This window comes from Bacteroides sp. D2 (assembly GCF_025147085.1).
Classification (GTDB): domain Bacteria; phylum Bacteroidota; class Bacteroidia; order Bacteroidales; family Bacteroidaceae; genus Bacteroides.
Genome location: NZ_CP102261.1, coordinates 6,170,582 through 6,228,252 on the forward strand (window position 1 = coordinate 6,170,582; position 57,671 = coordinate 6,228,252).

Consider the following 57,671-nt stretch of genomic DNA (forward strand, 5'->3'; position numbering starts at 1 on the left):
CGGGACGGAAATTGTAGCTCATTGTTAATGAACTCCATTGCAGGGTATTGTTTTTCTGTACAAAACGCGAAGATGCGCCGGTGGTGACATTACGGTCACGAATATCTTTCATGGTGGTTATGTCTCCCGGTTTCTGCCAACGGTCGAGCAATACCCGCTTATCTACATTGTCATTTTTAATGTCGGCATTCTCTACATAGGAGACGAGGGTATTGTTGTAAGCATCTCCACCAAAAGTATAGAGGAAAGAAGCAAACATGGATAACTGTTTATAGGACAGGGTATAACCGAATGAGCCTTGTCCCTTGGGAGCTGTATCGCCAATGATGGTCCATTCGTCGGCAGACCATACATCGGTAACGTCACCATTCCGGCGAAGGTAGATTTCTTTGCCGTTTGTGGGGCTGATTCCCAATGACTTCATCCCGTAGATAGAGGTCAGAGAGGCTCCTTCGTAATATTTCAGGTATGTTTTAGCATATTTTGAATCGGAGCTGCTTTCGGGGTTATATCCGCTGAACAGTTCTTCCACTCTTTTATTATAGTCGCGCATTGCCTGGGAGATTTCAACAATCGTGTTTTTGTTTCTTGCAAAGCTGCCGTAGAGCTGGAAGAGCCAGTTTCTGTCACTGTAAAGTCGTGCCCGCAGTTCCAGTTCGACGCCGGTGTTTTTCACCTTTCCCATGTTTTCTTTGTAGGAAGTGAATCCGGTAGAGGAAGGGATGGTATAATCGGTTATCAGGTCGATGGTACGCTCGTCGTAGGCAGAGGCTTTCAGATAGATTTTATCGTGCCACAGTCCGATTTCAACTCCATAGTCGAGGGTGTATTTACGTTCCCATTTCAGGTTCGGATTTCCCATCTGATAGAGGAATACACCGTAGCCTGTGGGATACCAGCTGTCTGTTTGCAGCTGATACATATCTTTGGCCGAATAGAGGGAGAAGTTGGTCTTTCCGGTCAGTCCGTAGGAGGCACGGAACTTCAACATGGAAAAGAGTTCATTCGACTTCATAAAATCATAATTATGAATGTTGATTCCTGCTCCTGTTGACCAGAACATGGACCATCTTTTATCGGAACCAAATTCGGAAGAACCGTCGATACGTCCTGTAAGGTCGGCGAGATAGATATTGTTATAGGTGTAGTTGGAAGTAAGCAAGGCTCCTACCAAGCGGGTGGTATTGTCGGAGCTGCTGGGCTTTCCGTATACTTCTGCCGCATAGTTTGAAGAGACAAGGTCGCCACCAGGGAATCCCCGGTAACGTGTTTCGGAAGCAGTGCTCTGCGTTTGTCTCATGTTGGAGGACAAGCAGATATTGAGATTGTGTCCCTTGAAGGTATTGTTGTACATGAGTGACAGGCTTCCGTCTATCACTGTTCTCTTTTGTGTGGATTCTGTTTTTTCACCATTGATGTTGCCTGTACTGGCTGAATAACTGGCCGATGCGGGATCTTTGTACAGATCACCGGTAGAATTTCTCATCAGGACGGAAAACTGACCGCGCAGACGCAGACCGTCGGTGATACGCCAATTCAGACTAAGATCATCGGTTACTTCATCATAACCGGAATGGTCGAAGCTGTTGTAGAAGTTGATTTCGTACAGTGGATTTACTTGTGTGCCGCTAGCCCCGTCGAACTTTTCGAGACGGCGCACATAATCGCCATTTTCATCATACAGACGCATATAAGGAAGTAAATGGGAGTAATCGCTGAATGAATTGAAGGGGACATCTGTACTTTTGTTATAAGTGTAGGTCACTTTGTTCTTTATTTGTAGTCCGCCAATGCGGTAGTCTACATAAAAAGCGGCATTGGCATTCTTACGGGAAGAGTGTTTCATCACTCCTTCCGTTCCTCTGAATCCCAGTTCCACTCCCCAGCGCACGTCGTTTTCTCCACCGTCTATGAAAACGGAGTGCTTATGGTTCAGAGCCGTGCGTAGTCCTTGAGAAAGCCAATAGGTATCGACACCTGTCAGTACATTATTGAGTCGTTGGTAGTAACCGTTGGTATAGGGGTCTATTTCCGGGGTGTTGCTGTCATATAGTCCTGCCAGGCGTTCGGTTTCCAGCTTCTCACGAGCGTTCATCAGATTGTAGGAGGATAAATCCGGCAGTTCGGCAGAAAGTACTCCGGAATACTGTACACGGAACTTTCCGGCTTCAGGCGCACGCCGTTCAATGACAATTACTCCGTTGGCCGCACGTGAACCGTACATGGCAGTGGCGGCAGCATCTTTCAGGATATTGATGCTGTGGATGCTATTCATATCGAGGTCGTATATCTTTTCTACATCGACTTCAAAGCCGTCCAGTATGAAGATAGGCAGGTTGGAATTACCGCTTAGCACTTCCCGCGAAATGGAGGAGGTGGAGGTCTGCCCAAGTGTCGTTTCTCCGATACCGGTCTGACCACGCAAGACGAATTGAGGCAGGCTGTTGGGATCGGAACCAGCAGCCAGATTCTCCTGTATTCTGAAAGAGGGATCGAAAGTCTGAATGGCCGAAATCAGGTTGTTCGGGTTGACTTTTAACAGGTCTTCTTTCTCTATCTTTGTGGTATTTCCTGTGAAACTTTCTTTCTGTATGGAGTTATAGCCGGTTACAATCACTTCCTGAATACTTTCGGTAGCTTCTACCATCTGCACATCGACTTTCTGCCGGGAAGTGACTTTGATTTTACGGGTTTCAAAACCGATGTAGGAATAGATAACCAGACCGCCTTTTTCGGGCAGGGTCAATACATAGCAACCGTTTATATCGGTAATTACACCAGTAGAATGACCATCCAAACGAATCGTCACTCCTACCATCGGTTCTTTAGAGAGTTTCTCAATCACCCGGCCATAAACATAATTTCCGTGTGGAGGAAGAAGATATGTCTCTTTTGAATTATTTTTGTTTTGGGCTATTGCATTAGTAGATAGTGATAAAATGTATACAAACAGTAAGATTCTATTCAAAGCCCCGGAATTTAGCTTTTGCATAACGGATATATATAGTTATTACGTCTGCAAAATTATCTTTATGGAATAGATTGGACAATCACGAAATTTAGGTATTTTATACAACTATTATACCAACACATGATTAAAATGGTAAAAATTTGCTTCCGTTTAGGTATTAATTAGAAGCAAAACAAACAACTGCATCATTTATCCTCTATCAGAAGACAAATGATGCAGTTGTCGGTTATATCTGTTTTTCTTATAATGCCAGACGGTAAATCTCTTTGCTGTCCTGTTTCGTTAATTTGACATAGTTGCCTACCAATTCGCCTTTATTCCGGTGCAGACTATCTGCAAGACGGTCGATGTCGGGATTCTCAATGCCAAGTTCTTTGAAAGTCACAGGCAGGCCGATGGAGGTAAAGAAGGATTTCAGGCGCGAGATTCCCTCAAGGGCTACTGCCTTTTTATCATCTGATTCTGCCACTCCCCACACTCGGATGGCGTATTGGGCTATCTTATCCACATTGTGTTCTGTCATCCATGTCATCCAGGCAGGGAAGATTACGGAGAGTCCGGCGCCATGAGTCACGTTATAGATGGCGCTGATTTCATGTTCGAGGAAGTGGGAAGCCCAGTCCTCTTCACAACCTACACCACAGGTTCCGTTATGGGCAATGGTTCCACTCCACATCAGATTAGCACGGGCTCCGTAGTTTTCAGGTTCTTTCATGACGGTGGTTGCTTCTTTGATGATGGCAAGTAGTGTGCCTTCGCACAGGCGGTCGCCTATCTCTACGTCTTTCGTGTTGGTGAAATAGCGTTCCATGATGTGTGCCATCATATCGGCAATGCCGCAGCCGGTTTGGAAAGGAGGAAGTGTGTAGGTCAGTTCGGGGTTCATTACGGCAAAAACAGGACGCAGTACACCGGGAGCACGGAGGCTTAATTTCTGTAAGCCATCGACTTTCGTAATGACGGTGTTACCGGAACCTTCGCTTCCGGCAGCAGGAATCGTTAACACAACGGCTACTTTCAATGCTTTCGTCACAATGGCTTTTCCGATGTAGAAATCCCAGAAATCTCCGTTGTAAGGAACTCCGGCTGCAATGGCTTTCGCCGTATCAATCACGGAACCGCCACCAACGGCGAGCATCATGTCTACGTTCTCTTTCCGGCAGAGGTCGATTCCTTCATATACTTTCGTGTCTATCGGGTTAGGCTGTACACCGCCCAGCATGCAATAGGGAATACCTGCTTCCTGCAATGAGTTCTCAACACGAGCCAATAATCCGCTGCGTATCACAGAGCCACCGCCATAGACAATCATTACTTTGCGTGCGCCGTATTTCTGCACTAGTGCTCCGGTCTGCGCTTCCGTGTCCCGTCCGAATACAAATTCGGTAGGACTGTAAAAGATAAAATTATTCATTGTCGCTTTCTTTATAGGTCTTTTTATATAGATCCTTTTATAAGTCAGACAAAGTTATAAATTTAAGCAGAATATTTTTCTTTTGATTGTTTAAAGTTTCCTACTTTCATCAGTGCAAGTCCGATAACAATCCAGACCATTTCACGCACCCGGGTAATCAAAGCGGCATAGACACCGTAGGCTCCGGAAAGGGAAAGTCCACCTACGGCAAGGGCAAAGCCGCCTTCACGACCTCCCAGTTGCATGGGCAGGAAAAACAGCAGGTTGGCAAGAAGAGAAGAGAAAGCTGCAATCAGGCAGCAGTCGGCAAAGCTGACGTTAGTGGTCAGCACATTCAGTATCAGCCAGATTTCAAGACAACTGACTATGCGGGCGGTATATTCCAGTAAGAGGGCACTATAAAAGGTTTGTTTCTTTTGCTGATGGAGAAGTGCAATTTGTTTGTCTATATTCTCCAGTTTCTCTTTATGTGCACTTGCAAAATGAAGTACTTTCTTTTTCAGGAAAGGAATACGTCCACCCATACGGACAAAAGCCACTGCCATCCCATGCCGGTAGCCTTTGATGAAAAGAATAACGATCAGTAGACAAAAGAGGGTTATAGCTCCCAGGATTATTCCCATCGCCCACCCTACCGGGTACAGGCAGACATAAAGCAATACTGAACTCAACCAAAAGCAAAAGTGGGAAAAGATATGCATCATCACGTAAAGAATCACGGAAGAGGTGGCGCGTTCGATTCCTATATAGGGTTTCAGTTCCATGATGCGGTATGGCTCACCACCCATCAGTCCGACGGGAGTCACGTAATTGAGTGCAAATCCAGTCACGGTGAATTTGTAGAGCCGGGCAAATGAAAAGCCGGTTTTTCCGCTACTACGGATTATTATATACCACGAGACTGTATTAATCAGGTAGACGAACAGCCACAGCAACAAGACCAAAGGTAAATATATCCCTGCACGTTTCAGATTCATCCAAAGCTCCTGATAATCCATATCGAAAGTGAATATCATAATCAGGACGGCGATGATACCAAAGGCGAGGAATATATTACGATATTTGTTCTTCACTGTTTCTTGTATGACTTAGTACGATTTATTCCAGCACGGGGATAGATCTACTTTATATATGCATAATATCTTTCGAAGAATCTTTTGAATGCCGGGATTTTCATCAATACATATTCGAATACCAGCCAGCCGATCAATGCGCAAGAGATACCGAGTAATACATCAATGATATAATGATGGCATGAATAAATGGCTGTTCCCCAAATACCTACCATAATAATAGAGAAAAGGGTAATCACATACCATCTGCATTTACCAATAATGGCGTACACTAATGCAACTACCATATAGGCTGCGTGCAGTGAAGGTACTGCCGCAAAGACGTTTGCATTGCGTCCATAGATCGAATCGAAGATGGTCACTCCGAAGAAAGTATCAAAGCGTCCCAATCCTGCTACATTGCCGGATGTGTTCAGTATCGGTTCGAAACCGTAGTTGATAGCATACCAGGGTGGAGCTGCCGGATGGATATAATAACCGGCAAAGCCGATCAGGTTGACGAATAAAAATACCAGTGCAAAGCGAAGGTAGGTTTTTCTTTCCTTCTTGAAATACAGGCAAAGCCCGAACAGGATAGGAACAGGAACCCAGCAAAGGTAGAAGATTCCGGCAAAGACGTCTGCTATCGGCCAGTTGTGCGCTGCGAAGTATTCGCAAGGGGTAACCAGAAGGCCATTATCCATCACTCCGAAGAGGGACTTTTCGAGATTATACAGTCCGGCCACGTCAATCGGGTTCACTTCGTAGTTGGGGCAAATACGCATCCAGTCATACGAGATTCCAAAAATGGCGAAAGGCAACAGAGCTACTGCTAACTTACGAGTAGGCAGTCCGGCAAAAAATAAAACTAAATAGAGTACCGCCATTAACAGGTGCTCGGAACGAAGCCCGATGAAGATACCTGTCAGCAAAAGGAAAAGAGCCATAATGACTGTCACAGTCAGGGCTTCTCTCTTCGACGGCATTTGAATATTCTTTATCATATTAGTTGATAGGTGATAGTTGATAAATGATAGATTATTCTTTCATCGCTTTGTAGCAATGTCTCACACGTGCAAAAGCTGTGATATTGGCAAACACTGCAACAAAGGCAAGAGGAACAATCATAATCAGAATCGGTTCGAAAGCGGTGATATCTTTGAAAACGCCACAGAATAAAGCTCCGAGACTGGTCAGCACTACGCGCTCCGGACGTTGCATGAATCCCACTTTACATTCGATTCCCAGTCCTTCGGCACGGGCACGCACGTAGCTTACCATCAGTGAGCCGATTAGTGCTATGAAGGCAATAAGTGCATAAAAGAAATAGTCTTTCATTGACAAATAGTAACAGATACCGAAGAAGGTCATCAATTCACTATAACGGTCGAGTACTGAATCGTAAAGCGCACCGAACTTGGAACTCATGTTACCCAGGCGAGCTACACGTCCGTCCATCATATCAAACAATCCGGCAAACAAAATCACACCGCCTGCCCAGCCGATAATGGCCAGATCGTTTTGACCGCCATAAATGCCGGCATATACAAACATTCCTGCCGCTACTACATTCAGGATAAATCCGGTAGTGGTGATAAAGTTAGGAGTGATCCCTATTTTAATCATTCCGCGTATCAGGGGATTGATAATCTTATAAATCAACTGTTGTAAATAATCTCTGTAATTCATCTGTTTAAATCTGTTTATAGCTATTTTTATCTAAATCTTCTGTTTTCTCAATCAGTTCTTTCAATCGATTTTTTCAGTTTCTTTTTCCGAATAAACTTCTTATATCTATATTCCGGTAAACAAAGACACGCTGCATATTATAGTTCCAGAACAATGCCACGATGATTGCTACTACCACTTTAGGAATAATGAAGAAATCTCCGAAATACAGGCTAAGCGTATCACGTACCCAGGGAATCTTTGCTAATGATTCTGTCAGTGCATACGTGCCCCACGTGTTTAGCCAAACGCTACAAATCCATACAAGGATAAACTTTGCAGCGACATTCGTTTTCTTTCCTTTCGATTTAAAGGTCCATTTATAGTTGATAACACAATTGACGATTCCTCCATAGATAGCCCCCGCCAGGGTGGCATATACATAGTAGACTTCAAATAGCCTGACCAGAAGAATCGTAACGAGAAAGTCTGCAATAGTTGCCATTTGAGCAGAAAGCTGCGCCCTCAAGAACATGAAGATGCCACCTTTCTGGGAAATCATCCGTGCAACTCTTTTCAGCCAATCACCCATCTTGCTCCCACTAACAAAATAAAACTATACACTCCCGCCAAAACGTCGTCCATCATCACACCTACTCCACCTTTCAGGCTTTCCATACGGCGTATGCCCAACGGCTTGGCTATATCAAAGATACGGAACAGGGCAAAAGCTGCAATCACGTACCAGAACCAACGGTCGTCATTGGGAACGGCCAATAACGGTATCCATACTCCTACCATCTCGTCCACTACCACACGCGAAGGATCTTCCCCCCAATAAGTTTCCAGTTTATTGGCAGCCCAAATGCCGGCGAATGTAAATACAATCACCAAAGCGGCGGTCAGCCATAATACAACAGGGAAAGGAAGGAGGAAATAAAATGCAATCCAAATGATAGAAGCCAGTAACGCCCCAGCCGTGCCGGGAGCAAAAGGAGAAAAACCGGAGCCAAAGCCCGTGCCTATAAAAACAGGTAGAAAGGGAGGACGCTTCATTTATTACTAATTACTAATTACAAACTACGAGTCGGTTATGCCATGAGTTCCCGAATGTGATCGGGAATTTGTACAATAAAAAAGTAAAAGTTGAGGTTGAGCATCCACCAGTCTTTATAGGATGGTAAATCTCAATCTCAACTTATTATTTGGGGTTACTGATTAAGCTAAGTAATCAGGTTCTTTTTCACCAATCATGTTACGCAATGTCTGTTTTACCATTCTCCATTGTGTAAACAAGTCGTGTTCGGGCTGATGTTCGAAATCGTGCATCGGGCTCTTGCAGAAGAATGACAACCAAGTCTGGATGCCGCACATGCCTGCACGCATAGCCAAGTCACTGAACAGCACAAGGTCAAGAGCGATAGGAGCTGCAAGGATAGAGTCGCGGCAAAGGAAGTTCACCTTGATTTCCATCGGGTAGCCCATCCATCCGAAGATGTCGATGTTGTCCCATGCTTCTTTGTTGTCTTTGCGAGGAGGATAGTAGTTGATACGTACTTTATGATAAACGTCTCCATAGAGATCCGGATATTTTTCGGGTTCGAAGATAGTATCGATTACAGACAACTTGCTGACTTCTTTTGTCTTGAAGTTATCCGGATCATCGAGTACTTCACCGTCACGGTTACCGAGGATATTGGTAGAGAACCAACCGTTCACACCCAGCATACGGGTCTTGAACATCGGAGCCAATACGGTTTTCATCAGTGTCTGACCACTCTTGAAGTCTTTACCAGAGATAGGTACATTCTTTTGTTTAGAGAATTCCCACATAGCAGGAGTATCTACACACAAGTTAGGAGCACCCATTACGAACGGAGCGTCTTCTGCAATCGCAGCATACGCATAACACATACTCGGAGAAATCACTTCAGTGTTGTTTTCCTTCATTGCTTTCTCTAAAGCAGCGAGTGACATGTGTTCGTCAGACAACGGAATGTAAATTTCAGTACTTGCAGCCCAGAGTACAACTACACGTTCGCAGTTGTTAGCAGCTTTGAAGTCGCGGATATCCTGGCGAAGTTGTTCTACCATTTCCCAACGGGTAGCGGCCTTCTTAATGTGCGTACCATTCAGACGTTTTGCCCAGTTGTGATCGAAAGCAGCCGGCATCGGTTTGATAGCTTCCAATTCTTCTTTCACTCCGTTGAGGTCTTTTTCTTTCAAAACCTCGGCGTACATAGCAGCTTCGTATGCGTTGTCCGGGAAAATATCCCATCCTCCGAAAACAATGTCTTCCAAATTCGTCAAAGGCACAACGTCCTTGATGAGTTTTTCTTCGTTGTTCTCCATGCGCATTGTGGCTAACTGGGTAATAGATCCTATCGGTTTTGCCAGTCCCTTGCGAGAGGCTAGTGTACCTACAATCATCGTGGTAGCTACCGCACCACCCACTCCAACTACCAGTACGCCAAGACGCCCGGTAGCGGGTTTAATTTCTTGTTTCATTTCTATTCTATTAAAATTAAACTAAAATTGATGCAAAAATAAGATTAATTAATTACTAATACGGTCTTTATTTGTCATATAAACATTGCAATTAGCAGGATTTAACTTTTAAAAGGTCATGTGGAGACTTATTCTCAAGCCGGATTTGTCAATCCCGGGAGAATCACGATAAGTGAGCCTCCAGACATAGTCTAAACGTAACACCTTGAAAATGTTTTCGATACCGACACCCGCCTCCACGTAAGGTGTTTTTCCCATTGTTTGCGTGTTTTCTATCGGAAAAGCGAACAAACCGTCACTCAAAGCAGGGTTGTTTTTGTCGCTCAAATGTCCATATAGACCCCGACAGGAAACTATTTCCCTCCATTTGAGTTTTTTCAACAACGGAACGCGGTTGAACAGCCATCCGTTGAGGAAATACGTAACATCCCACGAGAAATATTCATCGTTCATGAACTCCATCGCATTCATCAACGAGTAGGATTCGGGTTGGATGGTATAAGAAAGGTTGGCATTAGGCATGATTAGCAACGGAAAAGGAACTTTGTCCCACACTTTTCCGGCTTTCAGGATAATATCCGTATAGCCGAATGCGGAAAACCAGAAGCGTTTCTGAATACCGGCCTCGGTATGATTGTAGGTGTAATCGCTACCCAACACGCCTTTTCCGGCAAGGGTATGAGACAGGGTAAACACCGGTGCATCCAATGACACAGGGAAACGGTTCCATTGGGTCTGGAAGAATTTCTCGTTCGGAGCATAACGCAGTTTTAACTCTGCCGCACTGATAGAGAAATCTTTGACCGGAGTGTATGCATCTCCTTCCTTTTTTAAGAAAGGGATCAGGTAGGAGGACTCATCTTTTCGTGTACGTGCCGTTAACTGGAAAGAAAAGCCGGAGTAGAATTCATTGATATAGGTCATCTCCGCTTGCCGGAAATAGCCGATACGGTCGTCTTTCTCACGTTTCAAGGCTAGGAACACGTTGTCTTTGCTTGTGTACAGGTAGTTTTGTCCGTACTGGTTCACATCTAATTCGTAACGCAATTTCAGAGAATGGATGGGAAATTCATTGGCGTATTCTTTTTTCTTCTTGAACGAATATTCCAGTTCCGCCAATCCTTTCACTCTTTCATCTTTAAAACCGTAAGCCACATATCCTTTGCCAAACAGGTGCGGATTGAGCCAGGCGGTTGTCATACCTCCGGCACGGATGCGGGGACCTTCCAATGTATTGCCGCTGATGGTTGCATTCATCGGGCCGATATAGAAAAGGGGGGCTTCTTTGGAGGTAGGGATATATCCCGTAAAGAGAATGGAAAGCACTTTTTCCGTCCAGTAATATACCGGATAGCTGCGTAATTGTGTCATCAGGCGGTCTACCGAGTTCTCCTGTTGGGAGATGGCGGCTTGCGGACGGTTCTCCGCCCAGAATGTTTCGGGGCGAGACAAGGCTTCGGTTTCTTCGATGATGCGTTCGGGCTTGGTGAAAGCTTTATCGGCTTCAGCAGTCGGGGTAAAGGTATAGTTGCTGTAATCTGCCACACGGCGGGCAAAAATACCATCCTGCCCTTCGGTCAGTTTAAACTCAACAGTGATGCTTTCGTGGTCGAGCAAGCGGGTACCGTCTTCGGCACGCTTGAATTCCTGCTCGAGCAACATATAATCCACAAAGTTCAGGTTTATCTTTTTGGGGAAGTTGAATACGGCACGTTTGACAAAATAAGTAGAGTCGAGCACCACATAGAGATGTCCGTTGAAACCGAAAGACTCGGAATTGAATGGTGTAAAAGCTAGGTCTACACAGGGTTCTCCGGCAATCTGTAAGGTATCCATCAGGTAATATTTATAGAAGCCTGTGCCGATACGGGACAATGGACTGACAAACTTATTCGTGAACAAGGAAATATTATTTTCGTAGATGTCCACGTCTTTAAAGACTTCATTGATGGCAGCCTGCATCCCCTGTTTGGAGAGAAATTCATCGACACCGGCCTGTTTACGCCCTTTCACCCATTGCTTCTCGGAACGGGGAGATTTCCTGTAATAGTCTGTGGCAAGCAGTTCGCGGGCTGATACTGTCAGAATCGGTTTACCGGTGACGGCAGAAGTGTCTACGTATTCGGTAAGGAAATCAAATTTGCGATATAGCCATTTCTTCTGTTTCTCTTCATCGAAATTGTTCAATGCGAAAGTGGTCTTTTCATAACGTTCGCGTTGCCAGAAGTCTTTTTCGTAGGGGGAATGGTTGTCACGGCTTTCAATCATGCGGCGCACAAACTCTACGGCCGGATTATCTTTCTTCCGGTAGTGCTCGCGCTTAGGTTTTACCACTACTTCGCCGAGGGCATATTCGGTAGGCGAAAGCGTCACTTTATACGATGCGTTACGGGCAGGACGGATGGAACGGATATAGTCATTATAACCGATTACAGAGATGACAAGCACTGCTTCGGAACGGTTGGTTTTGAAATAGAAACGTCCGTCGCTTCCGGTAGTAGTTCCTTCTGTCGTGTCTTTTAAGCGTACAGATGCATAAGGCAAAGGCTCTTTGGTCAGAGAATCAGTCACCACCCCTTGTACCACATACTGCGCACTTAGCGGAATACTGATAGCCAATAAAAGAAAGAGCGTCAATGTGCCTTTTTTCATTAATCTCATACCTTAAATCCTATTGAATTGAGCGGGGCAAAGGTATGAGTGATTTTAAGACAAAAAAAGGTCTATTTGATGGAAGAAATGTTCTTATTTGACACAATTAGGGGAAAATAATGCGGAATCGGGTCAGGCCGTCGGCATAGGTTCGCAAAGAGAATGTGCATCCATGGCGCATCAGGACTTCACGAATAAAGATAAGTCCGATTCCCTGGCCGTTCGGTTTGGTGGAGAAGAAAGGGCTGAACAGTTTAGCTTCTGTTTCCTTGCTGATTCCCTGGCCGTTATCTATCACTTCAACAGTGGCGGGAGAGATAGTACGGACTATTATTTCTCCATCGGCTTCAATGCTCTCCGCTGCATTTTTGATAATGTTTACGAGTACTTGTTCAAACAGAGCAGCATCCAGCATAACGTCTTTCAGGCTTTCATCTATTTCCATGCGAAGGGTGATATGACGGTCATTACACATTCCTTCCATAAAGCGTTTGCAGGTGAAAACCAAATCATTTAGATTGACAGAAGAAAGTGTCGGTTCGGGGATTTTCACAACGTCGGCAAAACGGGTGATGAAACGACTCATCGAGAAACAACGGTCGGTACACACACGCATCACGTCGCAAATGTCATCCATTCCTTCTTCGCTGGAAAGGGCTTGTTCTACCGTATCCAGTGTAGAAGTGATGCCGGCAGTCGTATTGTTCACTTCATGAGCAATCATGCGGATTACTTTCTCATAGGCTTTCTTTTCCGCTTTCATCACTTCGTCGGTAAGGGTTTCCACCAAATAGAAAGGGTGCTGGAATCCACGGTCGATGAAAGAGGAATGAGTGCACCGGTAGATATTCGAGTCGTTCAGACGGACGGTAACCGTCTCTCCTTTCGGAAGGCTGGACAGTTCCACCGCCAACGGAGAATCAATCTCTTTCATTTTCTTACCTTGTACATCTTCCAGACGAACGCCCAGCATCTTCAAAGCCATCGGGTTCAGTTCCGCAAGGTCTTCATCAAGGGAGGTGATGATAACTCCCATCGGAGAAGCCTTAATCAGCAGATCAAGAAAGTTATTCTGCTCACGCAAACGAAGACGTTCATTCTTGAGCTGTTCCATCATGCGGTTGAAGATATTCACCACACGATCGGCTTCATATTGTCCTACAGGACTAAGACGGCTACTGAAATCCTGCTCACGCAGCAGTTCCATACCGCTTCCGATAGTATTCAACGGTTTCACTATCTTACGATAGAAGAATGTCAGATAAAGCAGGATAAAAAGCACCAGCCCCTCTCCTATGTAGAAAAAGAGCGCGTTCATCTGACTGGAGAGATAGAGCAATATACTACCCAATGCCAACAACAGAATGACAAGTATGTAAAAAAGTCCTTTTATACGCACGTTTATCTGTAATTAACGGTTTGTTTTTATACTGTAATATTATATTTTTCGAGGCGTCGGTAAAGGGCGGCACGACTGATGCCTAATGCCGTAGCTACCTGGCTAAGGTTTCCTTTGCAGCGTTCCAAAGCCTGAAGAATGGTCTGACGTTCTATTTCGTCTAAAGTCATGCCTGCGAGTGCTGCACCTTCGGCTACTCTTGCATCATCGTGGCGGATGTACTGGGCGTCAAAATCGGAAGCATCGAGAAGCGGTTTACCACTTACCAAAATGGTGCGTTCCACCAGATTCTTCAATTCACGGATATTCCCCGGATAAGGTAAACGGCTCAAGAATTGCAGGGCATCGGCAGCAAACTCCGTACGGGGCAATCCATTGGTTACAGCCTGGCGGTCGGCAAAATGACGTGCCAGCAAAGGAATATCTTCACGACGTTCGCGCAAAGCCGGCAGTTTCACCGTTATCAGATTGATACGATAGAACAGGTCTTCACGGAAAGTACGTTCGCCCACCATCTTACGCAAATCGGCATTGGTGGCTGATACCACCCGGATATCTGTCTTGCGGGGACGGCTGTCACCGAGCACTTCAAATGTTTGATCCTGCAATACGCGTAATAACTTCACCTGACACGAAGGATCGAGATCACCGATCTCATCCAGAAAAATCGTTCCTTTGTTTGCCATCTCGAAACGTCCGATACGATCTGCGGAAGCATCGGTAAAAGCTCCTTTCTTATGCCCAAACATTTCACTTTCAAACAAGCTTTGGGAAATCCCTCCGAGGTTCACTTTCACAAAAGGATATTTGGCACGCTGACTGTTGATATGAATGGCTTCGGCTATCAGCTCCTTACCTGTTCCGCTTTCTCCTGTTATCAGTACAGAAGCATTGGTCTTTGCTATGCGGGCAATCGTGTTCAACACATCCATTAATCCCTGGCTACGCCCGATAATGTGGCTGCGGTCGAAAGACTCGCTCTGTTCCTGAGTTGTCTCCTGTGAGGTACCGGAAAGTTCGAGTGCTGTTTCGATGCGTTGCAACAAGGCGGCATTATTCCATGGCTTCGTAATGAAGTCAAAGGCTCCTGCCTGCATTCCTTGCACGGCAAGTTGGATACTTCCCCAAGCGGTCATTAAGATCACTGGCACTTCGGGACGGAATATTTTTACTTGTTTGAGCAGGGTTAAACCTTCCTCACCCGTTGTGGAAAGAGTGAAGTTCATATCCATCAAAATCAAATCCGGTGCTACGGAACGTACCACTTCCATTGCTTCCCGTGGACCGGGAACGGTCTGTGCTTCGTAGCCTGCCCGCTTCAACATGAAGCTAAGCGAAGAACGCACTGCGCTGTCGTCGTCAATTATCAGAATCATAGTTTATGTTTCTTTTTAATCAAAGGTATTGTTTTACTGCTATGACTGTACAAAGCTACAAAAAAATAGCAACCGACATCACTCTTCTCTTTTTTATTGCCGGATAATTTCATCAAAATCAGCTTCAAGTTCGGAGTTCGAACGAAAATCCCATAGCGTCAGACTGCGAATCTGATAATAGTAATACCAATAATAATAGAGTTCGGAAATATGTTTCTGTCTTGCCTCATCTTTAGAGTTCTGCGCATCATTCAGATCTAAGGTATTAATTTTGCCTATCAGGAAAGTTTCAATACTGGTCTTATAACGCTGCTGTGCAATTGCATCGGCTTCCTTCGCTATGTCCAACTGCTGCGCCTGATTATTGAAATGCTCCACCAACAAAAAGATATCCTGGTTGAAGTTGATCTGTTCCTGGCGGATCTTTGAAAGCACCACATCCCGGTTGCTCTTGGCTACCCGGACTTTTCCACGACGTTTTCCCCAATCGAGAATCGGAATCTTAACACCTACCTGAACAATCTGATTATCCTGCAAGTTACGGTAAACGGCAGGAAAGTTCCGGTTCTCGCCAGTATATCCGACGCTTGCAAACAAATCGACGCTACGCAGGTTTCCGCGGGCGGTGGCTACTTCATAATCGGCTTCCAACTGGCGACGACGGATATTCTGTGCAAACGAGTTACGTTCCAATGCTTTATTTAAAACCAGATTGTACTCCATCTTCGGACGATCCACCGCTTCGGGGAGAACAGGGCTTAAGATTTCATCCTCTCCCACTCCTAGAAAAGCACGAAGCTGGAACATCTTGGCATTGAGATCACTCTCCGCCTCCGTCAACGCTGCTTTCGCATTCAAGGCGGAAAGTTTGAGCTGTAAGAGTTCATTCTCGGAAATCTGTCCCATTTTACGTTTGGCAAGAGCCACTTCATAAAGGTGATCGGCATTTGTCAGGTTCTGCTTGGCTGTGCCGAGATTTTCTCTTGCCAGCAAGAGATTGAAGTAGTAAGTGATGGCACGCATTGTCACTTCTTCGGTAGCGGTGATAAAAGCTGCTTTTGCTTCGGCATAACGCACCGGTTCGATGCGCCTGTTCCATTTTATATTATTCACTCCAAAGATGGGTTGCGTGAGTTGCAAGGTGACAGGGACTGACATAAAGTGACGGTCACCTCCGGCTCCCAATTGTTTGATATAGTCGAGTGAAGAGGTCAACGAAAGTTTACCACCGGTGAGCCAGATATTCTGATCGATGGAAAGATCGCCTGTCAGTCCTAAGGTATTGTTACGGACGAAGCCGTAAGAGCCGTCCGAATTTTGATAAGAACTATATGATTTATTATAATTGGGCAGAGTTCCGGTCAGATTGACTTCCGGCAGCAGGTCGGCACGAAAAGTGCGATATTCCCAATAGGCCGTTTTCAACTCGTTTAAAGCAACGGCAGCATCCACAGATTGAGCACGCGCCATAGCAATAGCTTCATTCAAGGTTATTTCCCTTTCCTTCTGTGCCGACAATGCCAACGGCAGGCAAACGGCAGCAAGAGCAAACAATATACTTTTCTTTTTCATTATGCACAGTATTTTCCACTATGAGAGAATCAAACGATGTGCCAAAAAAGTAAAGTTTTTATTATCAACAGATTAGAAAATAAGAAAAGTGTCCATTTTCGGACACTATGCCCAAAAGTGAACGTTCGATTATTCGCAGTAGTTAGGAAGGCGCACAGTGAAACGAGTGCCTTTACCTACTTCGGAGGTGACGGAGATGGTACCATTCAGACGTTCGATGATGGTCTGACAAATACTTAATCCCAAACCTGCTCCTTGGGTGAAATTATCGACTTTATAGAATCGTTCGAATATATGACGGATACCTTCTTCAGAAATACCGACTCCGGTATCCTCCACAAAGATGCGGGTGTAGCCGGGAACCTCATCGTCTTCATAGCCGAAAGTAATGAAACCGCTACTCGTAAATTTAGCAGCGTTATTTATCAGATTATTCACGACTTGCTGCAAGCGTACATTATCTGTCGTAAGATATTTCTTATCACTTTCGGGCATACGCAACACCAGTTCTACTCCCGGTGGCATATTCAAGCGTTGAGAATCATGGACGGTCTTTAATAACAGCGGCAGGTTATGCTCGGCGAACATAAATTCCATGGTTCCCGATTCGATACGTGACAAATCAAGAATATCATTAATCAAAGCTAGCAACAGGCCGCAATTTTTATTAATGGTTCCGATAAACTGGGCAATCTCTTCGCTTGTAAAACCACTCGTATCGCTTAGCAAATCGGAGAAACCTACAATCGCATTCAACGGAGTCCGAATCTCGTGACTCATGTTGGCAAGGAACGCCGATTTCAGTTTGTCAGCCTGGAGGGCTTTATCACGAGCCTCTCTCATCTCCTGCTCGGCAGTCTTATATCGCTGGATACTCTGGCAAACACCTAATATATTGTACAATGAATCTTGTGTCAATCCCGTGATTACGGAAGAACGATATTCCCACCATTCATACTCTCCGTTGACATTCCGCTGACGGAAATTCAGACGGGTATTAGAATCTTCTCCTGTCAATGCTCTATTAAATAACGGACTTATTTCCTTCAAATCATCAGGATGGATAGTGCGATCCATTTCATCACGGGAGATGGTAGTAACCGATTCATCGTATCCAAGACGTTTCAAGAAACCTTGCGGGAAAATGAAACAGTTGGTTTCCATATCAAACTGCCACGGATAGATGGAGCTTTCGTCTACTGCCATATCAAAGAAACGCTTCTGCATTTCTTCATTCGAAATATTCCGTGCGGAAAGTGCCATACCGGTAATCGTATCCTTTGAACGGATCGGGACTATTTCCCCCGACACCGGGAAGTATTTATCACTATGCACTTCTTTCATGAAAGCTCCCTGGGGTATCTTCACACTTTCTCCTTTTGAAGCTACCTGCTTCAGCATAGAATGAAGAATATCCTGACCGTTATAATATATCTTGAAGATGCTGCCTGCCATCATTCCTTCATAAAAACGGCCCCCTGACTCATACGGCAAATGCAGCATTTGCAATAAGGAGCGGTTTGTGAAATGAATGTGCAAATCGGTATCATACGTTATCACACCATCACGGATGGAATGAAATACATTATCAAACTCATTACGCTGTTCCACAAGTTTATTCTGCACGAGCAGACGAGTCTGTGCCTGAATCCGTCGTTTGGACTCACGCCGGTTGGCACGCATCAACCACACGATAGAAGCTATCAGCAACGCCAGGATAGACGGATAGAGCAGTATAAAAAGATATTTATATTTTTCCCAATACGGTTCGTTGACGATGGTTCCGCTAGAGGATACTTTATCAGGGTCAATATGAAAATAATCCAACTGTTTATAGTCATAGATGAATCCCTGCGTGATTTCTGTCACTCCTATTTCTTGGGGAGATGTACCTTTTAAGACTAAAGCAGCCCTTTGAGCTGCCGATAATGCTGAAGCATAACTATCGGAATCGTATGCACAGAATACGCCATTAGTTAACCCCACATTCTGACTCGAAAATACGGGAGCTTTTGAGTTTTTGCCAACGAATGAAAGGAAAGGCGACCATTTAGGAGCAACCACCAGACGTTCGTAGCTGTTACGAGGGTAACAAATAGCAGCAATGATGTGACTCGTTGTATGATTTTGGGTATTATAGACTTTCATTCTATAATCCGGATTGTCTTTTTGAAAGATTTTCCACTCTTCTTCAAAATCTTCAAGGCCTTTGTTACTCAAAAAGCTGTTATCTATCACACATACCACTTCTTTCCGCTGGGGAAATATCTTTTGCGCCTGACGCAATATGACATCAAAATCCGGATTGGCAGTGAACCCGCAAACATTGGGATGAGTAGCAATCAGCTCCATATCAGGATACTTAATGCCGAAAAACACGACCGGTATCTGCAAAGGCAACGAATCTCCACAGGCAAAAAGAGTATAGAAAGCTTCATCACTTGCTGTTATAATCAAATCGGTCTGCCTGTCACGGGCACGCTGACAAAAACGACGCATAATTACTTTCTCGGAGTTGAATGCCCAAAAATCGGCATCAAGATACTCCGTTGTTATATTCACCTTCAGGCCACTTTCTTTAAATCCTTTGACCAACCCCTGATTAAGGTCGCTATGCCAAGGAGTCTGTGAGGTGTATGACTGTATAAACAGGATATTGTATGTACGTTCCGCTGCTGCCGCCTGAATAAGAACAGCAAAAAACAGAACGATAAGCAAACAATAGTAGCGTCGATTCATATAATTAAAGCCTGCGGTGTTTTCAATATTATGCCGACAAAGATACGTTAATTATATTGAAAACAAACAGATAGCCCAAGTTTTTTATTCTTCGCGCAACGCCTCGGCAGGGTGTATGCGAATTACCTGACGAGTAGGAAACCAAATGCCAACGAGAATCATTAAAGACATCAGGAAATAGGTTATGACAAATGTAATAAGAAAACGCACTACTCCCCACTCCATATACCCTTCAGTCAACTCCAGATGGCCGATATTATAACAGATGACGGCGGCAGGCAAAGCAGCCAGAGTCAATAATAGCAATCCTTCTTTATTTAAACGTTGCCAAAGCTGCATCCGGCTGGCCCCGACTGCTATACGAAGCGCAGACTCGGCACGACGGTGCTGCGTACGGAACCAGAAGGTGCCGACAATGCCCAACAGGATATTAAGCAATAAGAAGCCCATCATCCAGAAACGTACCTGTACCTGATTATAACTCCCTTGCTGGAAGTCATTCCGCAGATCTTCATAATCATGCACTTTCAGGATGAATAAGTTACCGACACTCAACTGGTTGGCGGACAATTTCATCAAATGTTCCGCAAAGTCTCTGGAAGTCCCCGGTTTCACCCGCAGACAAACTTCTACACTCGAAGGATAAAGTTCATCGTCAAGTTCGACCATTATCTTTTCAGGAAGTTCAATGGCTACATACCGATCACTGTAGTTAGGCCAAAAGTCATTGTAACGCACCTTCTTCGAAACTCCCCCTATCTTGTACACTTTCGTAGAATCATCCACATCGACCATTTCTTTACCCAACAGCGTACGATCGCCTTTATAATCTTTGGGCAAGAAATTTTCACCAACAACGACATTGCCATTCCTTAAAGCTTGCACCAACGGCTGATAACCACGCCCATCAGCACTTTGATAACGAAAGACCTGAAAAAAGTCAGGGGTTACCGAACGCCGCAGCGGATTACTAACTAATGTATCGATACGTAACATACTACCGGAGTTACTCCCGATATAGGGACGCGCATTATTGGATATTGAAACGGCCTCCACTTCCGGCAATCTCCGGAGACGATTGGTCAACTCGATAATATCTTGTCCTAAAGATGTGCTCTTTTGCTCTTTCGAAAGATAGGAATTACTCTTGTCATTTTTCAGGCTTAGTTCCAAATAATACGTATCGGTAATATCAAATCCTACCGGTTCGTAATAAGTACGCGCTGTCACATACGTCCAGTCGACCACATACCACAGGACCACAAAAACAATTAATAGTTCTGACCACAACCATCCGTTTGACCGGCGCTCGTTCCATATTTGTTTTAATAGTTGCATTTTCTTTAGAATTTAGATGAGTTGAAGAATTATCTTTCGTTGATGGCATCCACAATATTGGTGCGAGTTACTCTCCATGCCGGAATGGCGGCACTTAATAAATTGAGTAGGAAGCAAGCCAGAAATGCCAGCAGGAATACGGTAGGATCGAACAGTAAGTCGACACACATGGTCCGCAAATCCTCCACACCATTGGATACAAAGTCTACGGAGAAAAGCATTCCTCCCAAAAGGAAAGCGGCGACATAACTTAATACAAGTCCGAGAATTCCTCCGAACAGGGAATAAAGCATGTTTTCGGATAGTACCTGCATCATAAGCTCCCGTCTGGGAGCACCAAAGGCTTTTCGCACTCCTATTTCGGAGATACGCTTACGCATGCGTGACAAAGTAAGTCCGGACAGGTTGACGGCAGGAACAATCAATAAGACAAGTAATGTCAGTATGTATTGCCGTACTGCTTCTTTCACAGCAGGAGGATTGTTGGCGGAATAGCGTTGCGCGGCTACGAAATAAGTATCAGGCTGTCCGCGATAGAGTAAATCGAAATTGGGATGCCCTGCCATAAAGATAGCCCGCAAGCGGTCTGCCTCCTGACGAATAGCCGGAAAATCGTCTTTCGATTTAGCCAGTATATAAACGGCAGTCATACCCATGATATTGTCATCGCCCCAAGTGGCTGTGAAGGCACTTGTTGAACTCAAAGGAATCCAAACTTGTGCATAGGCGTACTTCGCCAGTTTAGAGACCGGACGTACCACTCCGCAAACAATATAAGCCGAATGATTCAGAAGGAATGTTTTTCCAACCACTTCTGATGTTCCGAACAAACGGCGAGCCATATCTTCGGAAATCACAGCTTTTGCTGCTCCGGCATCAAAATCGGCATTATCATACGGTTTACCAGATAGAAACTCAAATTCAAATATTTTCCAGAAAGCATCGTCTGTTTGCAACACACTACAACTTTCCATCTCACCTGCCGGTTTAGCAGCCAGCATTGTTTCCTGCCAGATATTGGTTATGGAAACAACTTCGGGAATTGTCATTGCTTTGAAACAAGCCTTTGCCGTATTGTATCCGATAGGGCCATTGCTTTGCCAATTCACGTTGGACTTACTTTGAAGTCCGGCAAACCGGAAAATAAGCATCCGGTCACGATGGGTTTCCGGTGCAAAGGGAGCAATAGTCGCACGTAAAGTAATCACAATTACCATTATCATAGCAATAGCCAAAGCTGTACCAATAATGGAAATAGAAGAAAGCAGTTTATTTTCTCCCAACAGATGGAATGCTTGTTTAAAATAGAGTTTTATCATGATCGTTACCAGTATAAAGTTCAGTATATTTCTTACTCGTCTCTTAGTGCTTCGGCCGGTTGCACTTTCATTGATTGCAGAGCCGGATACAACACGCCAAGAATAATCATTATCGCCATCAAGAGATATGTCAGTAAAATGGCTATCAGGAAACGGGGTACTGTAAATGCCATTTGTGATATATCCACCAGTTCAGTATATCCAATATTGAATGCAATCAATACGGCAGGAAGAGCCGACATGCTTAACAGTAACAAACCTTCCGTAATCAAACGATAGAATATGTTTTTCCGGTTAGCTCCCATTGCCATGCGTAAAGCAACTTCTCCCCGGCGTTGCTGGGTACGGAACCAGAAAGTGCCGATCACTCCCAGAAAGATATTCAACAACAGGAAAAAGAGAATACAGAACTGGGTACGTAATTCATTATCATTGTCTATCTCACTGGCTGTCCGGACTTTGCTTAATGGAGTGACATCAAGTATATAAACATTCCCTACCTGATAGATACGGTCGGCATCATTCATAAGACGTTCCACAAAGCCATCGTCTACACCTTCGCGGACACGCAGACTTAATTCGAGATAGGCTACGTTTTCGACTGTTTCCATTTGTTCGTCAGAAAGGTAAGTGCCGATATAGGTTCCGGTAAAAGGTTTTCCGGCAATGTTATAATGATCGTAGCGAACGGGCTCTGTTAAAGCTGCAATACGAAAGTTGGTATCACTCATGCGAACTTCTTTACCCAAAAGGTCTTTTCCGTGGAAAGTAGCATCCGGATAATAGTCTGCAACATCGACAGGAACGATTATTGTATTTTTCTCCAGAGCTTTCACCAGACTTTCATGACCGGAACCATCGATATTCCGGAAACGAAACACCTTATAATATTCAGGAGTCGTCCAACGATCCATCGTACTTATCCAAACCGTGTCGTTATCCGGAAAACGGAAACTCGCTCCACTGCACCCTTCATTGTATGGAATACTGTTTTGAGAGATACAGACAGATTCAACTTCCGGATGACGGGACAAACGTCCGGCTATTTCCCTTAAAGCAGTCATATCATCTTTAACAGTCAGCTCCGGATTGAAATCGGTAGATTTATCGGTAAGACGGTTCATACGTAATACATACGTATTTTCTATATTAAAGCCCATTGGCTGATAATAGATATGCAAAGTGACATAAACCAAATCAACGATATACCACAATACGACAAACACCAACAATAGCTCAATCCATAGAAAAGCATTGCTCCGGCGCTCATTATATATTTGTTTCAATAACTGTTTCATCATTTCATCTTTGGTTTATTGCATCTACAATGTTCATTCTCGACACTCTCCAAGCCGGAATTCCGGCACTCAATAGATTTAATAACAGGCAGAAACAGAATGCAACGAGAAACGTCAACGGACTGAACAGCATATCAGTGGAAAGAGAAGTTTCCCCGGCAAGACCTGCATTCTCACTGTTATCAAAAAGGAATGAGTTTAACAGGAAAGTAGCTGAATAGCTCAATATCAGTCCCAGTACTCCCGCAAGCAGTGTCAATATCAGATTCTCCCAGAATACCTGTCGCAACAATTCGTTGGCAGTAGCACCGAATGCTTTCCGGACACCGATTTCCGTCATACGCTTCCGCATGCGGGATAAAGTCATACTACTTAGGTTGATAGCTGGAACCAAGAGGAGAATCACAATGATAAGAATGAATCGCCTGACAATGTGTTTCATATCCAAGTCTGTCCCCCAATGGCGGTAAAGGTAGGCAAATTGAGTATCCGGCTGACCACGATAAATCAATTCCATATCCTTCAGCTTACTATTGTAGACCTGACGATATTTTTCGACTTCAGCACGAATAGCCGGAAAATCGTCGGACGAACGTGCAAGGATGACCGCCCGCATAGGTCCCATCAGATTTTCTCTCCACGAGAAAGAAGCCAAATCTGTTGATGTATAGGGAATCCAGACCTGTGCATAAGAAGCTGTCGCCAACTTTGATACGTCTTTCACTACTCCTGTAATGGTATAATCCGCTTTATTTAATTGGATGGTACGCCCTACCACGTCAGTTGTACCGAACAGGCGGCGTGCCACACTGGCAGAAACCACTGCCTTGGACAGCCCACTCTCAAAATCGGCTTTCGTATATGGTTTGCCACACAAGAATTCAAAGCAAAAGACTTGCCAGAACGCTTCATCCGTTTCCATTTCATCTACACTCATCCTGCCTCCTCCGGGAAGAGAAGCACGCATCTTATTATTAACGGAAGTAATGGTAACCGCTTCAGGTATTGTCAACGTCTTAAAGCATTCACGGGCAGTCGTGACGGACATCTGGCTGCTGGCAGCATTATTGTGTTGCTCTTTATGCCGGGACGTCATTGCCTTGACATACAATGATCGTGAACGGTTAACTTCCGGCACGCAGTCTTTTATCCGTATCTGCAATGTCAGCACGATCACCATTATCATGCAAATAGCCAAAGCTGTACCTACCATACAGACAATACTAATAAGCCGGTTCTCTTTCAACTGGTAAAGAGCTTGCTTTATGTATTGCTTCCACATCTTCTTATTCTTTTTTTGATTTGATTCTACAGGAGTTCACAGAAGAATGTTCTACATTAGAAATTCCAACCTTTCTTTGTTACGTCTTTACACTTCAGGTTTTTGGAGTTGATTTTACCAACGCCATCCCGCTTAAAGAAAGCTGCATCCGCTTTACCGGATACAGTGATATTTCCTACTCCATCCACTTTAGCTTTGATAGTGCTGCAATCAACATTCAACTTCATATTGCCTACTCCGTCAACATCTAGTTTCAACTCATCGCAATATAGACTTTTCACGTTACAGTTGCCTACTCCGTCAAGTTCGAAAGCTATATTTTTAAGTTTTAGTTCTTCTTTTGCATCGAAGTTTCCTACTCCGTCTATTTTCACTTTACTCAAATCGGGAGCAGTAATATAGAAAGTCAGATTCTTGATATTCCTCGCATTCCTATCTTTATACGAGATAACCAAAGTTCCATTTTTCACTGTCACCCTTGTTTTCTCTACAAATTCAGAAGGACCTTCCAGACGGCAGGAGCATCCTGCCGATTGAGTAAATATAATATTCCCGACAGATTGCAGGTTTATGGCAGAAAACTCGTCTACATTATAATCTTTACTCACATTTTGTGCCGATAGCGAACAGAAAGCAACACTTAACAGGACAGCTATCGCAACGATGAAAATATTCTTTGTCATGGTGATTTTTAATTTAGAGATACATTAATCAATTTTTCCATTTAGTTCTAATCGTAAGAGGCCGCTTCTATTGTACCTGGCGTCCATCGAAGAAACGAATAGTGCGCGAAGTCTGCTTCGCCTGTTCTTCATTATGGGTAACCATCACGATAGTGCGTCCGTCTTCCTTATTCAACCGATGAAGCAGTTCCATCACTTCAGCTCCCATCTTTGAATCCAGGTTACCGGTCGGCTCATCGGCAAGGATTATTTCGGGATTACCGATAATAGCACGGGCGATAGCTACACGCTGGCACTGACCACCGGAAAGTTGTGTAGGAAAATGATTCATGCGATGGCTTAACCCTACTTTCTCCAATACTTCTTGTGCCAACCGTTTTCGTTCACTGCCAGCCATACGTCGATAAAGCAAGGGGAGCTCTACATTATCCATCACATTCAACGAATTAATCAAATGAAAAGACTGAAATACAAAACCGAGCGTTTTATTACGAAAAACCGCCAGTTCCTTGTCTTTCATTCCTTCGGTACGTATTCCGTTGATTTCCACCATTCCCATTGTAGGTGCATCAAGCAATCCCATTATGTTCAGCAGGGTGGATTTTCCGCATCCGGAAGGTCCCATTATACTTAGAAATTCTCCACGTTCTACCGTAAGATTCACATTCTCCAATGCTACCGTCTCAATCTCGTCCGTACGATAAATCTTAGAAAGAGAGTTCAATGTTATCATAACTTCTAGTATTTAGTTTATTTAATTTTCAACTTATTCTTGTTCTTATAAGCACTCATATCGCTTACTACTACTTTATCACCCGGTTGCAATCCGCTCAACACTTCTACATATTCAAAATTAGAATCTCCTAACTGTATTTTACGTTTTACCAGTTCATTATCCGAGTTGCAGACAAAAAGTTCATATTCACCGCGTCCCACATAGAAAGAGCCATTGGCTATGCGCATTACATCTTCCTTCACAGCATTCATCACATAAACATCTGTCTTTAGTCCGGAACGTAAGCGGCGGTGATTATCTTCTTTCAACTGAACGGTAAATGATATCACACCATTCTTGGATAGCGGTGTAACACTGCTAACTGTCCCTTCCAGTTTGTCACTCCCTATCTTAACAATTGCTTTTCCTCCGGCTGCTACACGGTCACCGTACGTATCCGCAATCTCACCTTCCACTTTAAAATGGCTCAAATCAGAAATGATAGCCACCTGTCCGCCTTCGGAAATCTGTGCACCGATCTGGTTATTAATATAGGTAAGAATAGCTTTACGCGGGGAACGGATTTGTGCATCATCCAACGTACGTTTCTTTTCGGAAAGGCTCTTGCGGAAGATATTAAAGTCAAGCTCCTGAACTTTCAGTTCGGCAGCAGCTACTTCCTTCTCATTTTTATATTGTTGCTGAAGTTGTTCGTACTCTAATTGAGCCACATTATAGCTCAATTCAGCCTGGCGTACCTTATCCGTTGTTCCTGCACCGAGACTGTCCAGATAGTGTTCATTTCTCAACTCCACTTTCATCCGACTCAATTTCATTGCCGAAACTTTAATCTGCATTGCCATATCGGAAAGTTTCGTCTGATTATTGACGCGAAGCTGATCGAGCTTATACTGGCGCATTTGTTCCTCGTCCAGCAACTTCTTATATTCAATTTCCGTACTCTGAAGGTCCAGTTTCAGAATCGGAGTACCTACGTCTACGCTATCTCCCCCTTTTTTATAGACTTCAATAATACGACTGTTGATCGGAGAATTGATAATTTCTTCAAAAGCAGGGACAACCTTACCGGAAGCACTGACACTTACCTCAATCACCCCTTTATCGACTGTGGAAAAGACAAGATCCTTTGCCTCCACTCCTGCCCTTAATACAGATATAAGTACACCGATGGCAATAATACTTGCCACTCCAATGGATGAATAACGAATTATCTTCTTATTACGTTCTTTTTGACGTACCTCTTTAGGAATTTCTCTGTCCATATCCGATCATTTACTATTTTATGATGTATCAATTCGGTACTTCATACACCAAATCTGTGCCAAAATCGTAAATGGTTGATAAATAGAAGATAACAAAAAACAAAGGGTGTCCGATATCGGACACCCTGTACGAATTTACCGTTCAGAATAGAATCTATCATCCTGCCAGCAGGAAACCTGTCTATTTGGATGATGACGTAGTAGAGGGGTTCTTTTCCTCTTGTATCAGTTCTTTCCCCCAATGGGTAGTCTCCTCCACCTTTTCACGATCACGAATCTCTTTTGCTTTACGGGCATAGACAATCATACGCATAGACTGATCGTAAGTGAAATAATTCCATACCCAATTCAAGAGTACAATAACCTTATTACGCACCCCAAGAATAGAGCGCAGATGAACAACCAGCCACATCACCCAGGCAAACCATCCCTGCATTTTCACTTTACTAAACTCTGCCACGGCACGATTACGACCTACAGTCGCCATCGAACCCAGATTACGGTAATGGAAAGGTTTCATCTCCCGTCCTTTCTCCATACGTATCAGATTCTTTGCCAGCAATTCTCCTTGCTGGATAGCCACTTGTGCCAATTGAGGATGTCCGTTCGGGTAATCTTCATCAGCAACCTGAATACATTGGTCACCAATAGCAAACACATTACTCATTCCCTCTACACGATTGAACGAATCGACCTTAATACGTCCACCACGTCCTATCAACGAAGGATCCATGTTTCCGATAGTCACTCCGGTAACACCGCTCACCCAAATAAAAGTACGCGTAGCAATCTCCGTACCATCTTCAAGTACCACTTTATGGTCACGATAATCCACAACACGTTTATTCAACAGGATATTTACCCCCATTTCACGGAGAAACTGTTCAGCATGAGCGGAAGAATCTTCCGACATTCCGGCAAGCAATCGCGGCCCGGCCTCAATCAGATATATATGCATCAAGCTACTCGGCATATCAGGATAATCTTTTGGCAGGACAAATTTCTTCATTTCGGAAAGTATTCCGGCTACCTCTATTCCGGTTGCTCCACCTCCTACAATGACGATATTCATCAACTCTTGTTGTTCCTGTTTGGTTGAGCAAGTTAAGGCACGTTCCAGATTGGCAAGAAGAGCATTTCTCAATCCCATTGCTTCCGAAACATTTTTCATCGGCATGGCTTCTTCTTCAATATGTTTATTACCGAAAAAGTTGGTTGTAGTTCCTGCAGCCAACACCAGATAATCATATTCTGCTTTTCCGATGGAAGTCTGTATCATATTCTTTTCCGGGAAAATGGCACGTACTTCCGCCATACGGAAATAGAAATCTTTCCGGCGCTGGAATATTTTACGAAAGGGGAAAGAGATGGAAGTAGGTTCCATACCGGCCGAAGCCACCTGATAAATCAAAGGGGGAAACTGATGATAGTTGTTCTTGTCTATCAATACGACTTGAAAGCCTGACTTTTTCAGCTTGTTAGCTAATTTTAAGCCACCGAAACCACCGCCTACTATAACGACACGTTTCTTATTACTTTTTGCAATGTTAAGACTCATATTATAATCATGTTTTATCAAGATAATAACACATCAATGAGTCATTAAGTTTTCAAAATTCGAAACTTTCATGAAGAAAGAAGCCGGATTCATTCATCGGTGGCGATACACCCATTCCTCGGTACCGAAACATGTCCTCCCCGGTGCCGGAAAGGCTGCTCATCGGCGCCAAACAAAAAAAAGTTCTACGAGTCTCTATCGCAGGCGCAATCTATCTCCGATTTCAGGGACATATTCGCCATCTTTACGATTCATCTTATACAGATTTTTGAGGCGAATACCATATTTTTGAGAGATACCATGCATGGAATCTCCATCTTTTACAATATATACGGTATAAGGTTTGGAAGCCTTTTTCTTCTTGCTCTTCAGGTAGATAATATCTCCCTCTACTAACGTATAATCACGCTGCAAGTCATTATATTTCACAAGTTTCTTCCAACTAATGTCAAATTCGTCACCCAAGTCTTTAAAAGTATCACCGTTGCGGGCTACAACATAGGCTATATCATTCGCAATATACACCTGATGCGGGTTCATCAACCAAGGATTCTTTTTCAGTTTCCGTTCTGAATATACACCCTTACGATCGTATTTATACAAATCATAATCTTCGATAATCGTAATCAGGCGATTAGCATAAGAAGGATCGGTGGCGTATCCCGCCTTTTTCAGTCCACGAGCCCACCCTTTATAGTCGGTGATATCCAGTTTGAAAAGAAAAGCATAACGGGCCCCTCTTCTAAGGAAGTCGGAATGGTCTTCGTAAGAATCACGAGGATGTTTATAGGCACGGAAACATTCATTACGCGCATCGTCGTCGTGGCGAACACTACGCCCCCGCCAACTGCCACCACACTTAATACCAAAGTGATTATTACTCTTTCGTGCCAACTGACTGTATCCGGCACCACTTTCCAACAACCCTTGCGCCAGTGTGATACTGGCCGGAATTTTATGAAGCTTCATCTGTTCAACAGCCAAATCACTATACTTATTTATATATTCGATGTAACGGGCATTTCGTTTCTGTGCCTGCACTCCTACGGCAAAGAAGAAAACAATGGTTAAAAAGATAAGTCTATACAGTTTATTCTCCATTTTAGTTCAGATGTGGATTAGATGGCACAAAAATCCGAAAAATAATTGGGATTATCAATCTCTTTCCTAACTTTGTAACATTAATTGTAGAAACCAATACCCTAACGTATATGAGAGACCTCACAATTACCGCTATTATTAAAGTATATCAATATGATGAGTTGAATGAGGCCGATCGGGCACTTATGCAGACTGCCATGGAGGCAACAGCTCGTAGTTATTCTCCGTATTCCCATTTCTCCGTAGGTGCCGCTGCGTTATTGGGCAACGGAGCTGTTGTGACAGGAACCAATCAGGAGAATGCCGCCTACCCGTCAGGACTTTGTGCGGAACGCACTACCTTATTCTATGCCAATTCCCAATATCCCGACCAGCCGATCGTCACTCTTGCCATCGCGGCACGAACGGAAAAAGATTTCATCGACCAACCGATTCCTCCCTGCGGCGCTTGCCGGCAAGTGATTCTGGAAACGGAAAAGCGTTACAAACAACCCATCCGTATCCTATTATATGGCAAAGAATGTATCTACGAAGTAAAAAGTATAGGCGACCTACTGCCGCTATCATTTGACGCATCAGCAATGGAGGACTAGCTATGTTACAACAATATCACACGAAACTAAAAGGAACACTCGCACTTACAGACTCTTATCTGACAGAAAAAGCACTGCAAAAAGAAAAGGGGCTTTATAAATTTATATGGGTACGCAGCGGAAGCATCACAGTAGAAATCGACCATCAGGAAATGATGCTTACCAAAGATGAAGTGATTTCACTCACTCATCTGCAACACCTCGAATTTAAATCGATTGACGGCGAATACCTGACTTTGCTGTTCAACAGTAACTTCTATTGCATTTATGGCAATGACCATGAAGTGTCATGCAGCGGTTTCCTGTTCAACGGTTCTTCTCACCTGATCCGTTTTACCCTGAATGAAAAAGAACGTAAAGAGCTCGACACCATTACCGAAGCACTGGAAAACGAGTTTACCGTTTCCGACAGCCTGCAGGAGGAGATGCTACGCATCCTGCTGAAACGCTTCATCATTCAATGTACTCGTATTGCACGTCATCGCATGAATATCACCCGTGAAAAAGAATCCGGTTTCGAGATTGTCCGCCAATACTATAACTTGGTTGACGAGCATTATCGGACGAAAAAGCAGGTACAGGACTATGCCGACATGCTGCATAAATCTCCCAAGACACTATCGAACATCTTTTCAACCTGTAAACTGCCTTCGCCACTCCGGGTAATCCACGAACGGGTGGAAGCGGAAGCCAAACGCCTTTTGCTTTACAGCAACAAAAGTGCTAAAGAAATTGCCGATATTCTTGGATTTGAAGACCAGGCCTCTTTCAGCCGTTTCTTCAAAAATATGACCGGACAGAGTGCCGTACAATTCAGAAATACACAGGAAGGGAAAAATTGATAAGGTATACGGAAGTATTGCTATTTGGGGAGTATGGAGAATGAACGACCTTTGCAACATTAGATAAACCCATTAAAACCCCAACAAAATGAAAGAGAAATTTATCGCTTTACTGACCTTCACTTCAAGTCTGAAAAGTTTCGGTATCCAATTTATCCGCGTGGCTATCCTGATAGTATTTGTATGGATAGGCGGATTGAAGTATTTCCATTATGAAGCCGACGGAATTGTCCCGTTTGTTGCCAACAGTCCCTTCATGAGTTTCTTCTATGCTAAAGGTGCGCCCGAATACAAAGAACACAAAAATGCGGAGGGTGCTTTCGTCCCGGAAAATCGAGCATGGCACGAAGCAAACCGTACCTATACTTTCTCCTACGGACTGGGAGCTCTTATTATGAGCATCGGCATACTGGTATTTCTAGGCATCTTTTTCCCAAAAGTGGGATTGGCAGGTGACGCCCTTGCCATTATCATGACGCTCGGAACACTTTCTTTTCTCGTCACTACCCCGGAAGTCTGGGTTCCCGATCTGGGAAGCGGAGAGTTCGGCTTCCCGTTACTATCCGGTGCAGGACGATTGGTGATTAAAGATATTGTAATCTTAGCCAGTGCCGTAGTGTTACTATCCGACTCGTCACAACGAGTACTCAAAACACTTAAAAAAGACTAATGCTCCCCTTGCAGAAAGTGCTGACTTCTTGAGATTGCGGAACAAATCGTATTTTCAGACTGTTATATAGTCTCATACGAATCGTTAATAAAAAGAAGTTATGAAACAATATGATGCAATAATAATAGGATTCGGCAAGGCAGGAAAGACCCTGGCTGCCGAACTTTCCAACCGCGGATGGCAAGTTGCCATCGTGGAACGTTCCAACATGATGTATGGAGGAACCTGCCCTAACGTAGCCTGTATTCCTACCAAAACGCTGGTGCATGAAGCAGAGGTTTCCGCCTTGCTTTACCATGACGATTTTCCCAAACAGGCGAATATGTACAAACAAGCCATCAGTCGAAAGAACCGTCTCACCTCTTTTCTTAGAAATGATAATTACGAAAGACTAAACAAACGTCCTAATGTGACTATTTACACCGGGACGGGTTCTTTCGTATCTTCCAATACGATAAAAGTTGCGCTTTCGGAAGGAGACATCGAGCTGCAAGGTAAAGAGATATTTATCAATACAGGCTCTACTCCTATCATTCCGGCAATAGACGGCATTCAGCAAAGCCAGCATGTATATACCAGTAGTACGCTTCTGGATTTAAACGTCCTTCCCCATCACTTGATTATCATAGGCGGAGGATATATAGGACTGGAATTTGCTTCTATGTATGCCGGATTTGGCAGTAAAGTGACGATACTCGAAGGAGGAAATAAATTTATGCCTCGTGAAGATCGGGATATTGCAAACAGCGTCAAGGAAGTAATGGATAAGAAAGGTATTGAAATCCATTTGAACGCGCGTGCACAGTCTATCCATGACACCAATGATGGAGTGACGCTGACTTACTCGGACGTATCCCACGGCACTCCTTATTATATGGATGGAGATGCCATTCTCATCGCAACGGGACGTAAACCGATGATTGAGGGATTAAACCTGTCAGCAGCAGGCGTAGGAGTCGATGCGCATGGGGCTATCATAGTAAACGATCAGTTACGTACCACTGTTCCCCATGTATGGGCAATGGGAGATGTAAAAGGCGGAGCACAATTCACCTATCTCTCTCTGGATGATTTCCGGATTATCCGCGATCAGCTCTTCGGTGACAAGAAGCGTGATATCGGAGACCGTGATCCTGTTCAATATGCAGTGTTTATTGATCCGCCATTGGCGCATATCGGAATCAGTGAAGAAGAAGCTCTGAAAAGGGGATATTCATTTAAGGTTTCCCGGTTGCCGGCATCTTCCGTTGTCCGTGCCCGTACATTGCGACAGACAGATGGTATGCTAAAAGCCATCATCAATAATCATAACGGGAAGATTATGGGCTGTACACTATTTTGTGCCGATGCTTCAGAAATCATCAATATCGTAGCTATGGCTATGAAAACGGGACAACCGTCTACATTCTTACGCGATTTTATCTTCACACATCCCAGCATGAGCGAGAGATTAAATCAATTATTTGACATATAAGATAAATAGGCGATTTACTTGCAAAAAACAGAAAAAACAAGGTACTTCATATCATGATTAGTTGAATACATAACATAGCCTCTAAATAGGGTAAACAGAGGCTGTATTTGGAGTAATCAGAGGCTCTGAATGAGATAAACAGAGCCTCTAAATAAATGAATCTTATTCTTTTTCCATCTTAACAGAGTGAAATCTAACAGAAAGTGTTATCTTTGCAACCAAGTTAAACTATATACCTACCGCAATGAGAATTAGTAAGTAAGACAACACTTCTAAGTAAACATCACTTTTCTTATATGCTTTTTCTATTTTGTTAAGCATCACGAAATCCGTGTTGTTTAGCCAGTATTGTGTTTGTCGTTCCCCTATCCTGTGATTTTCCTTCACTCTATTTTCAACCTCAAACCCAATAGATCATCATGTCTATAAGTATTCAACAAATCAGCTATATCCATCCGGATAAAGAAGTATTATTCAGTGATCTCAATTTCGCCATCAGTAAGGGGCAGAAACTGGGATTAGTCGGTAACAATGGTTGCGGTAAATCTACTTTGCTGCAAATTATTGCCGGGCAGCTTTCACCCTCTTCCGGTGTCATTGTCCGTCCGGACGACCTATATTATATCCCGCAACATTTCGGGCAATATGATTCATTGACTATCGCTCAAGCACTCCGGATAGAACGTAAGCAACAAGCCCTACATGCTATCCTGTCAGGAGATGCCTCAAACGAAAATTTCGTCGTCCTGGACGATGACTGGAATATTGAAGAACGTTCCATTGCTGCTCTCGATTTATGGGGGCTAGGACAGTTTACTCTATCCTACCCAATGAATTTGCTTAGTGGCGGTGAAAAGACCCGTGTATTTCTGGCAGGGATGGACATCCATCACCCATCTGTCGTACTTATGGATGAGCCGACCAACCATCTTGATTCTTCCGGCAGGCAACGTTTATACGACTGGGTAGAGAAATGTCACTCCACGCTGTTAGTGGTGAGTCATGACCGCACTCTGCTTAATCTTCTCCCTGAAATATGCGAACTGGAAAAGCATCAAATCAATTATTATGGTGGAAACTATGAATTCTACAAAGAACAAAAAACGCTGATGCAGGAAGCATTGCAGCAACGTATCGAAGAAAAAGAGAAAGCACTGCGCATTGCCCGCAAAGTGGCACGCGAAACGGTCGAACGCAGGGACAAACAAAATGTGCGCGGAGAAAAGAATAATATTAAAAAGGGAGTTCCACGCATTGTGCTCAACGCGCTTCAAGGAAAATCGGAAAAGAGTACCAGTAAACTTAACAGCACCCATCAGGAGAAAGCCGAGAAGTTAACAAGCGAACGTAACCAACTTCGAAGTTCACTCTCCCCGACCGATACACTAAAAACCGATTTTAATAGTTCCTCGCTCCACACCGGAAAGATATTGGTGACAGCAAAAGAGATTAACTTCGGTTATCATCCCAACTCAATCAACAGTCATATTCAGATGAATAATGAAGCAAATCTTGCTGATACCGGTAATCATTCCAGTCCAGACAGTAATGATATTCAGGATAATAGCGACTTCAAACAGCAACTTTGGCAAACACCCATCAGCTTCCAACTAAAGAGTGGGGACCGCCTCCGTATAGAAGGGGCCAACGGCAGTGGGAAAACAACTCTTTTGAAGCTAATCACCGGACAACTTCAGCCACAAGAAGGAAACCTGACACGAATGGAATTCACCTATGTCTATCTGAATCAGGAATATTCTATCATCGACGACCGGAACAGTATCCTGGAACAGGCTTACGCTTTCAATAACCGGAACCTGCCGGAGCATGAAATAAAGATTATTCTAAACCGTTATTTATTCCCCGCTTCCGAATGGGATAAATCCTGTCGGAAACTTAGCGGTGGTGAGAAAATGCGCCTTGCTTTCTGCTGCCTGATGATTAGCAATAATACTCCCGATATGTTTATTCTGGATGAACCGACCAACAATCTGGATATACAGAGCATTGAAATCATCACTGCTACCATCAAGAACTATACCGGTACTGTAATTGCAATCTCACACGACGATTATTTTATTCAGGAAATCGGTATCGAGCAACGTATTTTATTAAGCTAGCCTATTGATATTTTATCCGGTAAGTCTAAATATCAACCTAGTTTTTTATAACTTCGCAGCGCGAAGAAAAGAATTGGAACAAAATGGATCAGACAGTACAATCATGGTGGTTTATCTTTTATAAAGATCAACTGCTTCTTGAGAAAAAAGGGGATGGTAAGTATGCCGTCCCATGTGGAGAAAGTTCTCCTATCATTATTAAAGAAAAAACAACAGTACACAATATCACAACACTGGAAGGGAGAAACTGCAAAGCTTTCTCCCTCTCCTCTCCCATTGAAGAATCGGAGCGATGGGCAATGATAGGACTTCGCGCCTCTTATGATTATCTTCCTTTATCTCATTATCAGACTGCAGGAAAAGCGCATGAAATTCTGCATTGGGATAGAAACAGCCGTTTCTGTTCTGCCTGTGGCACGCCGATGGAACAGAAAGAGTCTATCATGAAACGTTGTCCGAAATGTGGTCGGGAGGTATATCCTTCCATATCCACAGCGATTCTTGTATTAGTGAGAAAAAAAGATTCACTGCTCTTAGTGCATGCCCGCAATTTTAAAGGAACATTCAATAGTCTCGTTGCCGGGTTTCTGGAAACCGGAGAAACATTAGAAGAATGTGTAGCACGTGAAGTGAAAGAAGAAACCGGACTGGACGTAAAGAATATCACTTATTTTGGTAACCAGCCCTGGCCTTATCCTAGCGGACTAATGGTCGGCTTCATTGCTGATTATGCCGGAGGGGAAATCAAGCTCCAAGATGAGGAGTTGAGTTCGGGAGACTTTTATACAAGAGATTATTTACCCGAACTACCCAGAAAACTTAGTCTTGCCCGAAAAATGATTGATTGGTGGATTGAGCATCCAAATGAGTAATTGAATATGGAAAATATCATCAAAGGAATCCGTCAGTATTATCCGGTATCTGATAACTCTTTGGAAGAACTCTTCAGCTATATGAAGAAGATGGAGCTTCCTAAAAAACATTTACTGATACAGGGCGGAGTATCAGACCGTCACGTCTACTTTATTGAAAAAGGATTTTGCCGGTCCTATTGTTTACGTGACGGCGAAGAAATCACTATCTGGTTTTCACGTGAGGGTGATATAACCTTTGCTATGAAAGATTTATATCACAACGAACCAGGATATGAATATGTAGAATTGCTGGAAGATTGTGAATTATACGCCATACGTATTGAAGATTTAAACCAGATTTATGAAGCTAATATAGAAATTGCCAACTGGGGACGTGTCATTCACCAAGAATGTTTACTGTATATGGATATTCACCATATCAACCGTTTATATCTCCCGGCCAAAGAACGTTATGAACAACTTTTACGCGATCAACCCGATGTCGTTCACCGTGCTCAACTGGGATATATAGCCTCTTTCCTTGGCATGACTCCCCAGCATCTTAGCCGTTTACGTTCCGAATCCTGATTCTTTTTAATCTATGTGAATTTATATATTGCAGAAAAACTGTACTTTTGTAGGCAAATACAAAAATAGACAAAGTATCGTGATTAACACATTAACCTCTTTACGCATTTTATTTGCCTTGATGGTATTCGGAGCACACTGTTATGTTCTGGATCCAAGTTTCGACGCTCACTTCTTTAAAGAGGGGTTTGTTGGAGTCAGCTTCTTTTTTATCCTTAGTGGCTTCATTATTGCCTATAACTATCAGAAAAAGCTATTAGAAAAGACCACCACTAAACGCACTTTCTGGATAGCACGTATTGCCCGCATTTATCCCCTACATCTACTTACACTATTGATTGCCGCATGTATAGGAGGATACGTTCAATATAGTGATACGATGGACTGGATCAAACACTTTGTCGCTTCCACTTTTCTACTGCAACCGTTCTTCCCTTCTGCAAATTATTTCTTCTCATTCAATAGCCCTTCGTGGAGTCTGGGTTGCGAACAGTTGTTTTATTTCTGTTTTCCTCTTATCATTCCTTTCTTAAACAGTAAACGGAATCTATGCATCACTCTTTTCGTCTGCCTGCTGGTCATGCTGATTGGTATGCATCTGACTCCTGAAGAACAAATTAAGGGATACTGGTATGTAAATCCAATCACCCGCCTGCCAGACTTTTTTGTAGGAGTTTTACTTTATCAGTTATACCAATCCATATACAATAAAAAGATTTCTTATTCCATCGGAACATTGTTAGAAGTAGGAGTGGTCGTTTTATTTTTCATTTTCTATTTTTGTGCCGCAGATATTCCTAAAGTATACCGCTATTCTTGTTACTATTGGCTGCCAGTTTCTCTGGTTATACTTGTCTTTGCTTTACAAAGAGGATACATATCCCGGTTACTATCCAACCGGATCTTAGTGATAGGAGGAGAAATCAGTTATAGTTTCTACCTGATACACTTATTTATTATACTCACGTATACCCAAATGGCTGCTCTCTATCAATGGCAGATATCTTGGATGATAAGTGTGCCCATCATTTTCTGTATCATCATTGCGCTTAGCTTACTTTCTTATTATTATTTTGAAAAGCCCGCCAATAGATGGGTAAAACGAATACTAACTAAAAAACAATCATAAATCAACCCCATGGAATTATCAACAAAAACACCCCGAATTGAAGTAGTAGATGCTCTTAGAGGATTTGCTGTAATGGCGATCCTCTTAGTACATAACCTGGAACATTTCATTTTCCCTGTTTATCCAGAAAGCTCTCCCGAATGGCTCACCATTTTGGATGCGGGAGTATTGAATGCAACCTTCTCGCTGCTTGCCGGAAAATCTTATGCCATATTCGCTTTGCTTTTTGGATTCACTTTCTTTATCCAGTCGCACAACCAGCAATTAAAAGGAAAAGACTTCGGTTACCGTTTTTTATGGAGAATGGTATTACTTGCAGGATTTGCCACTCTTAATGCCGCTTTCTTTCCCGCAGGAGATGTCCTGTTGTTGTTCGTTGTAGTCAGTCTCGTACTGTTTATCGTACGTAAGTGGAATGACAAAGCTATTCTAATCACCGCCATCTTGTTTTCATTGCAACCGATTGAATGGTTCCATTACATAATGAGTCTTTTCAATCCTGCCTATACCCTACCCGATTTGAATGTCGGAGCCATGTATGCTGAAGTAGCAGATTACACTAAAGCCGGAAACTTCTGGGATTTTCTGATAGGCAATATCACTCTGGGACAGAAAGCAAGTCTGTTCTGGGCTATCGGTGCGGGACGCTTTTTGCAAACTGCCGGACTATTCCTGTTTGGCTTGTATATCGGACGCAAAGAATTATTTGTAGCCACCGAATCTCATCTGAGATTTTGGACGAAAGCGCTCATTATCACAGCTATCAGCTTTGCGCCACTATATTCTTTAAAAGAACAGATCATGCAAAGTGACAGCAGTCTGATTCAGCAAACAGTAGGTACTGCTTTTGATATGTGGCAGAAGTTTGCATTCACGATTGTACTTGTTTCTTCTTTCATGTTGCTTTATCAGAAGGATAAATTCAAGAAAGCCGTATCCAACCTACGATTCTACGGAAAAATGAGTTTGACCAACTATATTTCCCAATCTATTTTAGGAGCTATTATCTATTTCCCATTCGGGCTTTATCTTGCTCCTTACTGTGGATATACTCTTAGCTTGATTATAGGTATCGTTCTTTTCCTGTTACAGGTTAAGTTCTGCAAATGGTGGCTGTCTAAACATAAACAAGGACCATTGGAAACAATATGGCATAAATGGACTTGGATAGGAACCAAGAAATGACAGGAAGAAAAGCAGGCTACGAAATATGCACAACTACAAACGAACAACTTACGAATATGAAACTGAACGTATCACTCTAAAGCATCAACAACACATGTGTATATCCGCAGCCTGCCTGTTGAAATTGAGATGATGCCAATACAACAAGATTCTCGCAAGAAGGATTTGCAAGTGGACTTAAAGAATGCAAAGGAAATGAAAGAACTGTACCAAGTGAGGAAAAATACCCGAAAATAGGCAGAATCAGAGCTATGTACAGAGAAAAAGAAGCGCCTCCACAATCTTCAAAAGATGATGGAGGCGCTATTTTATTATTTATCTTTTTATGATCTATATCTGAAATTTCAGAAGAGACAATATCAGATACCCAATGATTTCTTCACTGCTTCAATCTTTTCCATGGCGGCAGACTCGGCAGAAGCATAACAGTTGCGGCATCCCATTTCACCCTGAACTTCCATATAGAACTTAATCTTCGGTTCTGTACCTGAAGGACGAACAGAAACTTTACTACCGTCTTCTGTGAAATATTGAAGAACATTAGATGGTTCCGGCATATCAATTACAGTTACGATCCCTTTATCGTCTGTCTGTTTCAGAGTCTTATAATCTTTGCTCAAGATCACTTTTGAGCCACCCAATTCTTTCGGAGGATTAGCGCGGAAGTTTTCCATCATCGCTTTGATTTCTTCAGCACCGCTCTTACCCGGTTTCACTACGTTTACAGTAAACTCTTTAGAGAATCCATATTCTACGTAGATATCGAGCAACAACTGATACAAAGATTTGCCATTATCTTTTGCCCATGCAGCAACTTCAGCAATCAGACAGCAAGCAGATACAGCATCTTTATCACGAACAAAATCTTCAGCAAGGAATCCGTAGCTTTCTTCACCACCACCGATATATTTCTTTTTACCTTCACACAGACGGATTTCACGGGCAATCCACTTAAATCCGGTGTAGCAGTCAAGCATTTCGATGTTATTCTTATCAGCGATTTTCTTGATAAGTTCGGTAGTAACGATTGTCTTTACACAGAACTCATTACCTTTAATCTTACCCAGTTGTTTGTATTGAGTCAGAATATAATAAAGGTACATCATACAGGTCTGGTTACCGTTAATCAGTACCCATTCACCCTTGTCATCCTTACAAGCGATACCCACACGGTCAGCATCCGGATCGGAAGCCATTACGAGTTCAGCATCAATTTCTTTAGCAAGGTTTACAGCCATAGAAAGAGCTTCCGCATTTTCAGGATTCGGAGATACGACAGTCGGGAAGTTACCGTCCTTAACCATTTGTTCGGGAACAGTGAATACGTTTTCGAATCCCCACATCTTCAATGCACGCGGAATCAACATCATACCTGTACCGTGAATCGGAGTATAGACAATCTTCATATCTTTGTGACGGGCAATAGCTGCCGGATCAATAGAAACGGTTTTCACCATGTCCAGATAAATCTTATCAATGTCTTCACCGATAATCTGAATCAAATCAGGATTTCCCTGGAATTTAATGTCAGCAGCAGAAGCAATGGCATTCACTTCATCAATGATACCCTTATCATGCGGAGCCAACACTTGTGCACCATCATCCCAATATGCCTTGTAACCGTTGTATTCTTTCGGATTGTGAGAAGCAGTCAGAATGATACCGCTCTGGCAACCGAGGTGACGGATAGCAAAAGACATTTCCGGAGTCGGACGCATATCGTCAAACAGATACACTTTAATGCCATTGGCAGAGAAAATATTAGCAGAAGTCTCTGCAAACAAACGGCTGTTGTTACGGCAGTCGTGACCTACTACTACAGAAATCTGCGGCAGATCTTTGAAGTTCTTCTTCAGATAATTGGAAAGTCCTTGAGTGGCAGCACCTACCGTATAGATATTCATACGATTGCTACCTACTCCCATGATACCACGCAAACCACCAGTACCAAATTCAAGGTCTTTGTAGAAAGCTTCAATAAGTTCGGTTTTATCATCGTTTTCCAACATGCGTTTCACTTCAGCCTGGGTTTCAGCATCATAAGCCGGGGTTAGCCATTTTTCGGCTTTTTCAGTGACCTGTTTAATAAGTTCCTGATTTTCCATTTCGATTGTTATTTATTGGTTAATGAATTATTTATTATCAATTTCTTGAGCACACAAATGTAAAATAATAAGTTTATAAATCCTAGGTATTCAATTAAAAATTAGAAATTAAAAATTAAAAACCGGAGATTAAAAGTAAATAGCCATCCCACAGCAACAACTTGTCAACCCATTTTAATCTTTCATTTTTAATCTTTCATTTTCAATTCTTATTTTACCAAATATCTATCGCCAGTCTGTTTGACATATTCCTGCAAGAATTCTTTCGGATATCCGGGACGGATCACACCGGCAGGTTGTCCGATAGAATTACGTTCAAACTTACCATCTTTAACACGCTTCACTACTCCATCATTGTACTTCACAATCAAGAATGTACCCAATTGTTTCCAAGTATCGAGAGTGCTCTGTGCAGTCATGTTTGTATAATTTGTCAGGAAATCAACTGCTGCGTTCTTATCTTTAGCCAATAGTTTGGCAGCCATCTCTTCAATGCCTTCCTGTGCATCGTTAAAAGTGGTTTCCATTTCTTTCTGTGCTTCCCGTACATCACCGATCATCAAATTATAACGCGGATAAACCATATTAGACACCCAGTTGAAAATCCAGAAAGCTGAATTCCAGGAGAATGTAATGTAATCGGCTCCATCTACACGGGTATAACATACCGGAACTTTCGTTGCACAACAATACACCGGAGTAAATACTGCCATATTAGCATCATCCACGCCAAACCAGAGTACACCACCTATCGGGTCTGGTTTATGAGCACGCATTTGTGCAACAAATACAAATCCGCTTTGTTGAGTGGAAATGGGACGTTCGTTGAAATATTCCTTATCGTCTACTTTAAAGTTCAAAGGAGAAAGGCGATAAGGTGTCTTATAAGGACCTGCTCCAAAATCATTGGAAATATCAAGAGGCGTACCTTCATAGTGGTCGCGCATCATATCTTTTACATCCTGTACAGACAGTTTATGTTTCGGTTTCACAAAAAGAGGCATTGGAGTATCAGTCTTTCCCTCAATATAAGGAAGATACTCTTTTCCATTATCCGTGAACTTATTAAAATAGCTCCACACACGTGCCTCACAGAAACGACGGGCACCAAAATCAAGAGGCGCATAAGCTAACGAAAAGCTAAAATCTTTATTTACTCCATTAAAATATCCCTTCTCACGAGCGAAAGAAACGACATCCGGAGAGTACATACAGTTCTCCTTGTCATTCATATCAAACTGGTGGATACGTGACTGATTAGCATGAGCCGAAATGCAGTCATCAGGCACACGTACAGCTACCCAAACAGCTCCACGAATTCCAGCCCCCTTACCAATCATTTCCATGATCCATATTTCGTTCGGATCAGCAATAGTAAAGGATTCTCCTTCGCTATAATAACCATATTGCTGTACTAAATCGGTCATGATTTTAATTGCTTCACGGGCAGTGCGCGAACGTTGCAAACCAATATAAATCAGACTTCCGTAATCAATAATCCCTGTAGAATCCGCCAGTTCCGGACGCCCGCCGAAAGTCGTTTCACCAATCGTAACCTGATATTCATTCATATTACCAACTACATTGTAAGTCTGGCGTGCCTGTTCTATTTCTCCCAGATACTTGCCGGTATCCCATTCATACACTTTCAACATCGTTCCCTTCGGGTAGGTAGCAGCCGGATAATGATAGAGTTCTCCGAACAGGCCATACGAGTCAGCAGAATAGGAAACGATCGTCGAGCCATCGGCAGACGCATTCTTTCCGACAATCAGGTTAGTGCAAGCGAAAGTGTTCGCCACAGCTGCCATAAATATGGCAGCACAAAGAATAATTCTTCTTTTCATAAATATATGATTCACTTTTAGTAATTTACCAAATAAAGCTTTCACGAGCTATCGTTTCATTCCCACAACCATCGGTCACTGTAAACTCGACAGTATGCTTTCCGCCCTTCTTCACGTGTTTCGGATCAAGTACACATTCCCAGTACGATTTTACAATATTGGGACGTCCGAAAAGTGCATACTTACCGTCAATTGTCCCACGATAGGAAACAACTCCCGCCCCTTGATCTTTCAGCCGATAGACAATCTTTCCATTTCTTCCCCACTGATTCTTATTGACAGGAATAATCTCCGGCGGAATGGTATCGACGGCAACAGTATAAGTTCCCAACTCTTTGATAGCCGCTTTCATGTATCCGTCTTCATACTTTCCGCCTACGCTGTACTTTCCTCCCTTCGGAGTGATGCGGGCTACATAATATTTCGTCGTATCGGCAACCGGCTTTCTACGCAACCCGATGCAGAGTTCGCAAGCTGCATGCAACGGAACCGTCTTATCATTCAGCTGATAAGTAAAAGCAACGGCACCACTATCCGCCTTCATCTGATAATTGAGGGGGACATCGTCATACAACATTCCTTTCGGAATGACCAGGCTCAATCCCGGTTCTTGCAGATAATTAGTCTTATTCCAGGTAAAATAATATTTCTCCCGATGATTCAACGGTTCAACCGGCTGCTTCCGGCCCCGTACGGTAAAACCATAGTTGGAAGTGTTTCCGAAAGCGTCTTTCAATGTATATAAGAACTGATAATCCCGTTCCTCGTCAATCGTCACCAGACCACGATTATCATTCGACGCTTTCAACAGGCGCAACGTATTCCCCGGATCAATAAAAGATTTCATATATTGTCCATACGTCCAGGAGTTAATCATCCGGTTTTCTTCCTGTGAGAAACGATCTACTGTGCTACGAAATATTTCATTCCCATCTACCGCGAGCACAACAGAATAAACTCCATAATGGTTACTTACGCCATCCATATAATCGTATGCCTTGATACCCACACCTATCACTCCCCATGCTTCCACGGGACGTTCGCTATTGGGAAGAATCGTTTTATTCTCCTGCTTTCCATCCACAACTCCTTTGCCCGGTTGCGGAAAAAATAGGATGCCATCCGCTTTCGGAGCACGCGTATCTTTTATTTTCGATTGAAAAAAAGGCATAGGGTCAATATAATCTCCCGATTCCGTTTCAAACACATCCAGATGAAGATGCGGACCGAACGAATATCCGGTGTTTCCGCTCCATGCAATCTGCTGACCTCCCTTTACCGGATATTCTCCCGGTTCGGGAACAATCTCCACTTCCCAGCTCTCTTCTTCATATTGGAGCTTCTCCACCCTTTCGGCAATGGGAGAAACAAAACCACTCAAATGGCGGTTGATAGTTGAATAGCCATTATGGTAGCAGACATCAAGTACATATCCCGAGCCATTCGTGACGCGAATACGTGAAATATAACCATCAGCGAGAGCACGAACGGGTTTACCGATCACTCCGCCTGTTTTAAAATCCAGCCCGCCATGAAAGTGATTGGAGCGGATTTCGCCAAAGTTTCCACTCAATGTAAGAGGAAAGTCAAAAGGAGGCACAAAGGTAACTTGCTTTTTCTCTTGTCCATACCCTCCGATGCAGCAAGCTAGCATCAAAGCTATGATATATCGTCTCATCATTCCATTCACTTTTTTACTCCCGCAAATGTACACTATTCCCACTAAACTATGAAATATCTGGGAGGAATGATGGCCTTAGATTCTAGTTAATATTTCTTTTTAATGTTATATTCATTGCAAATCAGTAGTCATTATGTTATTAATATTAGTACTTTTGTAGCCGTTTTTTAATTATAATTAAAAGTAAAGAACTCAATGAGAATGTATGTAAAAGTAATGGCAGCGGTCATTGCATGTATATTGCTGAGTGGAGAAGCGCTCTCGGCATTTGCAACTACCCCCGCTACAGAAAATCTGAGTTGGTTTAAAAAGAAAAAGAAAAAACCAGAAGAGAAAGAAGAGAAGAGTAAAAGCGACTACGAAAAATTAGTGGAAGACAGTAAAACTACAAAAGGAATGTTTGCTGTACACCAAAAGAAGAATGACTATTATTTTGAAATTCCTACCTCACTTTTGGGACGTGATTTATTAGTTGTCAACAAACTGCAGCGAGTTCCTGCCGAACTTAATGATGCAGGTGTAAACCGTGGAGTAAACTACGAGAATCAGATGGTTTGCATGGAATGGGATAAAGCTACGGGCAAACTAATGCTACGACAACAACGCCCATTACCTCTGGCCCCCCAAACGGATGCTATCTTCCGTTCGGTAAAGGATAATTTTATCTCTCCGTTGATTGCCGCATTCAAAATCGAAGCGATTAATGCAGATTCTACTGCATTAGTAATCAAGGTAAATGATATTTATGACGGTACTGAAACCAGTATTAATAATGTATTTACTAATATCAATCTGGGTACTTCAGCTATCAAGAACTTATCACGTATTTTATCCATCAAATCCTTTTCAAACAATGTCGTGGCAACTTCCGAGTTGACCACCAGAGTTACAGAAGGAACCACCACAGTTTATGTGACGGTGGAAGTTAGCTCTTCTATTCTCTTGTTACCCGAAAAGCCGATGATGGGGCGATTCGACAATCAGAAGGTCGGTTATTTCACTAATCCGTTATTAAGTTTCAGTGATGCACAACAACGTACGGATAAAACACAGTATATCACTCGCTGGCGTATGGAGCCTAAACCGGAAGACCGGGAGGCTTATCTGAAAGGTCAGCTTGTGGAACCTGCCAAACCAATCGTATTCTACATTGATAATTCAACGCCTTACCAATGGCGTACGTACATTAAGAAAGGTATTGAGGACTGGCAGATTGCTTTTGAAAAGGCTGGTTTCAAGAATGCGATTATCGCCAAGGAAATCACGGACAGTATGCATGTAGATATGGACGATGTCAACTACTCCGTACTGACTTATGCAGCTTCAGAAAAGAAAAATGCAATGGGACCTTCTCTGTTAGATCCACGTTCCGGAGAAATTCTGGAAGCTGATATTATGTGGTGGCACAATGTGCTTTCTATGGTACGCGAATGGATCACTGTACAAACTGGAACTGTGTGTCTGGAAGCACGCAATGTGCAATTACCCGATGCTTTAATGGGAGATGCCATCCGGTTCGTTGCTTGCCATGAGGTAGGCCACTCATTGGGACTCCGTCACAATATGATGGGATCATGGGCTTTCCCGACGGATTCATTACGTTCCGAAGCATTCACTTCCAGAATGAATTCTACCGCTTCATCTATCATGGATTATGCACGATTCAATTATATCGCACAACCAGGAGATGGCGTGAAAGTTCTTTCTCCGCATATCGGTCCTTATGACATGTTTGCTATCGAATATGGTTATCGTTGGTACGGAAAGAAGACTCCGGAAGAAGAAAAGGATGTTTTATTCGATTTTTTGAGCAAACATACTGATCGTCTTTATAAATATAGTGAAGCACAGGATGTACGTGATGCGGTAGATCCACGTGCACAGAACGAAGATTTAGGTGATGATCCGGTTCGTTCTTCTTTACTTGGCATTGAGAATCTGAAACGTATTGTTCCGCAAATTCTTCAATGGACTACTACCGGCGAGAAAGGACAAACTTATGAAGAAGCATCACGCCTCTACTATGCAGTAATCAACCAATGGAACAACTATTTATATCATGTCCTTGCCAATATTGGCGGTATCTACATTGAAAATACAATTGTTGGAGATGGCGTCAAGACTTATACATTCGTTGAGAAAGAGAAACAACAAGCTTCACTAAAATTTCTGATGGATGAAGTATTAACATATCCTAAATGGCTGTTTGACACGGAAGTAGGACAATATACTTATCTACTTCGTAATACTCCCATCGGAAAACAGGAGAATGCTCCTACGCAAATCTTAAAGAACGCCCAAGCCTATATCCTTTGGGATTTACTAGGCAACACCCGTTTGATGCGTATGATAGAGAATGAGTCTGTCAACGGAAAAAAAGCCTTCACAGTAGTGGAGCTTATGGACGGACTTCATAAAAACATTTTCGGTATTACCGAACGTGGTGGCATCCCCAACGTAATGGAACGTTCTTTGCAGAAAAACTTCCTCGATGCATTACTTACAGCAGCCGCAGAACCCGAAGCTGTAAAAATCAACAAGAAGATTGCAAATGAGCATTTCCTGCTTGACCATGCCACTCCTTTCTGCAGCTGTTATGCAGCCGAACAACGGGCACTTCGCCAAGAAGACCGAATGGGCGCTCCACGTGTGCTTAACTTCTATGGTAGTCAGCTCAACCGTATTTCTGATGCTATCTCGGTGAAACGCGGAGAGCTATTACGTATCAAGAAATTGTTGCAGAGCCGTCTCGGCACTTCTGATACTGCTGCACGCTATCATTATGAGGATATGATTCTACGTATTAATACGGCTTTGGGAATCAAATAAAACAAAATCAATCACTTTAACAATCTATATTGATGAGAAAAAAATATTTATACGTTCTTATATGTTTTCTTGTTAGCACGTTGGCTACAGCCAACGCTGCTAATCGCACAATCACCGGAGTCGTCATATCCGGTGAAGACAATGAACCTCTAATCGGTGCTTCTGTATATGTTAATGCAGACGATTTGAAAAAAGCCGGAGTATCACAGACTTCTCTAGGTACTATCACTGATATGGATGGTAAATTCTCCATTTCCATTCCGGAAAAGGTGACCAGACTACATTGTAGTTATATAGGTTTTGAAGAACAAAATATCGTGTTGCAAGCTGGAAAAGATACTTATCGTATTGTCCTTCAAGCTTCATCACACACACTAGGAGACGTAGTAGTAACTGGTTATCAAGAACTGGAACGTCGTAAACTGACTGCCGCTATCGCTAAAGTAGACGTTACAGACGGAATGGTAGGCGCAGCAAAAAGCATCGACCAGGCATTAGCCGGACAAGTGGCGGGTGTAGCCGTTACGACAACTTCCGGTGCACCAGGAGCTCCTGCACGTATTCGTATTCGTGGTACAGCTTCATTGAATGGAACACAAGACCCATTATGGGTATTGGATGGAATACCTTTGGAGGGGACAGATATTCCAGAGATTAACAAAGATAACGATAATGACATTGTAAATATGTCACAATCTTCTATCGCAGGTTTGAGCCCAAACGACATTGAAAGCATTACGATATTAAAAGATGCAGCTGCTACTGCCATTTATGGCGCACGTGCTGCAAATGGTGTAATTGTGGTAACAACCAAAAGAGGAAAAACCGGAAAACCTGTTATTAACTTCAATACTAAATTGACTTATACTCCAAATCTCAATACTTCACGGCTCAACTTACTAAACTCGGAAGAGAAAGTCGATTTGGAACTTCAACTATTAAAAGAAGCACGGTTTGACATATTATGGGGATTAACAGATCCGATACCGGTATTTCCTGAAAAAGGAAAAGTTGCTGCTATCATGAAACAATATAACTTAATAGACATCTATAAAGAACAGGGGTGGAACGGACTGACACCTGAAGCCCAAAATGCTATAAACAAACTGAAAACAATCAATACAGACTGGAATGATATATTATTCAGAGATGCTTTCACGCAAGAATATAACTTTAGCATTTCCGGTGGTAGCGAAAAGGTTACTTATTACAACTCACTTGGTTATGTCAAAGAAAACGGAAATGTACCAGGTGTAAGCATGAGCCGTTTTAATCTGACCAGTAAAACGTCTTACCAAATCAACAAAATATTAAAAATTGGAATGTCTATTTTTGCCAACAGACGCAAGAATAACACATTTATGACTGATACTTACGGACTTATTAACCCTATATATTATTCACGTATCGCCAACCCTTACTTTGCTCCGTTTGACGAACAAGGAAACTACCTTTACGATTACGACGTAGTCAGAAGTAATGAAACAGATGAAAAGCAAGGCTTTAATATATTCGAAGAACGAGCAAACACCAATAAAGAATCTGTCACCACAGCCATCAATTCTATCTTTGATGTTCAGCTACGTTTTAACGATCAGTGGAAAGTTTATTCACAGATTGGTGTGCAATGGGATCAATTGTCGCAAGAAGAATATGCCGGGATAAATTCATATAATATTAGGAATATACGTGAAACCAATAAATATTGGAAAAATGGTGTACAAACCTATCTTATACCAGAAGGAGGCATGCTTAAAACAACTAATAGTACAACCTCACAACTCACATGGAAAATCCAAGGAGAATACAAAAACACTTTTGGGGATATACATGACATACAAATAATGGCTGGTTCGGAAATTCGCAAAAACTGGGTAGACAACCAAGCCTCAACCGGATACGGATATGATCCCAAGAAACTAACATTCCAGAATCTCATATTTAAAGATGAAGCACAAGCCAATGATTGGAATCTAAAAACTAAATCGTACAAGGAAAACGCTTTTGCTTCTTTCTTTGCCAATGGTTCATATACTTTAATGAATCGTTATACATTGGGAGGAAGTGTGCGCATGGATGGTTCTGATTTATTCGGAGTAGATAAGAAATACCGTTTCTTACCAATCTATTCGGTAAGTGGTCTGTGGCGTTTATCAAATGAGTCGTTCATTAGACAATACAAATGGATTGATAATTTAGCTCTTCGCCTTTCTTATGGTTTACAAGGAAATATTGATAAGGGAACCTCTCCATTCCTAGTCGGAAAATATGATAATGTGAATATTTTACCTGGTTACAGTGAAGAAAATATTATTATCAATAGTGCTCCCAACAGTAAATTACGCTGGGAAAAAACAGCATCTTACAATCTAGGAATAGATTTTTCTGTACTCAATCAAGCCATCAATCTTAGTGTAGATTACTACTATAGAAAAGGAACAGACTTAATTGGTTCTAAAGCATTAGCTTTAGAAAATGGATTCACTAATATGTCTATAAACTGGGCTAGTATGGAAAATAAAGGTGTAGAAATAAACCTGCAGACACGTAATATCACCACTAAAAACTTCTCTTGGTACACTACTTTCAACTTCGCATATAATCAAAATAAAGTACTAAAAGTACTTACAGATAAAAGCCAAGTGACTCCTAGTCTGGAAGGATATCCTGTAGGTGCAATCTTTGCACTAAAAACAAAAGGTATAAATCCTGATACAGGACAAATCTATCTTGAGAATAAAGAGGGAAAAGCTGTCACTGTAGAAGAGTTATTCAGAATGACATCGAATGAAGATGGTCTTGGCACTTACCAAATAGGACCAAGTACTGAAGAACAAAGAGACTTTTACAGCTATGTTGGAACGTCAGATGCTCCCTACACGGGCGGTTTTCTAAATACGTTCAATTACCGAAATTGGGAACTGAATCTGAATTTTTCATATAATTTTGGAGCACATGTAAAAACAACTCCAAGTTATAATGTATCTGACTTAGACCCAGGGCGCAATATGAATAGAGACATACTGGATAGATGGACACCGGAAAATACAACAGGAAAGTTCCCTGCATTAGCAACGTACAATTACAATCCGGCCGACTACTACTTGTTCAGTACTCGAAATGACATTTACAGATCACTGGATATCTGGGTAAAAAAGCTAAGCTTTGTACGTCTACAAAATATACGTCTTGCTTACCGGGTTCCATCCGAATGGCTTCATAAACTAAGTATCGGCGGAGCAACTGTAGGATTAGAGGCTCGTAACCTATTCGTTATCAGCTCTAATTATGATAATTATATGGATCCGGAATCAATGGGCAACCTATACTCTACCCCAGTTCCCAAATCCATTACCTTCAATCTAAGTCTTAACTTTTAAAAAATATATTATGACAAAGAAAATATATTATATATTCACATTAATAGGAAGCCTGTTATTATCTTCCTGTGATAGTTATTTGGACATACAACCAGTAGGCCAAGTAATTCCCAATACGCTAGCTGAATACAGAGCTTTATTCACAACAGCTTACAATACAGCACTCAATGACAGAGGAATATGCGAAATCAGAACAGATATCGCAACCATATTACAGTCTGATGCCACTTCCAAAAATTCTTTAGGAGATGTTGAAAAATGGAATGATGTTAATCCGAATGCAAGTACGAGACAATTTGGATGGGCGGCCTATTATACCAATATCTATTATGCCAACGCAATCATCGATAAAAAAGATGAAATATCAGAAGGAAGCCAAGAAGATATTAATCAATTAGTTGGAGAAGCTTACCTCATGAGAGCATATATGCATTTCATATTGGTCAATCTTTATGGACAACCTTATACAGCTACCGGAGCATTAGAAACCAAAGCAGTTCCTCTAAAGCTCAATACTGATTTAGAAGAAATACCATCAAGAAATACTGTAAAGGAAATATATACCTCTATTTTATCTGATATAGAAACAGCACGGAAACTGATTAATAAAAAAGAATGGGAAATTCAATATTCATACCGTTTTTCAACATTATCAGTAGATGCTATGGAATCACGGGTATATTTATACATGGGTGAATGGAGCAAATCTTATGAAGCTTCGGAACGTGTATTAGCCGGAAAATCGACATTGGTAAACCTAAATGATGAAGGAGGCAAACTTCCTAATGAATTTACATCTGTAGAAATGATCACTGCCTATGAAGTTTTTCCAAATAGCGATTATGCCGGATCACTCTTACTTTACCCTTCATTTTTACAAGAATATGAGGAAGGAAAAGATCTACGTCCAAACAAGTATTATCAAGCAAATAAAAATGGAAATTATACTTCCATCAAAAGTGGTGAATCTAAATTCAAATGTACTTTCCGCACCGGAGAGCTTTATTTAAATTCAGCAGAAGCTGCTGCACATTTAAACAAATTACCTGAAGCACGTACCCGGCTCTTGAAACTAATAGAGAATCGTTATACATCAGAAGGTTATGAGCAGAAAAAGAATGAAATAAATGCGATGAGCCAAGAAAAGCTAGTCACAGAAATTCTGAAAGAACGTGCTCGCGAGCTTGCTTTTGAAGGCCATCGCTGGTTTGATTTACGCCGAACTACCCGACCGGAAATCAAAAAAGAAATTGAAGATGTAACCTACACACTTGTACAAGATGATTCCCGTTACACATTGCGTATTCCACAAGATGCAATTGATGCTAATCCCGGACTTTTAAACTAATAACCAAGCATTTTTCATAGAAACAAACCGCCTGACATCATAGACTAAAAAGCTCCCTTTACCTAAAGCGTAAAAGGAGCTTTTTTTAATCTATCTACTAGCCATTTCTCATTTTGTACACCTACCTCATTCACCATTAAATCTTTATCCCCTAAAAGCATTGTTCTTTAACAAGAAATCCGTATCTTTGTAGCGACTTATTACGATTAATAACGTAGAAGCGTTTAGAATATTATCTCTATTCAGAATCTGGTAAATTCTTTAATTGGGGAGATAATGGCAACTAAGCGTTCACGTCTTTGTTATATGCAAGGGCGTGGACTCTGTTGTTCATTTCCCAATAGGTTTACCAGAGCCTTGAATAGAATGAACTAACGACGTCCACGCTTCTCTTGTATATATATGGTATCCGGACGCTTACCACACAAACAATAAAGGTAATGAGCAGCACTATTACAAAGTTCTTCGCTTCTTTTTTAGCTTATGGGGTAGCTAATAAGAAAAAGCGCTTCTCGGCAATTGGCCGTTTCTCCGAAGGATTGGCTCCGGTAAAAGGAAAAATCCAATGGGGATACATTAATAAAGAGTATGACATTGTCATTCCTCTAATGTATGAACGGGCTTTCTCGTTTAAAGAAGGATTAGGGATGGTAGTACTCAATTCTCAATACGGATTCATCGACCATACCGGACAAATACGGATTCCGTTTAAATACGCAGCCGCTCACTCGTTTGAGCAAGAATGTGCACGAGTATGTCACGATGGATTATGGGGACTGATTGACAGACAAGGAAACTACATTCTTCCACCGACTTACAGTCAAATGGAGCAATTCGCGGAAGGATTAGCCCTCGTCTCACTACACAACAAAGTAGGATTCATTAATAAGAAAGGAGAAGTTGTCATTCCGCTGGAATATGATAACGGATGCTCTTTTTCCGAAGGATTGGCTGCTGTTTGCATTGAAAGCCAGTCATCCAAGTGGGGATACATAAACAAAGATAATGAAGAAGTACTTCCTTTTAAGTACGATATTGCAGAACCCTTTTATAACAACATAGCTCGAGTGGGTCTCTATGGAAAAAGCATGAAAATCAACAAGCAGGGCAGTGAATGTCTATAAAACAACCACTCTACGCATTTATTCATCTCAACACGCGAAGACATTCTGTTCTAAAACATCCCCTTACGAACAACAACGTAAGGGGATTTTTCGTACTTTCGAACATGTTAAATCTTTAATACGCAACATTATGATTATCGGAGTACCAAAGGAAATCAAAAACAATGAGAACCGTGTAGGCATGACACCTTCGGGAGTGGCTGAAGTGGTAAAACAAGGGCATCGGGTATTTATCCAACATACAGCGGGAATAAATAGCGGTTTTCCGGATGAAGCATATCAAGCTGTCGGCGCACATATCCTGCCAACAATAGAAGATATTTACGCCACTGCCGAGATGATCGTAAAGGTGAAAGAGCCGATAATCACTGAATATAACTTAATAAGAAAAGGACAGTTACTATTCACTTATTTCCATTTTGCTTCCGACAGGGAGTTAACCCTTGCCATGCTCTCCAACAAATCAATATGCCTGGCTTACGAAACTGTAGAAGAAGCAGACCACACATTACCTTTATTAATTCCGATGAGCGAAGTTGCCGGACGTATGTCTATTCAGGAAGGCGCCCGTTTTCTGGAAAAACCGCAAGGCGGAAAAGGTATCCTTTTGGGAGGTGTACCAGGTGTTAAACCAGCTAAAGTATTAATTTTAGGAGGTGGAGTTGTAGGTAGCAATGCTGCACAAATGGCTGCTGGAATGGGGGCAGATGTCACTATTACAGATATAAATCTGGCACGTCTGCGCTATTTGAGCGAGACACTGCCGAAGAATGTAAAGACATTGTACGCATCCGAACTAAGAATCAGAAAAGAATTGCCGGATGTTGATTTAGTTGTCGGCTCTGTACTGATTCCCGGTGATAAAGCACCACATTTGATTACCAAAGAAATGCTTTCAATAATGCAGCCCGGCACAGTATTAGTAGATGTAGCAATCGATCAGGGAGGATGTTTCGAGACCTCTCACCCGACCACTCACAGTGCACCGACCTATATTGTAGATGGAATCGTGCATTATGCAGTAGCTAATATTCCGGGAGCTGTACCTTACACTTCCACCCTTGCACTGACCAATGCTACCCTCCCCTATGTGATCGCTTTAGCAAATAAGGGATGGAAAAAAGCCTGCAAAGAGAATCCAGCATTAGCACTCGGATTAAATATCGTAGAAGGAAAAATCGTTTATAAGGCCGTAGCCGACGTATTTGGTTTAAAGTACGATCCTATCAGCCTATAACTATGCATTTTCACCATACAGTAACACAAAGTCTTACAGAGTTTTTTCTTTTTCAAAATAAGGCCATCTCAATGTCTTACGCCTTCGATTGATGATCTTTTAAAAAAACTCTGCAAGACTTTGTATTACTCTGTGGTGAGCTATATCTTTAAAATAAATAATCTTTCTTTGCTGCCCGTTGATAAGCCGCTACCAATTCGTCCATTACTTCTGCCACAGACTGCCGACGGGATATGATTGCCGAAACTTGTCCGATCTCCAATTCCCCTTCTTCCAGATCACCTTCGAAGATTCCTTTTTTAGCACGCCCCCGTCCTAATAAAGTTCTCAAATCTTCTGCACTAGCACCACTATCTTCAGCCTTCTCCACCGCTTCGCGGAAAGCATTCTTTACCAAACGTGTCGGAGCCAGCTTTTTCAACAACAACTTAGTATCCCCTTCTCTGAGACTCAAGCAATAATCTTTAAATACCGAACTCGCTGAACTCTCTTCAGTAAGAGCAAAACGGGTTCCTATCTGCACCCCTTCGGCTCCCAACACCATAGCAGCCAATACTCCTTCCCCTGTGCCGACACCTCCTGCAGCTATCAAAGGTAATGTTGTAGCCTCACGTACAGCCGGAATCAAACAGAAAGTCGTTGTTTCTTCGCGTCCATTATGCCCTCCGGCTTCAAACCCTTCTGCCACTACCGCATCTACTCCAGCCTCCTCACATTTTACAGCAAAACGGGAAGAAGAAACAACATGAACAACCGTTATTCCACGCTCTTTCAACCACCCAGTCCACGTTTTCGGATTTCCGGCAGAGGTAAAAACAATCTTCACTCCCTCTTCCACCACAATATTCATAATCTCTTCTATCTGGGGATACATCAAAGGAATGTTTACACCAAAAGGCAATTTCGTGGCCGCATTACATTTACGGATATGCTCGCGTAAAGTGTCCGGATGCATGGAACCGGCACCGATCAATCCCAGTCCACCGGCATTGCTCACAGCAGAAGCAAGACGCCAACCGCTACACCACACCATACCACCTTGAATAATAGGATACCGAATACCCAGAAGAGAAGTAATTCTATTCATAACCAATAATTTATCTATGTGTTAATATACTAAGATACCAATAATAGCGACAAAGCTATATAACAATGCGCCAACATAACAACACACAAATATACTAATTATTCAATTACAAACATTCTCTAGTCAGCACATTAGCGCATTGCTACATCAACACATCATTATAACGCCTTCAACGGGCAATCTGTTCAATTGGTTTATTTATCAACACAGTGGTAGAATCTCCATAAGTTCTCAACACTTCCAATGTGCGGGCACGGTTATCCCGTCCCGTCTTATTCCAGAAATCTTTTGTAAAGACAGCCATCAGGTCAAGTCCGCCGATAGTTCCACCATTGATATACACTCCACTCCCACCAAACAAGGGAATAGGTGCATCCATCACTACCGTGTTCACCATCATTCCGTTAGCACGTTCACCCAACTGACGGAAACGCACCCCACTCGCCTGTATCTCATCCAACGACTTACGCATTCCCTTTGCCATCGGATTGCGTGCCCAGTTTGAATAAGATCTTTGATGGCGTATCTCGTAGAAAGGATCACCCCGCCAGGTATTTTTATCGATCTTTATCTTCTTCTGATAGATGGGATCCCAGTTATAGCGGGTATTCGCTTTATATGGCATCAGAGTCAACATCACTTTCGGTTTAGGCAACGCTTCAGGAAACGATTCGTCAGGCATCATCCAGCTTTTCTCCTCCGACATCCGGGGAGTACCCACTGCGCTTCCGAAATCAATCGACTTCACAGCATCCATATTTAAATGCAACTCCTGGTCACTCTCCAGCAATTTCTTCAAATGCAAAGAATCTTGCGCCGTCCATACTTGCGAATATGCAAATACAGCGGTCAGGCACAGTGCCATCGTTGTTATAACCCGTTTTAATCCATCCATTCTTTTTACTCTTTCATTACCTATATTTCGGAGCACTTCATATACATTTGTACGTATAAGAGGCTATCTTTTGAGCGTAATAATCCCCCTGTCAGCAGCAAAAGACTACTGATACAAACAAATATTCCCACATGAATGTTTCCTATTTTTTACTTTCCGAAGGCTCCTCCCCCTTTATTACCACCAACGATAACCCGATCCACAAAGCGGCTCATCGTAACACGGATCAATTGTCCATCTCGTTTTCGGATATTGGCGTTCTTCCCACCAACTACGATAACAAGCGGCTGCATCGAGTACTTCCTCATCGGTCAGGAAATAGATTGCTTCATAATTTTCAGCATTCGCCAATACCATTTTGCAACCTAATGACGGAGGTGTGCCCTGACGGATAGATTCAATCACCCAAAGCATACACTCACCCAACCGAATCTTACCGTTGTTCATATTATAAACCGACGGAAAAGAAGGGATAATAGTCAGATCTTCTGCATATTTTAAAAGTTCGGGGATATCCTCTTCCGTGAAATGAGGAACCTCCACCACCCCTTTTTCATTCTTCATCTTGTACGTACCCGACTTCAATTGCTTCACAAAAAGAGCAACATCCGGATTGTTATAATCCATTTCTTCGCTGGTGCATCCTGTAAAGGATACGATCAGGCAAACAGCCATCCACAGCATTAGTAGTGTTTTTTTCATTTTCATAAGGATTAATACGTCATGCGAAGTCCGCAAAGTAAATTAAAATTAGT

At 42.6% G+C, this 57,671-nt stretch carries 43 protein-coding genes (2 of these 43 running past the window's edge); 14 read left to right on the top strand and 29 right to left on the bottom strand.

What is annotated here, in order from left to right:
• The 22 genes from NQ505_RS23385 to NQ505_RS23490 all read right to left on the bottom strand — a co-directional run.
• A protein-coding gene (locus tag NQ505_RS23385; RefSeq protein ID WP_008999924.1) for a SusC/RagA family TonB-linked outer membrane protein crosses the window boundary here: on the bottom strand, positions 1 to 2,992 show its 5' portion. It extends 146 nt beyond the left edge of the window; 2,992 of the gene's 3,138 nt are visible here — the first part of the coding sequence; it begins with the start codon at positions 2,990 to 2,992; its stop codon lies off the left edge, out of view.
• 220 nt (positions 2,993 to 3,212) lie between these two features.
• Positions 3,213 to 4,385, bottom strand: a complete 1,173-nt coding sequence (locus tag NQ505_RS23390; RefSeq protein WP_008999923.1) for an iron-containing alcohol dehydrogenase — start codon at positions 4,383 to 4,385, stop codon at positions 3,213 to 3,215.
• A 62-nt stretch (positions 4,386 to 4,447) separates the two neighbouring features.
• Entirely contained in the window at positions 4,448 to 5,458 is a 1,011-nt protein-coding gene (locus NQ505_RS23395) for a lysylphosphatidylglycerol synthase transmembrane domain-containing protein (protein ID WP_008999922.1), read from the bottom strand.
• A gap of 47 nt (positions 5,459 to 5,505) precedes the next feature.
• Positions 5,506 to 6,423: a phosphatase PAP2 family protein gene (locus NQ505_RS23400; protein ID WP_008999921.1), complete on the bottom strand. Its 918-nt coding sequence runs from the start codon at positions 6,421 to 6,423 to the stop codon at positions 5,506 to 5,508.
• Between the two features lie 52 nt (positions 6,424 to 6,475).
• Positions 6,476 to 7,126 (bottom strand): CDP-alcohol phosphatidyltransferase family protein, encoded by a 651-nt coding sequence (locus tag NQ505_RS23405; RefSeq protein ID WP_008999920.1) that lies wholly within the window; start codon positions 7,124 to 7,126, stop codon positions 6,476 to 6,478.
• A gap of 73 nt (positions 7,127 to 7,199) precedes the next feature.
• Positions 7,200 to 7,667 (bottom strand): GtrA family protein, encoded by a 468-nt coding sequence (locus NQ505_RS23410; RefSeq protein ID WP_008999919.1) that lies wholly within the window; start codon positions 7,665 to 7,667, stop codon positions 7,200 to 7,202.
• Between the two features lie 14 nt (positions 7,668 to 7,681).
• Positions 7,682 to 8,161, bottom strand: coding sequence for a phosphatidylglycerophosphatase A (locus NQ505_RS23415; protein ID WP_008999918.1), 480 nt, complete (start codon positions 8,159 to 8,161; stop codon positions 7,682 to 7,684).
• 162 nt (positions 8,162 to 8,323) lie between these two features.
• Positions 8,324 to 9,613 carry an inositol-3-phosphate synthase gene (locus NQ505_RS23420; protein ID WP_008999917.1) on the bottom strand — a complete coding sequence of 430 codons (1,290 nt, stop codon included), beginning with the start codon at positions 9,611 to 9,613 and terminating at the stop codon, positions 8,324 to 8,326.
• 108 nt (positions 9,614 to 9,721) lie between these two features.
• Positions 9,722 to 12,274, bottom strand: coding sequence for a DUF5686 and carboxypeptidase-like regulatory domain-containing protein (locus NQ505_RS23425; RefSeq protein ID WP_032853688.1), 2,553 nt, complete (start codon positions 12,272 to 12,274; stop codon positions 9,722 to 9,724).
• Between the two features lie 97 nt (positions 12,275 to 12,371).
• Entirely contained in the window at positions 12,372 to 13,664 is a 1,293-nt protein-coding gene (locus NQ505_RS23430; RefSeq protein ID WP_008999915.1) for a sensor histidine kinase, read from the bottom strand.
• 26 nt (positions 13,665 to 13,690) lie between these two features.
• Entirely contained in the window at positions 13,691 to 15,040 is a 1,350-nt protein-coding gene (locus NQ505_RS23435) for a sigma-54-dependent transcriptional regulator (RefSeq protein ID WP_008999914.1), read from the bottom strand.
• A 93-nt stretch (positions 15,041 to 15,133) separates the two neighbouring features.
• A complete protein-coding gene (locus tag NQ505_RS23440; protein WP_008999913.1) occupies positions 15,134 to 16,612 on the bottom strand; it encodes a TolC family protein in 1,479 nt (492 codons plus the stop codon).
• Positions 16,613 to 16,741: 129 nt separating this feature from the next.
• Entirely contained in the window at positions 16,742 to 19,351 is a 2,610-nt protein-coding gene (locus tag NQ505_RS23445) for a PAS domain-containing sensor histidine kinase (RefSeq protein ID WP_004300694.1), read from the bottom strand.
• A gap of 84 nt (positions 19,352 to 19,435) precedes the next feature.
• Positions 19,436 to 20,689, bottom strand: coding sequence for an ABC transporter permease (locus tag NQ505_RS23450; RefSeq protein ID WP_008999912.1), 1,254 nt, complete (start codon positions 20,687 to 20,689; stop codon positions 19,436 to 19,438).
• A gap of 29 nt (positions 20,690 to 20,718) precedes the next feature.
• The gene (locus NQ505_RS23455; protein ID WP_008025744.1) at positions 20,719 to 22,008 is read right to left on the bottom strand and encodes an ABC transporter permease; all 1,290 of its coding nucleotides are present in this window, start codon (positions 22,006 to 22,008) and stop codon (positions 20,719 to 20,721) included.
• A gap of 32 nt (positions 22,009 to 22,040) precedes the next feature.
• Positions 22,041 to 23,309, bottom strand: coding sequence for an ABC transporter permease (locus NQ505_RS23460; RefSeq protein WP_008999911.1), 1,269 nt, complete (start codon positions 23,307 to 23,309; stop codon positions 22,041 to 22,043).
• Position 23,310: 1 nt separating this feature from the next.
• On the bottom strand, positions 23,311 to 24,588 hold the full coding sequence (locus tag NQ505_RS23465) for an ABC transporter permease (protein WP_008999910.1): 1,278 nt from the start codon (positions 24,586 to 24,588) through the stop codon (positions 23,311 to 23,313).
• Between the two features lie 56 nt (positions 24,589 to 24,644).
• On the bottom strand, positions 24,645 to 25,271 hold the full coding sequence (locus NQ505_RS23470; protein WP_008999909.1) for a GIN domain-containing protein: 627 nt from the start codon (positions 25,269 to 25,271) through the stop codon (positions 24,645 to 24,647).
• Positions 25,272 to 25,338: 67 nt separating this feature from the next.
• The gene (locus NQ505_RS23475) at positions 25,339 to 26,004 is read right to left on the bottom strand and encodes an ABC transporter ATP-binding protein (RefSeq protein ID WP_008999908.1); all 666 of its coding nucleotides are present in this window, start codon (positions 26,002 to 26,004) and stop codon (positions 25,339 to 25,341) included.
• Between the two features lie 17 nt (positions 26,005 to 26,021).
• Complete coding sequence (locus NQ505_RS23480) at positions 26,022 to 27,269, bottom strand: efflux RND transporter periplasmic adaptor subunit (RefSeq protein WP_004300706.1); 1,248 nt, start codon at positions 27,267 to 27,269, stop codon at positions 26,022 to 26,024.
• A 181-nt stretch (positions 27,270 to 27,450) separates the two neighbouring features.
• The gene (locus NQ505_RS23485) at positions 27,451 to 28,827 is read right to left on the bottom strand and encodes an NAD(P)/FAD-dependent oxidoreductase (protein WP_008999907.1); all 1,377 of its coding nucleotides are present in this window, start codon (positions 28,825 to 28,827) and stop codon (positions 27,451 to 27,453) included.
• A 195-nt stretch (positions 28,828 to 29,022) separates the two neighbouring features.
• Positions 29,023 to 29,928, bottom strand: a complete 906-nt coding sequence (locus NQ505_RS23490) for a glucosaminidase domain-containing protein (RefSeq protein ID WP_008999906.1) — start codon at positions 29,926 to 29,928, stop codon at positions 29,023 to 29,025.
• Between the two features lie 110 nt (positions 29,929 to 30,038).
• On the opposite strand from NQ505_RS23490, the gene cdd reads away from it, so the two are divergent.
• The 9 genes from cdd (at position 30,039) to NQ505_RS23535 (ending at position 39,383) form a co-directional block, all read left to right on the top strand.
• Positions 30,039 to 30,521 carry a cytidine deaminase gene (gene cdd / locus NQ505_RS23495; RefSeq protein ID WP_008999905.1) on the top strand — a complete coding sequence of 161 codons (483 nt, stop codon included), beginning with the start codon at positions 30,039 to 30,041 and terminating at the stop codon, positions 30,519 to 30,521.
• 2 nt (positions 30,522 to 30,523) lie between these two features.
• The gene (locus NQ505_RS23500) at positions 30,524 to 31,363 is read left to right on the top strand and encodes an AraC family transcriptional regulator (protein WP_004300715.1); all 840 of its coding nucleotides are present in this window, start codon (positions 30,524 to 30,526) and stop codon (positions 31,361 to 31,363) included.
• Positions 31,364 to 31,451: 88 nt separating this feature from the next.
• Positions 31,452 to 32,033 (top strand): DUF417 family protein, encoded by a 582-nt coding sequence (locus NQ505_RS23505; RefSeq protein WP_008999904.1) that lies wholly within the window; start codon positions 31,452 to 31,454, stop codon positions 32,031 to 32,033.
• A gap of 100 nt (positions 32,034 to 32,133) precedes the next feature.
• Positions 32,134 to 33,507 (top strand): FAD-dependent oxidoreductase, encoded by a 1,374-nt coding sequence (locus tag NQ505_RS23510; protein ID WP_008999903.1) that lies wholly within the window; start codon positions 32,134 to 32,136, stop codon positions 33,505 to 33,507.
• 419 nt (positions 33,508 to 33,926) lie between these two features.
• Positions 33,927 to 35,627 carry an ABC-F family ATP-binding cassette domain-containing protein gene (locus tag NQ505_RS23515; protein WP_008999902.1) on the top strand — a complete coding sequence of 567 codons (1,701 nt, stop codon included), beginning with the start codon at positions 33,927 to 33,929 and terminating at the stop codon, positions 35,625 to 35,627.
• A 47-nt stretch (positions 35,628 to 35,674) separates the two neighbouring features.
• Positions 35,675 to 36,499 (top strand): NAD(+) diphosphatase, encoded by an 825-nt coding sequence (gene nudC, locus NQ505_RS23520; RefSeq protein ID WP_369748565.1) that lies wholly within the window; start codon positions 35,675 to 35,677, stop codon positions 36,497 to 36,499.
• 6 nt (positions 36,500 to 36,505) lie between these two features.
• On the top strand, positions 36,506 to 37,069 hold the full coding sequence (locus NQ505_RS23525) for a Crp/Fnr family transcriptional regulator (protein WP_008999900.1): 564 nt from the start codon (positions 36,506 to 36,508) through the stop codon (positions 37,067 to 37,069).
• 79 nt (positions 37,070 to 37,148) lie between these two features.
• Positions 37,149 to 38,198 carry an acyltransferase family protein gene (locus NQ505_RS23530; RefSeq protein WP_008999899.1) on the top strand — a complete coding sequence of 350 codons (1,050 nt, stop codon included), beginning with the start codon at positions 37,149 to 37,151 and terminating at the stop codon, positions 38,196 to 38,198.
• Positions 38,199 to 38,207: 9 nt separating this feature from the next.
• The gene (locus NQ505_RS23535) at positions 38,208 to 39,383 is read left to right on the top strand and encodes a DUF418 domain-containing protein (RefSeq protein WP_008999898.1); all 1,176 of its coding nucleotides are present in this window, start codon (positions 38,208 to 38,210) and stop codon (positions 39,381 to 39,383) included.
• Positions 39,384 to 39,742: 359 nt separating this feature from the next.
• On the opposite strand, the gene NQ505_RS23540 is transcribed toward NQ505_RS23535, so the two are convergent.
• The 3 genes from NQ505_RS23540 to NQ505_RS23550 form a co-directional block, all read right to left on the bottom strand.
• Positions 39,743 to 41,488: a phospho-sugar mutase gene (locus NQ505_RS23540; RefSeq protein ID WP_008999897.1), complete on the bottom strand. Its 1,746-nt coding sequence runs from the start codon at positions 41,486 to 41,488 to the stop codon at positions 39,743 to 39,745.
• 209 nt (positions 41,489 to 41,697) lie between these two features.
• Positions 41,698 to 43,335 (bottom strand): C69 family dipeptidase, encoded by a 1,638-nt coding sequence (locus NQ505_RS23545; protein WP_008999896.1) that lies wholly within the window; start codon positions 43,333 to 43,335, stop codon positions 41,698 to 41,700.
• 25 nt (positions 43,336 to 43,360) lie between these two features.
• Positions 43,361 to 45,013 carry a M23 family metallopeptidase gene (locus NQ505_RS23550; protein ID WP_032853714.1) on the bottom strand — a complete coding sequence of 551 codons (1,653 nt, stop codon included), beginning with the start codon at positions 45,011 to 45,013 and terminating at the stop codon, positions 43,361 to 43,363.
• Positions 45,014 to 45,211: 198 nt separating this feature from the next.
• Between NQ505_RS23550 and NQ505_RS23555 the strand changes: the two genes are divergently transcribed.
• The 5 genes from NQ505_RS23555 to ald all read left to right on the top strand — a co-directional run bounded on the left by NQ505_RS23555 (position 45,212) and on the right by ald (position 54,934).
• The gene (locus tag NQ505_RS23555) at positions 45,212 to 47,845 is read left to right on the top strand and encodes a zinc-dependent metalloprotease (protein ID WP_008999894.1); all 2,634 of its coding nucleotides are present in this window, start codon (positions 45,212 to 45,214) and stop codon (positions 47,843 to 47,845) included.
• Positions 47,846 to 47,877: 32 nt separating this feature from the next.
• Positions 47,878 to 51,225, top strand: a complete 3,348-nt coding sequence (locus NQ505_RS23560) for a SusC/RagA family TonB-linked outer membrane protein (RefSeq protein ID WP_004321435.1) — start codon at positions 47,878 to 47,880, stop codon at positions 51,223 to 51,225.
• A 10-nt stretch (positions 51,226 to 51,235) separates the two neighbouring features.
• Positions 51,236 to 52,573 (top strand): RagB/SusD family nutrient uptake outer membrane protein, encoded by a 1,338-nt coding sequence (locus tag NQ505_RS23565; protein ID WP_004304248.1) that lies wholly within the window; start codon positions 51,236 to 51,238, stop codon positions 52,571 to 52,573.
• A 440-nt stretch (positions 52,574 to 53,013) separates the two neighbouring features.
• The gene (locus tag NQ505_RS23570; RefSeq protein WP_004300751.1) at positions 53,014 to 53,697 is read left to right on the top strand and encodes a WG repeat-containing protein; all 684 of its coding nucleotides are present in this window, start codon (positions 53,014 to 53,016) and stop codon (positions 53,695 to 53,697) included.
• Positions 53,698 to 53,827: 130 nt separating this feature from the next.
• Entirely contained in the window at positions 53,828 to 54,934 is a 1,107-nt protein-coding gene (gene ald, locus NQ505_RS23575) for an alanine dehydrogenase (RefSeq protein ID WP_008999893.1), read from the top strand.
• A gap of 148 nt (positions 54,935 to 55,082) precedes the next feature.
• On the opposite strand, the gene NQ505_RS23580 is transcribed toward ald, so the two are convergent.
• The 4 genes from NQ505_RS23580 to NQ505_RS23595 form a co-directional block, all read right to left on the bottom strand.
• On the bottom strand, positions 55,083 to 56,021 hold the full coding sequence (locus tag NQ505_RS23580; RefSeq protein ID WP_008999892.1) for an NAD(P)H-dependent flavin oxidoreductase: 939 nt from the start codon (positions 56,019 to 56,021) through the stop codon (positions 55,083 to 55,085).
• A 169-nt stretch (positions 56,022 to 56,190) separates the two neighbouring features.
• Positions 56,191 to 56,916, bottom strand: a complete 726-nt coding sequence (locus tag NQ505_RS23585; RefSeq protein ID WP_032853687.1) for a DUF4858 domain-containing protein — start codon at positions 56,914 to 56,916, stop codon at positions 56,191 to 56,193.
• 177 nt (positions 56,917 to 57,093) lie between these two features.
• Positions 57,094 to 57,618: a DUF4943 family protein gene (locus NQ505_RS23590; protein ID WP_004304253.1), complete on the bottom strand. Its 525-nt coding sequence runs from the start codon at positions 57,616 to 57,618 to the stop codon at positions 57,094 to 57,096.
• An 11-nt stretch (positions 57,619 to 57,629) separates the two neighbouring features.
• Positions 57,630 to 57,671, bottom strand: partial view of an outer membrane beta-barrel protein gene (locus tag NQ505_RS23595; RefSeq protein ID WP_008999890.1) — the 3' end only. 1,008 nt of this gene lie beyond the right edge of the window; 42 of the gene's 1,050 nt are visible here — the last part of the coding sequence; its start codon lies beyond the right edge, outside the window — the gene reads right to left on this strand; its stop codon occupies positions 57,630 to 57,632.

Coding starts and splice junctions, on each gene's coding strand:
- NQ505_RS23415 (WP_008999918.1), bottom strand. CDS start 8,161: ATGAAGCGTCCTCCCTTTCTACCTGTTTTTATAGGCACGGGCTTTGGC.
- NQ505_RS23405 (WP_008999920.1), bottom strand. CDS start 7,126: ATGAATTACAGAGATTATTTACAACAGTTGATTTATAAGATTATCAAT.
- NQ505_RS23410 (WP_008999919.1), bottom strand. CDS start 7,667: ATGATTTCCCAGAAAGGTGGCATCTTCATGTTCTTGAGGGCGCAGCTT.
- NQ505_RS23505 (WP_008999904.1), top strand. CDS start 31,452: ATGAAAGAGAAATTTATCGCTTTACTGACCTTCACTTCAAGTCTGAAA.
- NQ505_RS23515 (WP_008999902.1), top strand. CDS start 33,927: ATGTCTATAAGTATTCAACAAATCAGCTATATCCATCCGGATAAAGAA.
- NQ505_RS23555 (WP_008999894.1), top strand. CDS start 45,212: ATGAGAATGTATGTAAAAGTAATGGCAGCGGTCATTGCATGTATATTG.
- NQ505_RS23560 (WP_004321435.1), top strand. CDS start 47,878: ATGAGAAAAAAATATTTATACGTTCTTATATGTTTTCTTGTTAGCACG.
- NQ505_RS23545 (WP_008999896.1), bottom strand. CDS start 43,335: ATGAAAAGAAGAATTATTCTTTGTGCTGCCATATTTATGGCAGCTGTG.
- NQ505_RS23550 (WP_032853714.1), bottom strand. CDS start 45,013: ATGAGACGATATATCATAGCTTTGATGCTAGCTTGCTGCATCGGAGGG.
- NQ505_RS23540 (WP_008999897.1), bottom strand. CDS start 41,488: ATGGAAAATCAGGAACTTATTAAACAGGTCACTGAAAAAGCCGAAAAA.
- NQ505_RS23580 (WP_008999892.1), bottom strand. CDS start 56,021: ATGAATAGAATTACTTCTCTTCTGGGTATTCGGTATCCTATTATTCAA.
- NQ505_RS23420 (WP_008999917.1), bottom strand. CDS start 9,613: ATGAAACAAGAAATTAAACCCGCTACCGGGCGTCTTGGCGTACTGGTA.
- NQ505_RS23445 (WP_004300694.1), bottom strand. CDS start 19,351: ATGAATCGACGCTACTATTGTTTGCTTATCGTTCTGTTTTTTGCTGTT.
- NQ505_RS23450 (WP_008999912.1), bottom strand. CDS start 20,689: ATGCAACTATTAAAACAAATATGGAACGAGCGCCGGTCAAACGGATGG.
- NQ505_RS23470 (WP_008999909.1), bottom strand. CDS start 25,271: ATGACAAAGAATATTTTCATCGTTGCGATAGCTGTCCTGTTAAGTGTT.
- NQ505_RS23570 (WP_004300751.1), top strand. CDS start 53,014: ATGAGCAGCACTATTACAAAGTTCTTCGCTTCTTTTTTAGCTTATGGG.
- NQ505_RS23425 (WP_032853688.1), bottom strand. CDS start 12,274: ATGAGATTAATGAAAAAAGGCACATTGACGCTCTTTCTTTTATTGGCT.
- NQ505_RS23480 (WP_004300706.1), bottom strand. CDS start 27,269: ATGGACAGAGAAATTCCTAAAGAGGTACGTCAAAAAGAACGTAATAAG.
- cdd (WP_008999905.1), top strand. CDS start 30,039: ATGAGAGACCTCACAATTACCGCTATTATTAAAGTATATCAATATGAT.
- NQ505_RS23400 (WP_008999921.1), bottom strand. CDS start 6,423: ATGCCGTCGAAGAGAGAAGCCCTGACTGTGACAGTCATTATGGCTCTT.
- NQ505_RS23455 (WP_008025744.1), bottom strand. CDS start 22,008: ATGATAAAACTCTATTTTAAACAAGCATTCCATCTGTTGGGAGAAAAT.
- NQ505_RS23490 (WP_008999906.1), bottom strand. CDS start 29,928: ATGGAGAATAAACTGTATAGACTTATCTTTTTAACCATTGTTTTCTTC.
- NQ505_RS23390 (WP_008999923.1), bottom strand. CDS start 4,385: ATGAATAATTTTATCTTTTACAGTCCTACCGAATTTGTATTCGGACGG.
- NQ505_RS23500 (WP_004300715.1), top strand. CDS start 30,524: ATGTTACAACAATATCACACGAAACTAAAAGGAACACTCGCACTTACA.
- NQ505_RS23590 (WP_004304253.1), bottom strand. CDS start 57,618: ATGAAAAAAACACTACTAATGCTGTGGATGGCTGTTTGCCTGATCGTA.
- NQ505_RS23510 (WP_008999903.1), top strand. CDS start 32,134: ATGAAACAATATGATGCAATAATAATAGGATTCGGCAAGGCAGGAAAG.
- NQ505_RS23460 (WP_008999911.1), bottom strand. CDS start 23,309: ATGATGAAACAGTTATTGAAACAAATATATAATGAGCGCCGGAGCAAT.
- NQ505_RS23475 (WP_008999908.1), bottom strand. CDS start 26,004: ATGATAACATTGAACTCTCTTTCTAAGATTTATCGTACGGACGAGATT.
- NQ505_RS23535 (WP_008999898.1), top strand. CDS start 38,208: ATGGAATTATCAACAAAAACACCCCGAATTGAAGTAGTAGATGCTCTT.
- NQ505_RS23440 (WP_008999913.1), bottom strand. CDS start 16,612: ATGAAAAAGAAAAGTATATTGTTTGCTCTTGCTGCCGTTTGCCTGCCG.
- NQ505_RS23565 (WP_004304248.1), top strand. CDS start 51,236: ATGACAAAGAAAATATATTATATATTCACATTAATAGGAAGCCTGTTA.
- ald (WP_008999893.1), top strand. CDS start 53,828: ATGATTATCGGAGTACCAAAGGAAATCAAAAACAATGAGAACCGTGTA.
- NQ505_RS23435 (WP_008999914.1), bottom strand. CDS start 15,040: ATGATTCTGATAATTGACGACGACAGCGCAGTGCGTTCTTCGCTTAGC.
- NQ505_RS23585 (WP_032853687.1), bottom strand. CDS start 56,916: ATGGATGGATTAAAACGGGTTATAACAACGATGGCACTGTGCCTGACC.
- NQ505_RS23485 (WP_008999907.1), bottom strand. CDS start 28,827: ATGAGTCTTAACATTGCAAAAAGTAATAAGAAACGTGTCGTTATAGTA.
- NQ505_RS23465 (WP_008999910.1), bottom strand. CDS start 24,588: ATGTGGAAGCAATACATAAAGCAAGCTCTTTACCAGTTGAAAGAGAAC.
- NQ505_RS23525 (WP_008999900.1), top strand. CDS start 36,506: ATGGAAAATATCATCAAAGGAATCCGTCAGTATTATCCGGTATCTGAT.